This is a genomic window from Paenibacillus sp. Dod16, from assembly GCF_049893405.1.
Taxonomy (GTDB): domain Bacteria; phylum Bacillota; class Bacilli; order Paenibacillales; family Paenibacillaceae; genus Paenibacillus_AQ.
In genome coordinates, this window is sequence record NZ_JBNDYG010000038.1 from 1 (window position 1) to 57,671 (window position 57,671).

Here is a 57,671-nt window from a genome sequence, read left to right on the forward strand (position 1 = left end):
GAATGCCCAGACGGCAATGGAAGAAGAGTTCAAGAATCCGGAAAACTTTGAAGAAAGTCCGGACGGAATGCCCAGACGGCAATGGAAGAAGAGTTCAAGAATCCGGAAAACTTTGAAGAAAGTCCGGACGACGTGCCGGTTGAAGGTTCTATGGTCATCATAAACCAGGAAACCGGCGGTATCGTCGCCATGTCCGGTGGACGGGAATATACGCGCGGCGGGTTCAGCCGGGCTACCGACAGCCGTCGTCAGCCGGGATCCGCCTTGAAGCCGATTGTATCGTATGCACCGGCGCTGGAATCCGGGAAGTTTACGAAGGACTCCAGATTAAGTAATAAAAAGCAATGTTTTGGCAGCAATTACTGTCCGAACAACCTGCACGGTTACTCGGAGACCATTGGCATGCCGGAAGCGATTCAGCGTTCCGAGAACATTCCGGCCGTATGGCTGTTGAACCAAATCGGCGTAAAAGCCGGATTCGAGTTTGCACAGAGTCTCGGCATCAAGATGACCGAAGGCGATGCGAACTTATCCCTGGCCCTCGGCGGAATGGATACAGGTACGAACACATTTGAGATGGCACAGGCTTTCAGCGCTTTTGCCAATGGCGGAGAATTTAAAGAGGCTTTTGCGATCAAACAGATTAAGGATAACAAAGGCAAGGTTGTGCATGAGAATAAAGGCAGCAAAGGGAAGCGCGTAATGAGTGCTTCGACGGCTTCGCAAATGACAGACATGATGAAGCGCGTCGTAGAGGACGGAACGGGTAGAAATGCTCGAATCAGCCGTCCAGTAGCCGGTAAGACCGGAACCACGCAGAGCGGCTATAAGGGCGTCAGCTCAAACCGCGACGTATGGTTTGTCGGATATACGCCGGAGTTAACGGCAGCTGTATGGATGGGTTATGACAACCCTGACCGGCAGCATCTGCTGAAACGAAGCAGTTCGATCTCGGCTTCCCTATGGGGCAAAGTAATGGAGAAGGCGGTTCAGGGATATGAAGCCAAGAGCTTCCCGAGTACCGAGCCGGTACAGCCGCCTGTAGAAGAAACGACATTAACTGCAGTCAGCGGTTTGACGGGCTCCTATAACGGGGAGACTCAGACTGTATCACTGAGCTGGAATCCGGTTCACGGCAACATTCAATACCGCGTGTACCGTAAGGAAACGTCGGAATCGGAATACACCCGCATTCTCGATTCCTTGGGAGGAACCGCTATCGAGGATATGAGTGCGATGGAAGGTTTGACTTACGATTATTATGTGACGGCCTTCGATCCATCAACCGGCGATGAGTCGGAACCTTCGAACATTTTGCAAATCGTGGCTGTATCCGAGGAATTGCCGCCTGAGGATCTGGAACCCGATCCGGGGGACATTCAGGAACCGCCTCCGGTTGATGAAGGTGACAACGGAGCTGGCAATGAGTTCCCTCCTGGAAATGAGAATGGCAACGGGAACGGAAACGGCAACGGTAATGGCGAGCCAGGCAATGGGAATGGTGAAAGCCCAGGCAATGGCAACGGAAATGGTAACGGTAACGGTAATGGTAATGGAACAAATCCTCCTGACAATGGAAACGGGGCCGGGAATGGCCAAGATGGTCAATTTCCTGGCGATGGATCGGATGGCTCGGGAGATGGATCTAACAATGGCGACACAGGCACTGGAGGAACCGACACCGATTCGGGCAATATTCCTACGGTACCGGGAACCATTGTGGAGCCGTCGGATCCGGTAGACGGATCTGACGAGTCCCAGGACAGCCCATAATGAATTTGAAAGCCTCCGAATGATTGCGGAGGCTTCTTTGTTTTGAGTGTGAAACCCAAATGTGGTAAGCTGGGAATACGAATGGGGAGGAAAAGTTCCATGAAACGTAAATTCGGAGATCGGGCGAACTGGCGCCGTATCACCCGCCGGCACTTCACTTCCCGGTATGTGGAATGTGAGCAATTTACAGGGTATCTCACGTTATATACCATATATGGCCTGAAAGAACCGTTGTGGAAGACGTATGGCCGTCATACTTACCGAATCGCGGACAAAGGTTATTCATGGCTGCAGTATTATCCGAAGGACAGCCATTTCATCGTGACAGCCATGTTTGATGACAAACGAAATATTGTTCAATGGTACATCGATATTTGCAAGAAACAAGGGGTAACGGATCAGGGTGTCCCTTGGTTTGATGATCTGTATTTGGACGTTGTTGTCGTCAAAAATGGTGAAGTGTTCTTGCTGGATGAAGATGAGCTTGAGGATGCCTTAGGGCGGAATGACATTACGCGGGATGATTACAGGCTTGCCAAGGTGACCGCGCGGAATTTGCTTCGGGCCATCGACGCGCATGAATTCCCTTACTTTATGATGTCTCTGAAGCATCGCGACCAGTTATTTCATAACGGAGAGTTCAGGAGGAAGAAATAATGCGTCAGGAAATACATAAGAATCTGCCACGAGCAGGCACTAAGAAGAGAGCATGGTATCGGAGAGGGATGATTACCCTGCTCTCTCTCGTTGTTCTTGGAGTGCTCTGGTCAGGTTATGCATATTGGAAGATCGAAAGCGCCGTCAGCAGTCCGTCGGAAAAGGCGGATGTCGGCATCATCTTGGGCGCTTCCATGTGGGGAGATCAGCCAAGCCCTGGGCTTCGCGAACGGCTTGAGCATGCACTGGTTGAATACCATGCAGGCCGTTTTGATACCTTCATCGTTTCTGGCGGCCTTGATAAGCCCGGGTATCCATTTACCGAAGCCGAAGGGATGAGAAATTTCTTGGTCGACGCGGGCGTACCCGAGGAACAAATCTTCCTGGAGAACGAAGCTACGAGCACTTACGAGAATTTACTCTTCAGCCAAGCAATAAKGGAGGAGCATGGGTGGAAAACCGCCATTATAGTAACCCATGACTATCACGGGACGAGGGCGATGGAGGTTGCGACAACCCTTGGTTATGATCGTCCTTCTATATCGCTGACGGAATCTACCGTTTTGCCGATGGCCAAACACAAGTCTAGGGAAGTGCTGGCGTATACGAAATGGACGGCCGATCGGCTGTTGATCGCCATGGGTGTCCTATGAGGACGAAACTTCTAATAAGCAGGCTGTAAATAGAATACATTGGAATAGATAGTCAGCCCTTTGGATAAAGAGGTGAGGAGCAATGAACGGGCGTGTAACGGCCGCTAACGGCCGATCTGAAGGACGGCCATCCAGGCAGATTAATGTCGTGCTCCGCAGCGCGGAACCTCCACTCATCAGCAGTGCGGTTCCGGAACGCGAACCGGCCCCTTCGCCAAACCCTGTTTCCCAGCACAGTCTATTCCAGGAAATACAGAAAGAGCTGGATCAACTGGTAGGTCTTGAACAAATCAAAGACCTGGTATTTGAAATCTATGCTTTGCTTCAAGTGGCCCAGATGCGTTCGGAAGCAGGCTTATTAAGCGGCGGTCATGTGTACCATATGATTTTTAAAGGAAATCCCGGAACAGGGAAAACAACAGTCGCCCGTATCGTGGCAAAGCTGTTTCAGAAGATGGGCGTGCTTAATAAGGGTCATCTGGTCGAAGTGGAACGGGCGGACCTCGTAGGTGAATATATCGGTCACACGGCACAAAAGACCAGAGAGCTGGTTAAAAAAGCGCTTGGAGGGATCCTGTTCATCGACGAGGCTTACAGTTTGGCGCGCGGTGGCGAGAAGGATTTTGGCAAGGAAGCGATCGATACGCTGGTCAAGGCGATGGAGGATCATAAAAACCAGTTCATTCTTATTCTGGCAGGCTACAGTGATGAGATTGATTTTTTTATGGATTCGAATCCCGGCCTGTATTCCCGTTTTCCGATCCAGATGGACTTCCCGGATTACAATCTGGATCAATTGATACAGATTTCGGAGCTGATGGCGAAGGAGAGGGATTATATCTTGATGCCACAGTCGCTGAGCAAGCTCAAGGAACACCTGCAGATGGAGAAGGATCACGGACTGCACGCCTTTAGTAATGCGCGTTATGTACGGAATGTCATCGAGAAATCGATAAGGAATCAATCGGTTCGGCTGCTGAATCAGTACGTAACCGGTAATCCCGGCAAGCTGGAGCTTATGACCCTGCGGCCGGAGGACTTTAAGTTAAACGGAAAAATACAATGATTTTAAGCTTGTCTTCGAACATAATGAAGGGGTAGCGCTGCTTTCTTTGGATCATAATGTTTATTGCGGGCAGCAGCGGTTAGTTAAATTAGGAGACGTAATGTTAGAAGGAGTTGGCTATATGACAAATATAACGCATGATACCCGGACAGAGATCGAAGATAAAGCCGTTTTGGTCAGTTTGGTGACGGATGCGGTTAAACGCTCGGGAATAAACCCGGAACACTCGCTCCAGGAGTTGGTTCAGCTTGCTGAAACCGCAGGAGTGGAGGTGCTGGATGTCATTACGCAGAATCGCGAAGTTCCGGATTCCAAGTGGTTTATCGGCAAAGGAAAGGTCGAAGAGCTGCGCATGGCAATTGATGGCTTGGGCGCAACAACGGCCATATTTGATCAGGAATTATCCGGTGCGCAAGTTCGGAATCTGGAAGAAACGCTCGATGTTAAAATTATCGACCGGACTCAATTGATTCTGGATATTTTCGCTCAGCGGGCGAAGACCCGTGAGGGGATTATCCAGGTGGAATTAGCGCAGCTTACTTATTTGCTCCCGCGGTTGTCGGGACATGGCAAGAACCTGTCCAGGCTAGGAGCAGGGATCGGGACACGCGGACCGGGGGAGAGCAAGCTTGAAACCGACCGCAGGCATATTCGGGACAGAATCAGCGACCTGAAGCGGCAGCTGGATGAAGTCACCCGGCACCGGACGCTCCATCGGGAGCGCCGGAAGAAAAGCGGGGCCGTGCAGGTTGCTCTCGTCGGTTATACCAATGCCGGGAAGTCGACATTGTTGAACCGTTTAACGGCAGCAGACGTATATATTGAAAATCAATTGTTTGCTACGCTGGATCCCACTTCGCGCGTGCTGGAGCTTCCGAGCGGCAAAGAAGTCGTCCTTACGGATACCGTAGGATTTATCTCCAGGATCTGGGGGCGGCGGATAAACCGCAGATCGTTCTGTTTAACAAAAAGGATGCTTGTGAGCCGGGCCAGCTGGAAATGCTGCCGACGGGGGATGGACAATTAAAGATCAGCGCGTATGAGGATCAGGATTTGGAAACGGTACGCGAAGCGATTCAGGACCAGCTGTCCGGAGGGAACGTGACGTTCCGGATTCCGGCTGACCGCGGAGATCTGAATTCGGTTGTATACCGTGTCGGAGATGTGCTGGAGCAGTCTTTTGATGAGAATGATATCCTCTATGAGGTTCGGATCAATAAAGCGGATTATGAGAAAATGGGTTATTTGCTTCATGATTACGTTCAGAATGGATCTTAGTCATAGGTAGGAAATGCAATATAAGCCCCTGTACAGGGGCTTATATTGCGTGTTCAGGGCGGCTCGAGGTGGATGAGTTCTATGCAACAAAAATATATGTTAAGATGTGAGACATCATGTGTATAAGAGGAGAGAGCAGTTAGTCATGGCAAGATTTTCGCAAGATATACTCGAATTGAGCAGTGAGATTGAGTCCAAAATCGGTCAGCGTATACGGGAGATCGACGCTATTGTTGATTTTAATCAGTGGAAGGTAATCGATGCTTTCCAGAAGTTTCAGGTGAGTGATTTTCATTTTGCGGCTTCCACCGGGTATGCATACAATGATCGCGGCCGTGAAGTGCTGGATGAAGTCTATGCGGACGTATTTGGAGCCGAATCTGCCCTGGTAAGGCCGCATTTTGCTTCCGGTACCCATACGATCTCAACAGCACTGTTTGGTGTGTTAAGGCCTGGAGATGAGCTGCTGTATATTTCGGGCCGTCCCTATGACACCCTCCATAAAGTGATTGGCGAACCCGGGGACGGCACCGGGTCCCTTCGAGATTTCGGAATCGGTTATCAGGAGGTTGCGCTAACGGAACAAAGGGAGATTGATTGGGAGCGGGTAGAGAGGGCCATCACGCCTTCAACTAAGGTGATCGGTATCCAGCGTTCCCGAGGTTATGATTGGCGTTCTTCGTTCACGGTATCGCAGATTGGTGACATGGTCAGCCGGATCAGGTCTATACGCAAGGATTTGATCGTTTTCGTTGATAACTGTTACGGCGAGTTTACGGAGCGATTGGAGCCGACGGAGGTGGGCGTTGACCTGATGGCAGGTTCGCTTATCAAAAACCCTGGCGGCGGCATTGCTGAAACCGGCGGCTACATATGCGGTAAAGCAGCCTATGTCGATAAGGCGGCCTATCGGCTGACTGCTCCCGGCATCGGACGAGAAGTGGGGGCTATGCTGGGAACGACCAGAGGGATCTATCAGGGATTATTCCTGGCACCATCCACGGTTGGACAAGCGGTTAAGGGCAGCATTTATGCTGCTGCGATGTTTGAGGCGGTAGGATTCACAACCAAGCCGGGCTGGCAGGATGAGCGAACCGATTTGATTCAGGCTGTATCGTTTACCGGTGCGGATCATCTGATCGCTTTTGTTCAAGGGATTCAGCAGGCCGCGGCGGTCGATAGTCATGTGGTGCCTGAACCTTGGGATATGCCTGGGTATGAACATCCCGTAATCATGGCGGCAGGTACGTTCATTCAGGGAGGAAGCCTCGAATTATCAGCGGACGCGCCGATCCGATCACCTTATATCGGTTATATGCAAGGCGGCTTAACCTACTCCCATGTTAAATATGGTGTGCTTATGGCCCTCCAAAGCATGAAAGATCGTAAATTGTTGTGAGTTATCCTTACATGCGGTTGACGTGGTTGATCAGGAAATGTACAATAGGATCAGAATAGACCACTTGGAAGGTTGATGAGATATGGGTGATGAGATTCGGAGGAATATGGCGTTATTTCCGATAGGCATTGTTATGAAGCTTACGGATCTATCTGCCAGACAAATTCGCTATTATGAGCAGCATAACTTAATTGTCCCAGCCCGTACGTCGGGCAACCAACGCCTGTTTTCCTTCAATGATGTGGAGCGACTGCTAGAGATTAAGGCTTTGATTGAAAAAGGTGTTAATATCGCCGGCATTAAGCAAGTAATGAACCCTGTCACGAAGGAGTCAGAAGAGGCTACCGTCATTACTCCTGATACCGAGAACAGACGCCGTGAGATGTCTGAGTCCCAGTTGCGACGTTTGCTGAAGCAGGAATTGATTACCGCTAAAAGACCGGGTCAGGTTTCATTGATTCAAGGGGAATTATCCCGGTTTTTTAATAAATAAGGATTGCCATGCTGTAATTCATCATTCAATCTAGTTTTATTTAAAAAGGAGAGGATAAAGTGAGTTATACCAGAGAGGACATTCTACGCATTGCCAAAGAAGAAAATGTTCGATTTATCCGCTTGCAATTTACAGATTTGCTTGGAACGATTAAAAACGTTGAAATTCCTGTCAGCCAGCTGCCTAAAGCGCTTGATAATAAAATGATGTTCGACGGTTCATCCATCGAAGGTTATGTACGGATCGAAGAATCCGATATGTACCTGTACCCGGACCTGGATACCTTCATGATTTTCCCTTGGGTATCCGAGGATCGCGTTGCGCGTCTGATCTGTGATGTCTACATGCCTGACGGCACACAGTTTGCAGGAGATCCGCGCGGCATTCTGAAGAGAGCGCTGAAAGAAGCCGAAGAGATGGGCTTCACTTCCATGAATGTCGGTCCGGAGCCTGAATTCTTCCTGTTCAAAACCGATGAAAAAGGCAACCCGACCATGGAGCTCAATGACCAAGGTGGATACTTTGACCTCGCGCCTACGGATCTTGGCGAGAACTGCCGCCGCGATATCGTATTGACACTGGAAGAGATGGGCTTCGAAATCGAAGCTTCTCATCATGAGGTTGCTCCCGGCCAGCACGAAATCGATTTCAAATATGCAGATGCGATTAAAGCAGCTGACCAGATTCAAACGTTTAAATTGGTAGTGAAGACGATCGCTCGTCAGCATGGACTGATTGCAACATTTATGCCAAAACCGCTATTCGGTGTGAACGGCTCCGGCATGCACTGTAACCAATCGCTCTTCAAAGGCGGAGAGAACGCGTTTGTCGACGAGAGTGATGAGCTTGGCTTGAGCGTAACGGCTCGGCACTATATGGCGGGTATTCTTAAGCATGCACGCGCGTTTGCCGCGATCACCAACCCAACGGTTAACTCGTACAAGCGTCTCGTGCCTGGTTACGAAGCACCTTGCTACGTTGCATGGTCTGCAAGTAACCGCAGTCCGATGATTCGTATTCCTGCGTCCCGTGGTCTCAGCACGCGCATCGAAGTGCGTAACCCGGATCCGGCGGCTAACCCGTATCTGGCTCTGGCTGTCATGCTGAAAGCAGGCTTGGACGGCGTTAAGCGCGAGCTGTCGCTCCCGGCTCCAATTGACCGTAACATCTACGTGATGACGGAAGAAGAGCGCATTGAGGAAGGCATCCCTAGCTTGCCTGCAAACCTGAAGGAAGCACTCAACGAGTTGATCCGCAGCGAAGTCATCTCCGATGCACTCGGTGATCATGCGTTGGCTCACTTCTATGAGCTGAAAGAAATCGAATGGGACATGTACCGCACGCAGGTTCACCAATGGGAACGCGATCAGTACATTACGATGTATTAATAGAGGAATCCCTTGCGCCGTAAGGCGTGAGGGGTTTTTGTTTTTGGGGGCAGATGGTGGTGGAATGATAGTTATCTTGTTTCACCCCCAAAATGCCCCTATTTTAGAATGGGTAGCTCATTTAAACAGTGCTTGTAGGATTTAGTTGAAATCATATAAAGTAGTGGGGCAGGATGAATGTAGTGGATGAAACAAAGGAGATCAGTAAATGGCGACTCTAAACGACCATGAAGAGAAAGGGACCCGAGCTGATTTCACCTTTATATCTCGTATTCCTGGTGAGGATGAAGGATGCCAGGTCAATTTTAAGTTTTATCAGGATAAACGAATCATTTATGATTTGAATTTTGGGTGGACGAATTTGACGATCCGGAACTTTATCTCGGTAACTGCTGAATTTCCGCTGGAGTACTTAAATGGTTTTAAATTAGATGGTGTATTTATGTCATTTGAAAAACATTTATATCAGCTGAGCTGGAAGCCCATGGAACAAGAAGGAATCTATCAGTTGCGTTTTTACGGATCGGAACAGGATTTTCAGTTAAAGGCCGACAAGGAATCTGTCCGGAGATTTGGTTCCCAATTTAAACAGGACTGGGATGAGGCTCCGCTGGTTTAATAATAGTCATCATTTTGACTTATGGTTATGGAGAATCGTTCATAGAATGCAACTACTACAGAATCACCCTCTATAAGGGGAGATTCTTTTTTTTGTTTTTTTCGGAAGAGGGGAACCTTTGCTGACCTCCATGACTCTAATTAGATGAGGTGAATCGGTTGGAGCTGGAATACTTGAAGCAGATGACGGTGATGGACACACAGACACTGGATAAAATCATGAGCTTGTACGGAAATGATATCTGGAATTACGCTTATTTTCTGACCAAACAGCAAGCACTGGCAGACGATATTGCTCAAGATGTGTTTATTAAAGCTTATTTTGGCATACATACATTTCGCGGTCAGGCGTCGTTAAAAACGTGGCTGCTCACGATCACACGACATACCGCGTTCCGGTACAAAAAGGCTTTTTTCTTTCGGAAAGTGACCCTTAAGGACAGACTGCACATCGATGCGTCAAGTCGGTCCGCGGAACTGGAGTATCTGGACGGGCAGTACACGGATGAAATATGGGCCATGATTATGACTTTACCCAGGAAGTTTAGGGAGGTGCTCATCTTGGACCTTTACTATGAGATGTCAATCAATCAGATTGCGGAGTTCCTTAACCTAGCGGCGGGTACCGTAAAATCCAGACTGTATCGGGCAAGGAAAAAAGTGCAGAACCTGTTAAAGGAGAATGGAGATGAATGAGGATAAACCAGACTGGTATTCCCGGGTTTCAAAGAGACCTTTTCCAAATGATAAATTTACTGCTGAAATGAAAAAAAACGTCCAGATGTCCGTGATCCGTGACGAAGGTAGGCCTAAGCGCCGAAAGTATCTACAAGTTGGCTTTATAGGCGTGCTGCTGCTTCTGGTTATGTTACTTGCCATACAGCTGCCTTTTGACGTTGAGGAACAACAGAGAGCTGGGGATGTACCACCACATAACGAGGAGACAATTCGGGCGCAAGGCTTTACAGATCAGGGAAGGCTTAGTGTGGTTGCTGTGGAAAAGGAAAAAATCACGACACTGGGAGCTCCTAGCTGCTTCGGTATCGAAACGGACCAATCGTTTACCGGAAACTACATCGTACGATATAGCTATAATGAAGTTACGGATGAAGTAACCACGCTGGATGATCTTACTTTTATTCAGCCAACTTCTGCAGCTGTCCATATGGTTCGATTGCCGTTTCAGGATGCGGATGTATTTATACTTGCACCGCAATATCAGGACTGTCATGCCATACAGATCTACGCATTCGCCGTGGAGCATGATACGGGCAAGGCTGTGCAGCTCAGGTTTCAAGATGAATTAACGGTGTCCCATACTTCCTATTACAGACCAGGTACTGCACCCATGGTGAAAGACAATAAGCTTGTTCTGCAGTCCACGGAGGGACCGGGTGGGGAAGGCTCGCCGGATTATAAACCTACACGGATGTATCGGCTGGATCTTAAACAAGGCATTATGGAGCATACAAACTAGCTATGATCAAGTTTCGTGATCTGTATAGAAAAAGCAAGAGGTTACCATCCAATTAAGGGAGGTAACCTCTTATTCATAGATCTATGAGATTAGTGGACATCCCGGAAGAGTCCGATTACTTTACCGAGAATCGTAACATGGTTCAGGCGCAGTGGCTCGTAGGTAGGATTCTCCGGTTGCAATCTTACATGATCCTTCTCCTTATAGAAGGTCTTTACAGTTGCTTCGTCTTCTTCTGTCATCGCTACTACAATGTCGCCATTGTCTGCAGTTTGCTGCTGGCGCACAATGACATAGTCACCGCTGTGAATGCCAGCTTCGATCATACTGTCACCGACAACCGACAACATGAAAACCTTATCGTCTCCTACATAATGCTGCGGGAGCGGGAAATAATCCTCAATGTTCTCCATGGCTGTAATAGGAACACCTGCAGTGACTTTACCAACAACAGGCACTCTGGCAATGGTGTGGGTAAACAGATTCGCGCTATCGGACTCTTCTTGGCCAAGCAGCTCGATTGCTCTTGGTTTCGTAGGGTCACGGCGAATTAGGCCTTTCTTCTCCAAACGGTCAAGATGTCCATGGACCGTTGAACTGGAAGCTAGTCCGACAGCCTCTCCGATTTCCCGGACAGAAGGCGGGTAACCCTTGCTACGAACTTCGTTGCGGATAAACTCTAAGATCGCCAGCTGGCGGCTGGATATTTTCGACATGCCGTATCAACCCCATTTAGTAACGTTTGGGAAAATTATAACATAGAACTTCCGTTCGTACAAACATAAGTTCTAAATAAAAATAGAACAAATGTTCTTTTGGGTATTGAATCAAACAAGTGTTCGTGTTAATATAAATCCATAAGAGAACACTTGTTTGGGAGATGATGATTCCATGTTGAAATACAGTACATACCGCAGCATTTATGAGAACGTTCCAGTGCAAACGATGAAGTCCCCGGAGACTTGGATCCACCAATTAAAGTCCAGAATGGCATCCATTCCTTTTATAAAGCTTTTATTCATCCTGTTGATCGTAGCTTCTTTTTGGACAGGGGCATACTCTGTTTTTGCCGGGGGGATGGACAAGCCTACTGGGGAGAAGCAGGTTATTGTTCAATATGGTGATAGTTTGTGGCGGATTGCTTCCCTTCATAAACCGGCAGATATGGATACACGAGTATATCTGGATAGCATCCGAAGAATGAACGGATTGAAAGGTCCGGATATACAGGCCGGAGAGGTGTTGTCTTTACCAGTCTGGTAATGGGATGATACTACGAGAGGCTCTTTCCTTATATATGTCTCAACTTCTCGCTTCATATTTGTAGTCTTGCCTGACGATGTGATTTCACGCAGTATAAGCGTGTTTATAATAGACGAGTATTGATTTCTTAACAATGAGGAACCCATATATAGGCATCATATGTTCATATTTGTTCTTAATAAGAGTTTGTGAGGGCGCTGTTGCCTTGACAAGCTCTTTTTCACATGTTTAAGTTATACATGATATCGGAATTGGAGGAGAAGTCATGGACATCGATACTTTGGTTGAACGCATCAATGTACTAGCAAGAAAACAGAAGAGTGAGGGATTGACCGCGGAAGAGCTCAAAGAACGGGCTGAACTTCGGGAAATATACCTTAACAATATTCGCAGTAACTTTAGACAACAGCTGGAATCGATCGAATGGGTTGATGAAAATGAACAAAAAGGCGGCCCGCGATTAAAGCATTAGTCGATGAACTGGCATCTGGATCTACAACAGTGGATTCAGAGACCAGATAGAAGGATAGAATTATAATACTTGGGGTGCCGATTATTCGTGGGAATCGAATACGGTGACCCCAAGTTTATATGGATTGGTAATATTTTGAAATTGAGTCCAGGGGGAACCATATGTCACGATCATGGGAAAGAAAAGTCAACAAAAATATGTCACAGCTCAACAAGCAGCGTAAGAAGCAGGGGCTGACCTCGTACCAAGGCTCTGCCGTTAATGATAAGCATGACGTGTTTAAAGGGCGTAAGTATGTACTTCCGTTAGTGCTTGTTGCATTGGCTGGTTTGTATGCGCTTCTCGGAACGGCGACGTCACAGGCAGCCGGCGGAAGCAATGACGTGTTGAATTGGGTTGGTGTCAGCTTGTATATTCTGTTGGCGCTTATGATTTTCTTACGCAAGCCTTACTTGAAGATTGAGCGTGCTTCCGTATCCACGATGAAGTTCAATCGGGAACGTCGTTTGGCTGTATCCGATATCGAGAAAATCAAATTGGCTTCGGGCTCTGTTGTGATTCAAGGCAAGGGAAAAGCAGGCAACTGGGTATTCTCGCGCATGATGAATCTTTATGATACGAAAGCGATGGGCGAAAGATTGGAAGAGTTCGCAAAGACTCATCAAATTCCAGTGGAGCATAATTAACAAATAAAATAGATCACAGTGTATATGAGGAGTGGGAGAGACATGCCGATAGCTGCGGTTTTGTTTGATTTGGACGATACGTTGTTGTGGGATGAACGTAGTGTGGAAGAAGCGTTTGAAGTGACTTGCCAGGCCGGAGCGGACGAGACCGGCGTTGATGCAAAAGCACTGTTGGCCGCAGTACGGGAAGAAGCGAGAGCATTATATGAATCCTATGATACCTTTGCTTTTACCAAAATGATCGGAATTAACCCTTTTGAAGGCTTGTGGGCTAATTTTACGGCTGGATCACAGCCTGAATTCAGACAGCTGCAGGAGCTGGCACCCGTATACCGCAAGGAATCATGGCGGCGCGGACTTCAGCGCCTGGGCGTTGATAATGAAACCTTGGCCCAGACGTTGGCCGAACAATTCGCTGCTGAACGCAGAACGAGGCCATACGTATATGAAGAAACGTTTGAAGTTCTGAAGGAATTGCAGGGGAATGTAAAACTGCTGCTTCTTACGAACGGAAGCCCGGATCTGCAGCAGGAGAAGCTGGACGGTGTTCCAGAACTGGTTCCTTATTTTGATCATATCATCATCTCTGGCGATTATGGCAGAGGAAAGCCGGATGTTTCCATCTTCCAGCATGCACTCGACTTGTTAGGTGTCGAGGCGGATCAGGCCGTGATGGTAGGAGATAAGCTGACCACAGACATTAAAGGCGGAAATGCGGCTGGACTGCATACCGTTTGGATCAATCGGGTAAACCGACCTCACGATCCTTCCATTCAACCGAAGTTTGAGATCAAACATTTATCGGAGCTGCATGCCATCGTAGCATCCCTTTAAACCATGCAATAAAGAGCTTACACCCATATACTTGGTATTCGATTGTACATAGGAACAGCCATAACTGCGGAATTCTGCGGTTATCGGCTGTTTTTTTGTTGGTTATACGATCGGACTTTAACTTTACAGCTGGCTATGATAAACGTCACACAATTGTAAGCTGCATGAGATAGAAGTAACAGAATAATGAGATATAATGGAATAGGTAACTTAACGAGGTTTGGAAATGACCATTACGTGAATGAACCAATACATAGCCCTATTTTGTAAAAGAGGTGTAGAGCATGACCCGAAAAAAAATGGCGCTAATTGCAGCTATGGTGCTGATGGCAGTTGCGCTTGCCGCATGCAATGACAGCAAGGCAGAATCCGGTGACGATGTGATGGCCGAACCCATCATCGTCGAGCTGTCTCTGACACCGGAGAGCATTAAGGCTGGCGAGAAGGTATTGATCGAAGCGAAGGTAACGCAAGCCGGAAGTCCGGTGGAAGATGCGAACGCTGTGGAATTTGAAGTCACGCTGGAAGGCGGCGGCGTTCAGGCGAAGGTCCCGGTTAAGCATGATCAAGGCGGGGTATACAAAATGGAGAAAACCTTCGATGAGGCAGGAACCTATCGGATTGTTTCACATGTCACGGCGAGAGGACAACATTCCATGCCGTTAAAGGAACTGAAGGTAGCAGAGTAACGCATCGTTAATAAATAAGGCAGCGCATGATCCGGGAAGCGGATTGTTGCGCTGCCTTATTTCATTTTCCTGTTCAATCAGCTTCCATGGGCCCTAAGGCTTATTGGAATTGAGGATCTTCTACCGGTGTGGCTACCCACCCGTTCTCCTCAATGAAAAGACGAACGGCGATGATTTGCTTGTTCTCCATCAATGTGAAGAAGTGAGGCGTGTTTTCCGGTACGGAAATGACATCGCCTGGCTCAAGCTCTACATTAAAGTAACCGACATCGTCGGAGCCCTTAATAATGAAGATTCCTTTACCGCCGACAATCGCACGGATTTCGTCTTCCGAGTGGGTGTGAACCTCTTCGAATTTTTTCAGCAGGTCCTCTATATTAGGCGTGGACTCGGACAGTGTGATGACATCCCAGATTTTGTAGCCGCGTCTTGCAGCCAAGTCACGAATTTCTTCATCAAAGATGTCCAAAATGCGCTTCTTATCGTCATCACTCAGCTTGAAATTTTCTTGAAGCGCTGCCGGGAGTTTTTCCATATTCCAGTGCTCGTAAACAACCTCTTGGTTATTCAGGAATTCCCGAACATTCTCTTCCCCAGTAATGCGTTCGTTCGTGTTGCGAATCACAATCTCTGCCATAGCTTTAACCCTCTTTCTCCCGTTGGATTAATATGTATTATAGCCCTCCTCACAGCATTTGTCATCTGCAAATGTGGATTTGTACCCATTGCAACGCAATATTTCGGCTTTTCTATTGAAAAATATTCTGATACACTAAGATTTAACGTTTTCGGGGGAGGTTTACGAGTTGAACAAGCCTAGCTTACAAGAAGTACTTAAAGAACGAATATTAATTCTTGATGGTGCCATGGGCACAATGATCCAGCAGGAGGACCTCTCAGCTGAAGATTTTGGCGGTCCGGACCTTGATGGCTGCAATGAAATGCTGGTCATTCATCGGCCGGATGTCATTCAGAAAATACATGAACAATATCTTGAAGCAGGTGCCGACCTGATTGAAACCAATACGTTTGGCGCAACCTCGGTTGTGCTTGCTGAATACGATATACCTGAACTTGCCCGGGAAATCAACCTGAAAGCGGCTCATTTGGCCCGTGCAGCGGTTGAAAAATATTCCACGCCGGACAGCCCGCGCTATGTGGTAGGAGCGATGGGTCCGACAACCAAGACGCTATCGGTTACCGGAGGTGTGACCTTTGCCGAATTGATCGAGAGCTACGAGGAGCAAGCCGTTGCCTTGATTGAAGGCGGGGTTGATGCGCTTTTGCTCGAAACATCGCAGGATACATTAAACGTGAAAGCCGGGAGCATTGGGATCCGCCAAGCGTTTGATAAAACGGGAGTCACGCTCCCAATCATGATATCCGGAACGATCGAGCCGATGGGCACGACGCTGGCCGGACAAAATATTGAAGCTTTCTACATTTCATTAGAACATCTGAATCCCGTATCCATTGGCCTAAACTGTGCAACGGGCCCGGAATTCATGCGTGACCATATTCGCTCCTTATCCGAAATGTCCAGAAGCGCGATCAGCTGTTATCCTAACGCGGGTCTCCCGGACGAGAATGGGCAGTACCATGAATCTCCTGAATCGTTGGCTCAAAAGATGGGGGCTTTTGCTGAAAAAGGCTGGCTTAACATTGCCGGCGGTTGCTGTGGGACAACACCGGACCATATTCGCGCATTAAAACAAACGATGGATGGCTTCTCCCCACGACCGCTGGATGGTGGACATTTGCCGGCATTATCCGGTATCGAGCCGGTATATATCGAGCAGGAAAACCGACCGTATATGGTAGGGGAGAGAACGAATGTTCTGGGCTCCAGAAAGTTTAAGCGTTTAATCGTAGAAGGTAAATACGAGGAAGCCTCCGAGATCGCCCGTGCACAGGTTAAGAATGGCGCACATGTCATTGATGTGTGCGTACAGGATCCGGATCGTGAAGAATCTGAAGATATGATTAAGTTCCTGGAGCTCGTAGTTAAAAAGGTTAAAGTGCCGCTTATGATCGATACGACGGATCCGGCAGTAATTGACTTGGCGCTGCAATATTCGCAAGGTAAAGCGATTATTAACTCCATTAACCTTGAAGACGGTGAAGAGAAATTTGAGCATGTGATCCCGTTGGTGCATAAATACGGTGCCGCGGTTGTTGTTGGAACTATTGATGAGACCGGTCAGGCAATCCATCGCGATGACAAGCTCAAGGTGGCCCAGCGTTCATATGATCTGTTGGTGAATAAATATGGGGTCTCGCCAGAGGACATTATTTTCGACACACTTGTATTCCCGGTAGGTACGGGGGACGAGCAGTATATCGGATCAGCCAAGGAAACGATTGAAGGCATCCGCATAATTAAAGAAGCCATGCCAAAAGTGCATACCATTCTCGGCATCAGCAACGTTTCCTTTGGATTGCCGGAAGCGGGTCGTGAAGTCTTGAACTCCGTTTATCTGTACGAATGTACGAAGGCCGGATTGGACTACGCGATCGTGAATACGGAGAAGCTGGAGCGTTATGCCTCGATCCCTGAAGAAGAGCGTCGTCTAGCCGAGGACCTGATTTACAGAACCAATGATGAGACGCTGGCGGCTTTTGTCGCGGCATTCCGGGATAAGAAGGTAGAGAAGAAGGTTAAGGTATCCAACCTGACGCTTGAGGAGCGACTTGCATCCTATGTGGTGGAAGGTTCCAAGGAAGGCCTCATTCCGGATCTAGATGAAGCATTAACCAAATACGGCGCGCTGGAGATCATCAATGGACCTCTGATGGCCGGGATGACCGAGGTTGGACGTTTGTTCAACAACAACGAACTGATTGTCGCGGAGGTGCTGCAAAGCGCCGAAGTGATGAAAGCCTCCGTGGCGTATCTCGAATCCTTTATGGAGAAAAACGAGTCGTCGGTCAAAGGGAAAATCATGCTTGCCACCGTGAAGGGGGACGTGCATGATATCGGTAAAAACCTGGTGGAGATCATCTTATCCAACAATGGTTACCAAATCATTAATTTGGGTATAAAAGTACCACCAGAGCAAATTATCGAGGCATACCGCCGCGAACAGCCCGATGCTATCGGCTTGTCCGGATTGCTCGTGAAGTCAGCCCAACAGATGGTATCCACCGCCCAGGATTTGAAGAACGCGGGCATTAGCGTTCCGATCATGGTAGGCGGGGCGGCTCTTACACGAAAATTCACGAAGACCCGCATTCGTCCCGAGTATGACGGCATGGTGCTTTACGCGAAGGACGCAATGGATGGTCTTGCGTTGGCCAACCAGCTCAGCGATCCGGTCCAGCGGACGAGAATCGCGGAAGAGATCAAGGCAGAGCAGGAAGCCGATGCTGCGGCTCCGCAAGTGGTTAAAGTAATGCCGAAGCTGTCAGAAGGACTGCGCTCCAAAATTTCGACCGATGCTCCTGTATATTTACCACCGGATATGGAGCGGCATGTGCTCCGAAATTATCCGATTTCGCATATTCTGCCATATATCAACATGCAGATGCTGTTAGGACATCATTTAGGTCTGAAAGGTTCAGTGGAACAGCTGCTTAAAGCCAAGGATCCCAAGGCGGTATCGCTTAAGGAAACCGTTGATGGCATTCTGGAAGAGGCCGTTCAATCGGGGATCATACAGGCGCATGCGATGTACCGTTTCTTCCCGGCACAGTCTAGAGGAAATGACATTCTCATATACGATCCAAAAGATACAACAAAAGTATTGCATACCTTTACGTTTCCGAGACAGCAGGTTGAGCCGTACCTGTGCTTGGCGGATTTCCTGAAATCCGTAGACAGCGGGGTTATGGATTACGTTGGATTCCTTGTCGTTACGGCCGGTCACGGCGTCGGAAAATTGTCCGGGGAATGGAAGGACAAGGGTGACTATTTGCGCTCCCATGCACTTCAATCGGTCGCGCTGGAAACGGCAGAAGGGCTGGCGGAGCGGATTCACCATATGATGCGGGATACTTGGGGATACCCCGATCCGGCAGACATGACAATGAAACAGCGCTTGGGTGCGAGATACCAAGGCATTCGCGTATCCTTCGGATATCCGGCCTGTCCGGATCTGGAGGATCAGGAACCGTTATTTAAATTGATGCAGCCAGAGGATATCGGCGTTCATCTTACCGAAGGTTTCATGATGGAACCGGAGGCATCGGTATCCGCTATGGTCTTCAGCCACCCGGAGGCTCATTATTTTAACGTGGATAAAGCTTAACATTTGAATACCGGTACAGCCGGTTTGAAATCCTCCGAATGTTTCGGGGGATTTCTCCGGTTTACAACCGAAAGGGGAGAAGAGGGATGGAACTCTATTTTTTAGGGACAAATGCGGGGGTTCCTACGCTGCAGCGTAACGTGACCTCGATTGCACTGCGTTTGCTGGAAGAGCGAAGAAGTCTGTGGCTGTTTGATTGTGGAGAAGGCACGCAGCATCAAATATTGAAATCCCCGCTCAAGCTGTCCAAGCTTGAGAAGGTATTTATTACCCATATGCATGGTGATCATGTGTTCGGTTTGCCAGGTTTGCTGTCCAGCCGAGGTGCTCAAGGGGTAACTTCGCCCCTGACGATATACGGTCCCCCAGGTATAAAGCCCTTCATTGAAACTACGCTGAGCATCAGCCAATCGCGCGTACCCTATACGATGGAGGTCATTGAGCATACCGGAGGCATGTTGTTTGAGGACGATCACTTCCTCGTGGAATCAGCAAAGCTGGATCACAGGGCCGAGAGTTACGGATACCGTATCGTGGAGAAGGATCTTCCCGGCAGTCTGGACCTGAAACGGTTGGCGGATTATGGACTCAAGCCAGGACCGCTTTATGGCAAGCTGAAAAGAGGGGAAAGCGTGGAACTCGGCGACGGACGATGGATTCATGCCTCAGATGTGCTCCTGACACCGAAAAAAGGGAGAGTGGTCACGATTCTCGGGGATACAAGGCCATGCCCTGGGGTGGAGACCCTGGCCAAAGGCGCCGATTTGTTGGTTCATGAAGCCACTTTCATGGAGGATCTGTCTGAACTCGCGCACGAATACTATCATAGTACGGCTAAACAGGCAGCAGAAGCAGCGAAACGGGCTGAAGCAAGATCGTTATTCCTGACTCACTTCAGCTCCCGATATAAGGATATAGAGCATTTGCAGCCGCTGCTCAAGGAAGCGCAGGAGATTTTTGCGAATACACGCTTGGCAGAGGATTTTGGCCTGTACCCCATTCAGCGCAAATCATGAGCTGACACCGCTGTTATTTACAGGGAAATATCGAGTGATTGAGTGAATTATTTTCCGGGAAAGCGCAGGAAATGACAAAGCGGTTTATAATCACTAACCCTTGGACAGTCTTCGATCTCTTTCGACTATTTAGACGCCGGACTGAAGAGCTGTCCACGAACCTTGCAACCGGAAGTAGCCTTCTTTACAATAATACTAACCGGGGTTTCTACGTATGCAAACATCTGCTCAGAGTATGAACCATGGTTATACATATTTATTTTGAAATATGACGATGAGTAACGACACGGCGATGCCGAGAACGCTAGTACTTTAATCAATGAATCATTTATGGCGTGAAGGAAAGAAATAAAGAAGGTGCTATCAATTCATGGAAAAACCAAAACCAAAAGGATTGCTGATTGACCTGGATGGAACGCTGTATCATGGCCGTTATCGGATTGAGGGGGCAGACCTTCTCATCGAGCGGCTGAAGGAATTGCAGATTCCATTTCTGTATGTAACGAATAATTCATCACGAACACCGGAGCAAGTGGCGACGCATCTGATGGAGATGGGAATACCCGCCTTGCCGGAGGAAGTATGCACCTCCTCCCTGGCTGCTGCTAAATATATCGCTGAGGAGTCGCCGGGTGCCAGAGTGGCAATGCTTGGCGAAGAGGGGCTCCGTGAAGCGCTCTTGTCCGCAGGTCTGAACATCGTGGAGCAGTCCCCTGAATATGTCATTCAAGGAATCGACCGCTCGTTCCATTACGAGAAGTTAACCCGTGCCGTTCGCTGGATTCAGGAGGGAGCCGCGTCGATATTGACCAATCCGGACTTGCAGCTTCCATCGGATACCGGCTTGATGCCCGGTGCAGGATCGCTCGGCGCTGCGATCGAAGCTGCTTCCGGAGTGAAACCGACGGTCATCGGAAAGCCGTCCTCGATATTAATGAAATTTGCTTCGGATCGCCTTGGTTTGGCTCCGGAGGACACTTATGTAATCGGAGATAATATACGTACGGATATCGCGGCTGGCGCGCATGCCGGCTGTAAGACGGTGCTCGTTATGACCGGAATCACGACCGATCTCAATATGGAGGCCCATATGGAAGCCACGGGTGTCACACCGGATTTTATCTGCCGGGATTTAAGTGAAGTGAAAGATCTGCTGTGTTCATAATGAGTGAGAGTGTACATGTAAACTTTTGTGATTGACGAAAGGGAAGATGAATGATGCCGGAACTGCCGGAAATGGAAAATTACCGAAGATTGTTATCGCAGAGCATTTTGAATGTGCCGATTACAAATGTCGTCGTGAACCGTGAAAAATCACTGAATGTGACCGTTGATGAGTTTACTTCCGTGTTAAAGGGAAGCAAGGTCATTTTTGTGGAACGTAGAGGCAAGCACCTCATATTCCATTTGCATAACGGAGGCAGACTGCTGCTTCACCTTATGCTGGGCGGCATTTTGTATTTGGGGCATAAAGATGAGGAGCGTCCATCAAGGTCGACCCAGGTCGAGATCACCTTTGGCGATCAGGTGCTGTACTTTATCGGACTGCGTCTGGGTTACTTGCATTTCCTGACAGCCAGAGAGACGGAAAATGCGCTTAAAGAGCTTGGTCCTGAACTTCTGGATCGGCGAATGACCAAAGCGCGCTTTGTCGAACGGATTGGAAAACGGCGGGGCGCTTTAAAAACTACGCTGGTCAATCAGCAGGTTGTCGCCGGGATCGGCAACTGTTATGCGGATGAGATTGCCTTTGATGCCCGCATTCACCCGCTGTCCAAAATCCAGGATTTATCGGAGCAGTCTTTAGAGCAGTTATACGAGAGTACCGTTAAAGTGATGCGCGAGGCGACGGATGGCGGCGGATATATGGAAATGCCGTTTCAGGAAGGGGATACCCTGACAGGGGCTTACAATGACGAGTGCAAGGTGTATGATCGCGAAGGAGAGCCTTGTGTTCGCTGCGGTACGCCGATCGTGAAGATGGAGCATACCTCGCGCAAAGTGTTCTTTTGTCCGAACTGTCAGCATGAAGCCTAAAGTCCGAATTGGGAGCCATGTCAGCACACGGGGCGGATTTCTCGCAGCAGCCCAGCATGCAGCCGGGATCGGTTCACTAGCCTATCAGTATTTCCCGAAAAATCCGCGCAGTCTTCACTTAAAGATGCCGGACGTTCGCAATGCCGCCGCCTGCTCCAAGTTTTGTCAGGAACAAGGACTCGTTTCGATCGCGCACACCCCATATCCGACGAATATGGCGGTTGGCTTAACCCGGGGCGAAGCGTTTTACCAGTTGACGGTAGATTCCCTGAAGAATGATCTCATGATTGCCGAGGCTTGCGGATCGCTGGGTATCGTGGTTCATTTTGGGCATCTCAAGAGCCAGGATATCCTTGAAGGGTATCAGAATATTATCCGCTGCATGAATGATGTGTTGTCTTCCTGGACGGGAAGGGCTAAGCTGCTGATCGAGAATCAGGCGGGGGATCATGGATCTATGGGGATGACGCTTGAAGAGAGCGTGAAGGTCAGACAGCTTGCTGATTATCCGGAGAAAATAGGCTTTTGCCTGGATACCTGCCATTTGTTTGCCGCCGGAGGTTGGGATATTTCGAATACGGATGAGCTCCTTGCCAGGGGCAAATCGCTGGGCTATTGGGAATCTGCCGTTGCCGTTCATTTGAACGATTCGAAATATGGGGCCGGCTCAAGAAAAGATCGCCACGCCCGCATCGGACAAGGTATGATAGGAACAGAAGCGCTGAAACGTCTGGTTCTGGCACCGGAACTTGCAGGCAAGGCATTTGTCCTGGAAAGTGAAAAAGGGGCTGACGGCACGCATAGGGAAGACATCGCCAAGGTGCTGTCCTGGTCCTGATTAAGGGAGAGAGTAATATGATTCATCTGTATTTAGACGACTGGCGCCCCAATCCGAAAGGATTTGCGCTGGCACGAAGCGGGGAAGAGTGTTTGCTGATGCTCCGTGAATGTGAAGTGGATGTTCTGTCCCTTGACTTTGAATTGGGACATGGCCAAATGAACGGCGGAGACGTGGTTGCAGCCATGATCGCCGAAAATCTGCAGGCCCGAGAAATATATTTGCATACCTCAAGCCCATCTGGCAGAAGAAAAATGTATGAGCTGCTCTATGAGCATATGCCGGAAAGCGTCCGGGTTCACAATGGACCGATGCCGGAATCCGTTCTGCGGGAAGTCGCCCAGGGTTCAAGATGATAGAGGTAACGCAGCGTGAATTGACGGAGAGGCTTGAATGGCACGAGCGCCTGACGAAAAGGGATGCGAATGCGGACCCAGTCATCGTATTTTTGCATACGCCATTATGCGGCACATGTGCCGCTGCGCGTAAGATGATCAACATTGTAGAACATGTGGTGCCGGATGTACAGCTGCTCGAAGCCGATGTGAACTTTCTTCCGGACATTGTGGAACGGTATCAAATCCGCAGTGTTCCTGCATTGCTGGCTATTCAGTCGAGTCCCCTCCCCGCACCGGAGGTGCTGTACCGGATGGGTTCCGTGCAGGATATCGTGAGTTTTGTGAGGAGCGTGAAGCCATGATTTCGCTGCAGCATTTGTCGCTCGTCAGAGGGAGCCGTCAGATTCTGGATGATGTTAGTATCGAGATGAAGCCGGGACAGAACTGGGCCATCTTGGGCAGGAACGGATCAGGCAAAACGACGCTGCTGGAAATGATGACAGGATATATGTTTCCTTCCAGCGGGCGTGTGGAGGTCCTTGGCCATGTTTACGGACAATGCGACGTTCGTGAGGTCCGCAAATCGATCGGCTATATTAGCCAGTCGTTATTGGAGAAATTGACGCTGAGCGACCCGGTCTGGGAGGTTGTGGCAACAGGGGCTTACGCCTTTCTGCGCTTCTACCAAGACATACCGGAAGAGGCCAGGAACCAGGCCCATGCCCTGTTGAACGAAATGAATTTCGGCCATCTGGCGGAGCAGCCTCTCGGAATATTGTCACAAGGTGAACGTAAAAAGGTAATGCTGGCACGCTCCCTCATGGCCGATCCGAAGATTCTGATTATGGATGAACCGTGTGCGGGCCTGGATTTGTATGAACGGGAGAAGATGCTGCAGGAGATTGACAAGCTGAGGCAGCGCGAAATTACGGTTGTGTATGTCACGCATCATATCGAGGAGATTGTCCCTTTATTTACTCATGTGGCGCTCATGAAAGACGGCCGCTTAACGGGTGCGGGAACAAAAGAAGACGTATTAAACCATGAACTTATCAAACAAACTTATGATATCGACGCTCAGCTGGAATGGGATGGCGGACGTCCCTGGATCAAAGTTATTTCTGGAGGTTAATCCGTTTGGATGAATTAAATGTTATGCAAGAGCTTGAGGAACAGAATCAAAGTCATCGGGATTTTCACAGCAAGTGGGTATGTACGGCAAACCATGGGTTTGCTCCTTACGCCCAAGAAGAGCTGCGCCGGATGTTTGGCAGTATAAAGAGCACGATGATGATACCGGGTGAGGTGTTTTTGGCGACAGTCGGCAGCTCCGAAGATGAGGCGAAGCGGCTGATTACGTCTTCCCCGCCTATTTTTCTGCGGCATTTGTTTCCGGTACATCTGGAGGTGACAGCCGATACCGCTGACGATGCACTGCATGCTGTCGTTGAGCATGTCATGAAGCGGGAGGAAATCGGCCGCAGCCGTGTATCCATCCAGATCCGAAAGACGGAGAACAGCTCGTGGAAGGAAAACCCCGCGGCCCTTCGGGATGAATTACAGCATCGCTTGGCTGCGCTAGAACTTGAATACACGGTACAGGCACCGGAGTGGATCATTTCACTATTCGCTGCCGACAGTGTCTGGTATGTGGGCGTGTCACGGCCGGAGGACAACCTGTCGGATTGGAACGGAGGCGCCGTCCGCTTTCAGCGGGAAGAGGGACAAATCTCAAGAGCCAAATTCAAGCTCCTTGAGGCGGAGAAGCAGTTCGGAATTCCGTTTGATTCCTTCCGCAAGGCTGTCGATATCGGAGCAGCGCCTGGCGGATGGACCTCCTTTTTATTGGAGCGCGGCCTGCAAGTTACGGCCATTGATCCGGCGAAAATGCACCCATCCCTCGATGGTCACAAAAACCTCCGCGTGATTCACAAGAATGCAGCGGACGTATCGTTTAGAGATTCTGAGTTTGACCTGTTGGTGTGTGATATGAGCTGGAGTCCTAAACTAATGGCCAGAATGGTAACCGGGCTGCTGCACAGTCTTCAGACGGGCGGCACTGCTGTCATTACGGTTAAGCTGCTGACTAAGAAACCGATGGCGCTGGTGAAAGAGATCATGTCGGTGTTTGAAGAGTCCAGAATGCAGATTCAGGGAGCAAAGCAGCTGTTCCACAATCGGGACGAGATTACGCTTTATATGATTAAGTATTAAAAAACTCTTTACAAGTCAATGTATCTTGTTCTATAATGATTCCAAAATTAACCAACGACAACGATAGGGAAAGCATCCCGCTATTCATCACGATTCAGTGATGTGGCGGAGTGCTTTCCTTTTTTTGTTGTGTTTGTAAGTCAGGGGAGAGGGCGTTGAAATGAATCAGCCTTGCAGATTAGTACATGGGGAAGTGTTGGGCGAGCGTTACGTGATTGACCGCGTGATCGGTGAAGGGGGCATGAGTTGTGTATATCTGGCCGAGGATCTGAAGCTGCCCGGGAAGAAATGGGCAGTGAAGGAGAGTTTGTCTGAACCCGGTATGCAGCGCACCGTTCAGGACGAGGCACAACTTCTGATTAAACTCAGTCACCCGCGTCTGCCGCGCATTGTCGATTTTTTTCATGCACAGGCTACCGGCTACACCTATTTAGTTATGGATTATATTCAGGGCATGACATTGGAGAAGTACTTTCGGGGATATCGAGGGAATGTGAATCCGGACTTCATCATGGAACTGACGGAGCAACTGCTGGATGTTCTGGAGTATCTCCATAATCACGAACCTCAGGTTGTATTCCGGGATTTAAAGCCATCAAACATTATGCTGACCGATCAGCTGGAGGTTCGACTCATCGATTTTGGAATCGCCAGAAGCTATAAACAAGAGAGTGGGGAGGATACCGTCAAGCTGGGCACGGTTGGATTTGCGGCGCCGGAGCAATACGGAGGTAGGCAAAGCGATGCGAGATCGGACCTGTATGGGCTTGGAGCGCTTCTGCTATATCTCTCAACCGGCGGTAAATTCAGTGAATGGATAACGGGCGTGGAGCGACATATCCGTGGCGATTTGCCAAGAGAACTTGTACCCGTTATTCGAAAGCTGCTGCAATATGCTCCGGAGCATCGATATCAATCCGCGGCAGAAGTTCGTTCAGCGCTCAGTCGGCATCAGCCGATCACTGCGAATATATCAAGTGCTCAGTCCAACACGCTAGCCGGGACGCTTGTGACAGCCGTATTGGGGGCATCATCCGGTGTAGGAACAACCCATAGCTGTATCGCATTCGGGCATTACTTGGCTTCAAGGTACGGGAAGGTAGCGATCGTAGAAATGAGCGCAAAATCTACCGCCTTTACCCGGATTCAGGAAATTGCCGAGGGCGGGAAGCTGGGGTCTATCCGAAAGTTCGAAATCAACGGGATTCACTTTTGGCGGCAAACAGCCAGAACGGAAGTTATTTCGCTGCTCGGGGGCAGTTACGATGCGGTGGTGTTGGATTTGGGAGCATACCGGGACAGCGAACGGCTCGAGGAGTTTCTTCGGGCCGATCTCCCTATCGTTATCGGATCAGGAGCGGAGTGGCGACAGCATGATGTGGTAACGCTGGCCCGGATGCTGTCAAGACATCCTCAGCCGGCCAGGATCTACGCACTGCCTCTTGCTGGGGAAGAAACGATTCAAGAGATGAGAAGAACGCTAGGAACGAATAGAGTTCATTCCTTGCCCCTGCAATTGGACCCGTTTGAATTGCCTGACAGCAGCCGGGAGGCATTTGCACAGTTATTTCTGGATTACCTGCCGCGGGCAGAAAGGAAGCGAAGATTCAGGTTTCTAAAGAATTAACTGCATATGAACTGAAGGAGATGAAGCAATGCCAATTATCAGGAGGCGCAGCCGCAAACTGATATTTGCTGGCTTAGCCGGCGCAGCCGTAACAGGTGCCGTATGTGCCGGCGCAATGTTGTATTATGTGCACGGCTATAAAGAGCAGCAGAGTATAGAGCGTACTAAATACGAGCAGCGAATCAAGGAGCTTGAAGAGACGCAGCTTCAGCAGCTCAATTCAATGAAGGTTGCATGGGTCCCGTTAAAAGATATTCCGCCTGGTCATTTCATCGATGCAAAGGATATTAAGGAAGTGCGTTTGCCTGATGACGGTTCTTCCGGCAATCTGTTCTCGGTCAAGGAAGAGATTGCCGGGAAGGGGGCCAAGATCGAGCTGCTGCAGGGAACACCGATTACCCGCTCGATGCTCTTTGAAGAAGAGCCGACACCGTCCGATCTTCGTCATCGGGAGATGAAGTCCGTATATCTGCCAAGTAATTTAAGACAAGGGGACGTGATCGATGTAAGGGTCCAGTTTCCAAGCGGACAGGATTACATCATTTTATCCAAGAAGAAGATCGACAGGCTTCAAAATCCGGCGTTTTGGACAACGTTAAGCGAACGGGAGATTTTATTGCTTTCCAGCGCTTTGGTGGATGCTTATCTGCATAATGCCACACTCTATGCACTCACCTATGTAGAGCCGGAGCTGCAAGAGAGGGCAATACCTAATTATCCTCCAAACGCTGAAGTAACGAAGCTGATCGGAAGCAACCCGAATATTGTGAAGAAAGCCGAGAAGCACTTCGAGGTTACGCTGCGAAACACGCTGGAAGAGGATTTAAGCAAACTTCAGCCGAATCAGCAGGCACAGGTATCCGACATGCATCACAACTCCATCTTCGCTAGTGGGGCAAGAAGTCCAGACTCCTGGAGTCCTGCGTCCAATTTAAGCTCCCAATCTTCAACGGATACAAAACGGAATACTGCTGACATCCGTCTTGACGACGAGGATCATACAGAGACTCCGCTCCGTGAAGAGCGGGATTCAGAAGCGGAGCAGATTCTAGGATCATCCGGACCGCCAGAAGCCGAGGCGGGCAGTGATAAGGAATCAGAAGAAGCGGAGTTGATATTCTCAAGTCCTTAGTAAAGACAAAGCTAAGCCCTAAGAACAGATGAGCGATTGAAGGAGTGTAATCAAAGTGAAGACGTGGATATTTACAGGTATCTGTGATAAGAGCGACATGCTCCTCTACATGTGCAAAATATTAGCCAATGGAGACAATAGGGTACTGCTCGTGGATGGTGCGATGGATGCGAAGTACAAACATTGCATAGGCGTGATGCACCCGAAGTTGCCGGTTATGGAGTTTGCCGGATTCGACGTGGCAACCGGATTTGAGAATTATACTTCACTCATGGACTATCTGGAAGAAGCAGACGAGAAGAAGTACGACTATATCGTCATGGACGTGGAGAAGTCGGAATTCCTGGACAAGATGCAGTGGGATACAGCAGATGCCCATGTTTGGGTTAGCGGGTTCGAGGTAACCGGACTGCGCAAGAGTACGGCATTGCTTGATGAACTAAGAGCCGCACGAACAGATGATCCGCTCCCTCCTTTCCATCGGGTATATGTTCAGGTCATTGAAGATTTGATGGATGAGTCCTATATAGAAGGTTATCTGGAAGACAGCCGGATTCAGTGGCTGGGTCCTCCCGTGAAAATGCCGTGGGATGAATTGTTCTTCGCCTTGAAAATAAAAAATGAACATGCAGGAAGACTGGGTATTAAGCCATTATCCAGACAGTATAAACGATCGCTTACCGAACTTCTCCGCCTGTTAACGGAAATGGAGCAGCGGCATATTCGCCGGGCACTTCGGCAAGCAGGAAGGAGGCATGCATGAGTCTGATTGCTGTATGGAGTCCCTTGAAAAGCGGCAGCGGCAGTACGATGCTGGCCTCGAGTTTACCTATCGTATTGGCGTTTGAATATCAGGTCAAAGTGCTGCTCGCCCATGGTGGACATGCAGGGGAGCGAGTGGAACAAGCTTTTTCCTTTAAGCAGGAATCATTTGATTTTATGACAGCATTTCAAGATACCGGAATGGATGCCTTGGAAAGACTTTGTACAAGCGGGAGGCTGAACCCGGAGAATGTACGCAATTATACTTTGCCGCTCCTGTCTGATCGGCTAGATCTTTTATGTGGACCGAAACTAATGTCCGCCGATGATATACAGACCGCAAGCAGTGCGGAGGACAGAAAACAGGCGGAACTTATGACCAGAGTTATGGAGTTCTCCAAGCGAAGTTACGACGTCACGGTGGCCGATGCAGGTAATGGAGTTCCGGGAGCGGTAGATCGCGCGATACTTCAAGCTGCCGACTTCATCGTGGTTGGTTTGAATCAAAATTTGCATGTACTGGAGAATAAGCTTGAACAGGAGGGGCTACCCCCTGAACTGAAGGACAAGGCAAGCCTATATATCGTCGGCAAATATGACCGGGAGAGCCATTGTACACTGCAAAATATCAAGCGCCGCTTTGGCATCAAAACGACGGTGCTTGGTGTTCCATATTGTTCCGGCATGACGGATGCATGGAATATGCGCTCCGTTATGCCTTATATGCAGCGAAGTCGGAGAGGCGCTGACCTGAAACGGATGAGCTCACTGTATGTTGCCGTTTGTAACTTGGCGGATGCCGCGGCTGAACATCTTGGTCTTCCTTCCGGCGGTTCGAAAGCGGGAGGCCAGCATGCTCTTGGGTAATTCCTTTAATACGATATGGATCATCATCATTATTTTGTTTGTACTGCTGTTTGTATATCTGCGTTATTTGGATACCCGAAAACCGACCGCTGCTATTTCGCGGGGGTCCGACCCTTATTCTCTTGAAGCCATGACTGCGTTTGTTAAAGAAAGCCTCCATCAGCTGACGCACAGCCAGTTGTCTGATTTAGGGCTGCATGAAGAGGAGTATCGCCGAAGGCTGAACAAGCGAAGTGAATTGAGAAGTGCCCTCAAGGGCTGCGTATCCGGAGATGTGCTGGATAAAGCTTATGTAAAGGATTTTTTAAAGCAGCTGCTGGTCAGAGATCTGGGTTTGAACGAGTCCAACATTCATGCGGCCATTCCATTCGAAAACCTGACCGAGTTAACAGCCCAGGATCAATTCGAGATCATCTTATACCTGTATAAGCAGAGGCACGGAGAGAATGCTTTATCCGTACTTCTTGAGACGTATGATCTTGCAGGGCCTCGCGTGATTCCCGGTTATGGAGAGGGCAGCGTATATGCGGTAACCGCAGAGGATATTGCGTATATCTATGAGTCAGAGCAGCGACCGCTCTTGTTTCCGGAGAAGCTTGATATCGTCGTTCAGCGCATTTATCAGCAGTACAAAGGCTTTTCCGTCGTGGATGAAATCAGGGATCAACGGATCGACGGGATCAGTGGCGGGGTAAGTGGCATTTCTGTCAACCGTGACAGCGGACAGTATATCTTTCACGACCAGGATGAGTTTTTGGGGCTTGGCTTTTCAAATATCGAATCACCAGCAACAGGCTGCGAGAGTGTCTGGATTTTTTATCGAGGGGTGTCGCTGCATCTAGCTTTTTTATCGTTTGGTTCGATGCTGGAACTGAAGAGAGTATGTCAAAACATATACAAATACAATCATCCCGGGCAGCTTTCAGAAGCCAGCGGTTATAAAGTGAATGAGATGAAAGATGGCTCCAGGGTCGTTGTGGTTCGGCCCCCGTTTGCCGAGTCCTGGGCGTTCTTTGTCCGCAAGTTTGATCTGCCCAAGGCTTCGCTTGATCAGTTAATTACGGGAAACGGTTCGGAATTGGTAATCGGTTTGTTGAGGTATTTAATGAAAGGCAGCCGGATTACGGCAATCACCGGTGCGCAGGGTTCCGGAAAAACAACGCTGCTCATGGCGATGGTGGGTCATATTTATGCCTCCTATACCCTTCGGGTGCAAGAGATGGCCTTTGAGTTGCATTTAAGGAAAATCTATAGCCGCAGAAATATTCTCAGCTTCAGGGAAACCGAGCATATTAGTGGGCAGGCCGGTCTGGATCTGCAGAAGAAGACGGACGGTACCGTTAATATTCTTGGTGAGGTTGCCAGTGACGAGGTAGCGTCATGGATGATACAGATGTCTCAAGTGGCAAGTTTGTTTACCGTGTTTACCCATCATGCCAAGACATTCAAAGACCTTGTACAATCCTTGCGCAACTCCTTGCTCAAGAGCGGCGTTTTCAGGCAAGAGCATATTGCAGAGCAGCAGGTGGTCAGCGTGATCAACTTTGACATTCATCTAAGAAGAGACGCTTACGGTAACCGCTACATAGAACGTATTACAGAGTGCATCCCGGTTGAGAAGGGATCCCTGCCACCATTCGAGGGAACTTCAGAAAAGCGCTGGAAGAACAGTATGGAGGAATATTTTCAGTTAAGTACAGAACATATGCGGAGATTGAACGAAGTAAATTATTTCGTATCTCGTAATGTGATTGAATACCGGGACGGTAGCTATATCGCTGCCGCCAAGTTATCCGAAAGCAGTGTTCGCGAAATGACGGAGCATATGCATCCGGAAGATGCCGAAGAATTCAGAGTGTTTCTGGCTTCGGGTTGGGGGGAACAAAGTGTCCTCTAAAGATGTATTAATTCTGATTTTAATCATATCTTTGGCACTATTTTCCATCACATTCGGTATCGTGTCGTGGATGAACAGAAGACGAGGGTATGGTGAGGTAGCTGTCGTAGAGGTTGATGCGGGCGAGGTAAGGTCATTGCGCGGGATGTACCGGCAATGGTTTCAATTGGCCTATAGGTATGGAATGAAGCTTCCTATAATCAAAGCCTATCTTAAACGGATCAGACAGCGGATCGCGATCATGCATCCCTATGACGAAATATCACTCCGGTTTGAAACCGTGAGATTAGCCTTCGCGATTACCGGTACGATCGGGTTAACCGCCATGCTCCTTATATGGAGTCATCCGGACCTGGGGTTTATTGTCATTGTTATTCTTGCAGCAGCGGTTATTAACAATATGCTTGTTGAGATGTTCATTAACCGACTGGAACGAAAAATACTTGTCCAATCGGTTGATTTGTTCTCCTCCGTCCGCCATCACTATCAGCAGCATGGAATGGTAGAGGAAGCTTTGTACGAGGGAGCGGAGACTTCAGGGCATGAAATTTCTATGCATGCTCATCGGATCTATAATGCCTTGGTATCCAACGATCCTGATGACGAGTTGGAGAGGTATTATGAGGTAGCGCCGAACCGATATCTTAAAGCGTTTGCGGGTATTTCACATCTTGTCATGGAGTTTGGTGATCATGCGAGAAAACAAGGCTCTATCTATCTGCATGGCCTAAGCGGGTTGACCAAGGAGATCCAATTGGAAATATTGCGCAGAGACAAGCTGGATTATTTAATGAAGGGCTTGAATGTGATTGCGTTGGCTCCGGTCTTTTTCACCAAACCGATTGAACGCTGGGCCAGGAGCAGTTTTCCGTCGATGGATGAGTTTTATATGAGCAAGCTCGGGTTTATGACCAAGATATCGATTTATATCATCATTCTAATCTCTTACATCTTGCTTCAGAAGCTCCAGCAAAATCGGGAAACGGATTACCGCGCAGAGGTTCAGAAGATGACCCTGGAAGAAAGAATGTACCGGATTGCTGTTATGCGTTGGCTTGTGAAGGTAATGGCTCCGACACCCGGTACGGTGAAATATGACAGGCAGGTACGCTTATTAAAGGAAAGCAACGCGAGAATCAAGTTCGAATGGCTCTATATCAGAAGGGTGACGTTCTTCTGCCTGGCTTTCTTCCTGTCGCTATCGCTGGCTACAGGTCTGCATGTGCAGGCTAAACATCATCTGCTGTATGTCCCCGTTTCTTTGAATCATTCCCTGTTCGGCCAGATGAATGAGATCGAGCGTCGGCAGGCAGAGGAAACGGTTGAGCGCGATCGGCTGCTAATGGAACAATTGCATATGTCGCCGGAAGTGACCGATGATCAGGTCAAGCAGATGATTAGTGAGACAGATCCTACTTCATTGACCAAGGAACAAGTTGAGATCATAACCGATCGAATTATGACTAAACTGCAGCGCTATGACAGCGAGTATTTGAAATGGTGGGAGCTGCTGCTATCCTTTCTGGCAGGTGTGGCTGCATATGCGGCGCCATTATGGCTGCTGCATTTTCACCGGAAAGTACGCAATATGGAAATGAGGCATGAAATTTATCAATTTCAAACGGTCATATCCATACTGCGCGGAATGGAGCGCATCTCGGTTGAGGCCATATTGGAATGGCTTAATCGGTTTGCTGTTATTTTTAAGATTCCCATTCAAAAAAGCTTGCTTCATTACGAACATGGCGCCCAGCTGGCATTGCTGGAGCTGAAGGAAGACGTCTGGTTTCCTGAATTTCAGCGGCTGGTGGACAAGCTGCTGCTTGCGGTAGATAAAGTACCGATCAAGGATGTTTTTGATGACCTCGATGGAGAAATGATATACAGTTTCGAGCGACGCAAGCAGGAGTACGAAGCGATGATCGATACGAAGGCCGCATGGGGGCGAATGATCGGTTTTACTCCGATGTATGCGTTGATCTTTATGTATCTTGTTATCCCGCTTATCGGCATGAGTTTCTCCCAGATGGAAACGTATTATGAGCAAATTCAACGATTATAACGATACGTGGATTGGCTCAACCGGAATCATGATCGACAGGATCAAAAAATAATTGAAAGAATGAGGGAGATTTCAATGAATAATGCATCATCCGCTTTAAAGGTTGCAGCAGGCATATTTCTGACCATAGCACTGATTACCATTGTTGTTATTTTGTTTATTTCGGCGCAGGAGGCAACCAAAACCGCTCAAAACAATTTTTCAGATATTCAGACAGAGCTGTCCCAGGCAGCATTTACCGTGTATGACGGAACAACCATCAGCGGTTCTCAGGTGACAAACGCACTGCGTAAATACAAGGATAAGGATCAATTTGGAGTTTTCATAGCAACAGGGAAAAATAAAGCAGGGCAATGGTACGGCAATGTGTTGGAGAAGGACGGTTCGATTCTCAATCCGGATTCAAGACAAGGGAATATCGAACTCGTCATGGATGAGAAAAGCCCAGAGTACGTCAATCCAAGCGGCAAATTTAAGGCGACCATCGTTAAGGATGATTCTAACGTAATCAGAGGCATTAAATTCGATCAATAGTTATGAATGGAAAGGTGACTTGCCTTGCGTGGACAAACGATAAGCGCACTTGAATTGGCAGCAGCAGTGGCATTATTTCTTGGCGCAGCCCTGTATGCCTTCCATATTCAGACGATGGTGGATGGCGGTATATCAGCCGTAGGCAGAATGACTCAGGAGCAGCATGCGGGTGTGATCACCGTAGAGATGACGAACGAGAACAGAAAGCTCATTTATAAGGGAAGCGAAGTCGTATTCACGCTGCGAGAGGTTCAAGCTGGCGGCTTCAATATGTATGTGGATGGCGTGCTGTTCCAATCAGGCAGTAATCCGGAGGAACTGGATCTTTCGATCATAGATATGGAAGCCCATTATGATGCCGAGTACGTTCGGAGGATCGATGGAGAAGTGGAGAGCATCCAGTTTGTAAAAGTGAGGTAACAACAATGTCAAACTCGGTTTCGAAATGGTTTGCTGCCTTTCTGGCTCTTCTTCTGCTGTACTTGGTTCCCGCAGGCGAGATGGCCAGAAGACAGGATGATCTGTCACGACTCGTTGTTTATCAATCCGTTACCAAATTCGTGGATAGTGTTCGTACGAAGGGGTATATTACTCCGATCATGTACAATGACTTCCTGCAAGAGCTGGCAGCCACCGGGAACATTTACAATGTGGAAATGGAACATCATCATAAGAAATACCACCCGGAATATGCCGATCCTTCAGATCCTGGAACATTCTTGAACCGCTATTCCGTCGTATATGATGCTTATTATCAGGAAGATGTTATGGGATATCTATTCCCGGAGTCGAATGTCGATAAACAGGATGACAGACGCCGATACCGTCTAACGGCTGGAGATCACTTTCAGGTAAGTGTCAGTACTCTGAATCGAACACCCGGATTGATCATGTTCGATGCGTTGACCGGATCAAATTCTGGTGGCAAAGCAGCAATCGCATTTCCATACGGAGGTTTGGTACTGAATGAAGATTACGTGTGACTTGTTCTGCTATAACCGCCTTGAGCGGGAAATGCAGGGACTTATCTACTAAGTCCAACTCTATGGTCGAGAATTGGAATGACGGAGCCATGTTTCCTGAAACAATTCCATTAATCTCCTGCGTGCGTGACATGGGCAGCATGTCAGGTACGAAGCACAGGTGAAGTCGGCAGAAGGAAGGCTAAAGCCACTCCAAGAGAAGGTATGCCTACTGATATGCCGGATGGCTGAAAAGCTAACTATGGTGAGAATGATCAAAGGATCTGACGAATCTCTGAATGTACGGGTCTAAATTCATAGCATATGGAAACATATGTCCTGATACTACTCAGGGTGGATAGCGTAAAGTACAACTGTAGTCTAGGAAATACGCTATATCGAACTAAGGCGATATCAAGTCCACAGGCTCAAAGGAGACACCTACGGTTAAGCATGGATAGCTAGCCCTTAGGGTACAAGGAAAGCAAGGGACGTCGCATTACGGGACTGCCATCCCAGACGGTTACTATAAGGTCAGTATAACGACTGAAATGTATTAATCCTTGTGAGAGTAGAGGCACGACTGATGAAGTATCTGTAATGGATATGGAGGAACAGCCTCGAGTCTTTCTAGATTAAGATCAATCTTTCCAAAAAGTGAATTGCACCGATCTGGCAGGAATGTGGGTCTCCATCAAGGAGGTGAAACCACAGTGCAAGCTCTGCGTTACTGGGACTACTATGACATGACGAACACTTTTACTGAGTTGTACGAAAATGCCCAAAAAAAGATATGCTTCCATAACTTATACGACCTAATTACCACAAAGCAGAACATTCTGCTGGCATATCGGACAATAAAGTCCAACAAAGGATCGCGTACACCAGGCACAGATGGCAAAACAATTGAAGACCTAAAAACACTAACGGAAGAAGAAATTGTGGAGCAAATAGGTTGTAAACTCTCGAATTACCAGCCTAGGAAGGTGAGACGAGTCCATATCCCTAAACCCAATGGCAAGAAAAGGCCATTAGGTATCCCATGTATAGAGGATAGGATTATCCAACAGTGCTTTAAACAAATCCTTGAGCCTATCGCAGAAGCATACTTCTACCGACACAGCTATGGATTCAGACCAATCAGATCAACACACAATGCCATAGCGAGAATTCAACACCTAGTGAACACGGCTGGCTTACACTACGTGGTCGATGTAGATATTCAAGGCTTCTTTGACAACGTTAACCATACGCTGCTCATCAAACAGCTTTGGAATATAGGGATCAGAGATAAAAGGGTACTACGAATAATCAGCAAAATGCTGAAAGCGGAAATCGAATGGGAAGGCATTCCAAGCAAAGGTACGCCACAGGGTGGTATCCTATCACCACTCCTTTCGAACATAGTCTTAAATGACTTAGATCAATGGGTCTCCGGACAATGGGAAACCTTCGTAACGAATATCACTTACGCAGGAAAATACCATAGAAACAGGGCGCTAAAGAAAACTAACCTTAAAGAAGGTTACATCGTCCGTTATGCAGATGACTTCAAAATTCTAAGTCGAGATTGGAAAACCGCACAAAAGTGGTACCACGCTGTTAGGCTATATCTCAAGGGTCGGCTCAAACTCGATATCTCACCCGAGAAATCCCAAGTAGTTAATCTTAGAAAAAGAAAATCGGAATTCTTAGGTTTTACTATATGGGCAGAAAAGAAAGGTAAACGAAGAGTTGCATATACGGGGATCAGCGACAAGAAGAAAAAACAAATCAAAAATGATGCAAAAACACGCATCATGGCATTACACAAGAAACCCATTACTCAAAACGCTCTTCTTTACAACAGCTTCGTCCTTGGGGTGCACAACTATTTTTCAAAAGCAACACACGTTAGTGTTGAGTTCTCACGTCTTGCCTATGATCTAAAAGCATTCACTTACAATCGTCTAAAATCAGTCGGGAAATACCAACATCCAGGAATTCCACCTCCGACTTATAAAAAGTTCTATAAAAGCAACTACAGAACTTTCAAAGTTTGTGGAGTCCTTCTCTTCCCACTCAGGGATGTAAAAACGGTGAACAACCTCAACTTTCAGCAAGGTCTAAATCCGTTTACACCCGGTGGTCGAGCAATCCTAATAAAAGAACTGAACCCGGACATTCGTGCTGAGATATCCAAACTTCTGAAATCCAAGATACCGTACCGAACAGTTGAGTACATGGACAACAGACTGAGTAGATACAGCATGCGGGCAGGGAAATGCGAAATAACAGGTGTTTTTCTATTCGCTGATGAGGTGCACTGCCACCATTATCTCCCCCTACATTTAGGAGGGTCGGACAGCTATAGCAACCTGCGTATCTTGCATAAAAACATTCACAGGATTGTTCATGCGAGTAAACCTGAGACGATTGTTAAGCTCATGTCCAAATTCGATTTCGACGATACAATGATCCAGAAAATCGAACAGTACCGTAAAATGAGTAACTTGGAACCTATTGATAATCTAATCTAGAAAGATGGAGCGCCGTGTGCGATGAAAGTCGCACGCACGGTGCGGAGAAGGGGAAAAGGTGGTGATCGTATCAAATCCTTACCTATTTCTATTGATCTTGCCATCGTATTTACCGCCGTGTTTTTCCCCATGTTTATAATTCTGGGCATGCGTGCCGAGAGTTTAGAGGATGTCCGGTACGTAGAAATGAAATATTCGGCTGCTCTGCGTACAGCCGTTCAAGACGGCGGGATGATGCTGAACGATAATGAGACCCAGGACAAAGAGTCGGCATATGATTCTATAAAATTTATGCGTGCGGATAAAGAACGAGCGCTGGAGTCCTTTTCCCGGACGCTGTACATCAATATGGGGATCGCGGATGATCCGGCTGCTCAGTCAGCTCTGTGGTGGTATATTCCTGCTATCGTTGTTCTGGATTATGACGGGTTTTATTTGTATGTTTCACAAACCTTCACCAACGCGTATGGGGAGGAGCTCATGGAGCATAGATGGACACCCAAAATCCCTTATGCCTGGAATGATGGCAGGGCCAACAGCATCCAGTTTACATTGGATTCCTTCGTTCAGGTATATGAATCAGGCGGAGGATCTTCCATCTGGCACTCCGGCTATCGGGAGGATCTGAGTGGCAGGACGGGTATAGCTTTGCTGGAAGATAAGGATAGGTTTGAACAAGTCAGACGGATCACGATTGTGAATAGCGTTCAAGATCATCTTGCTTATTACATACAGCGGCACAACCAAGTGGCGCTCCGAAACGGAGTAGCCTATACGTTCGCTCTTCCGTTGATATCTCAGGAAGAGTGGGTGAATACGATGGATGATATCGGTATGATGGCATTCATTCAAGGCATCCCCATGGGCGATCAGTATTATAATAACTATGCCCTTGGAGGAGGCAGACTTGTTAAAGCTCCTGTTTATTTCGGAGGGGTGGATAGCAGGGGGCTCAAATATTATTACCGTGATGCCTGTCAATTCAACTATCGCGTGGAAGAAGTGTTCCCGAGTGCCAAAGAGGCAGCGGCAGCAGGATATCAGGAGAAAAGCTGTTCTAATCCCGGTGTCCTCTAATCCCTGAAAGTTATGGTTTCTGCCGGACTCCATGATGTGATACAATAAACTCTTGACTGTGTATATTTCGCTAAATTAACATGAAATAAGTTCATTTTATACAGACAGGAGTTACTATAGCCATGAGTTTATTGACTGTAGAGAACGTATCACATAATTTCGGGGAACGTACTCTATTTAAGAATGTATCCTTTCGTTTGCTGTCAGGCGAACATGTGGGTTTGGTTGGAGCAAACGGCGTAGGCAAATCAACACTAATGAATATTTTGACCGGGCAGCTGTTAAAAGACAGCGGCAAGGTGGAGTGGACACCGAAGATCCGGTACGGATACTTGGACCAGCACACCAAGCTGACAGCTGGCAAAACGGTTCGCGATGTGTTAAAGGATGCCTTCCTGCCTCTACTGGAGCTTGAAAAAGAAATGATGGAGATCACCAATAAGATGAGTGATGCTTCTCCTGAAGAGTTGGAGCTGCTGCTCGAGCAAATGGGTGAAATTCAGGAGCAGCTGGATATCGGGGATTTCTACATGCTGGACGTAAAGGTTGAGGAGATGGCGAATGGTCTTGGGTTATCCGTCATTGGCCTGGATCGCGATGTCGCAACATTAAGCGGGGGACAGCGTACCAAAGTATTGCTCGCGAAGCTTCTTCTGGAGAAGCCGAATGTACTGCTGCTGGACGAGCCTACCAACTATCTGGATGTTGAGCATATTGATTGGCTCACTCAATATTTGAAGCAGTACCCATATGCTTTCATTTTGATATCCCATGATACGGAATTTATGAACCAGGTGGTGGATGTGATCTATCATCTGGAATTTGCGAAATTAACTCGCTATACAGCGAACTACGAGAAGTTCCTGGAAATGGCTGATATCAATAAGAACCAGCATATTGATGCTTACGAGAAGCAGCAGGAGTTCATCAAGAAACAGGAGGACTTCATTCAGCGGAACAAGGCCCGTTATTCCACCTCTGGCCGGGCGAAGAGCCGGGAGAAACAGCTGGATCGTATGGAGCGGATTGACCGTCCGGAGGAAGCGGCTAAACCTGTGTTTAACTTCAAGGAAGCCCGTGCCAGCGGTAAAACGGTATTCGAGGGAATCGACTTTGAGATCGGATACGATCGGCCATTGCTCCCCAAAATGAATATCCTGATCGAGCGTGGAGAGAAAATTGCTATTGTAGGCTGTAATGGCGTAGGTAAATCAACGCTGCTGAAGACCATACTTGGCAAAATTCCAGCGCTCTCGGGGAAGACCTATCAGGGGGATTTCCTGGTGCCTGCGTATTTTGAGCAGGAAGTACGTCCAGGGAATATTACGCCGATTGATGATGTGTGGAACGAATTTTCCCATTTGAATCAGCACGAGGTTCGTGCAGCGCTTGCTCGCTGCGGGCTCAAAAACGAGCATATTACCCGTCCAATGAAGGCACTTAGCGGCGGAGAGCAAGCCAAGGTCCGTCTGTGTAAGCTTCTGATGCGCGAAAGCAACTGGATTCTGTTTGACGAACCGACGAATCACCTTGACGTTGTGGCTAAGGAGGAACTAAGACGTGCTTTGAAAGAATATAAAGGCACGATTCTGCTGGTTTCCCACGAACCTGAGTTTTATGAGGATTGGGTGACCAAGATCTGGAACGTCGAAGATTGGTCCAACCAGAATTCCTGATTCAATTCAGAATCCCCATCCTGCCCTCAGCAGGATATATCTAAATGAAAACTTTGATTAGAATGAATGTATTAGTATTTTTATAAGGAGGATGGGCAGATTACTGCCTGTCCTCCTTTGGTATATTCGGTAAGATGGACATTCGGTTTATGGTTTATTTGTGATATGCTAGAAACAACCTGAAATGAACGGAGGAGATGTTGATGGAAGACATGGACTTATCCATCGGGGCATTATTATATGAAGGGGATTCGCATCCATAGCCCCGTTAACCCGTGTAATTCCCTTCTGAAGGGGAGACGTATTTAAAATGAATTCGGAACATAACTCCAGTCAGGGAGAGGACGTCGTGCTTTCTCCTGAAAAGTCGGTTGTACGGAAGGGCCAGATTGTGTACCGCCCATCAGGACCTTGGACGCCGGCTATACACTCATTGTTGAGGCATCTGAGGCAAACAGGGTTTACATCGATTCCGGAAATTATAGGCTCTGGATGTAATAAGAAAGGCCAAGAGATGTTAAGTTATATCGAAGGCGAATTTGTTCATCCCGGGCCCTGGAGCGACGAAGGCATCATCGAAGTAGGACAATTATTGCGTAAACTTCATGACGCTTCGTCTACATTTAAATCGCAGCCCGGGAGTGTCTGGAAGCCGTGGTTCCTGCGTGAGCTGGGTGACAGCGGACTTGCATACAGCCATGGTGATATTGCACCTTGGAACATGGTTACCCGTGATGGGATGCCAATTGCGTTAATTGACTGGGAATACGCCGGACCTGTACATCCGCTCGTCGAATTAGCCCGTGTGTGCTGGCTCTTTCCGCAGTTGCACGATGATGATGTTGCGGAAAGAGTCGGTTTGCCGGATGCTAATGCCCGTGCAAGGCAGCTCCGTTTAATGGTTGACGCCTATGGCGTCGATCCGTCCCTTCGAACGGCCCTGTTTGATATGATCGTTGAGGTGGTCGTTCGGGAAACGGCAGAGGAAGCGATTGAGCTGCAGGTCACGCCGGAATCGGAAGGCCCTCTGTGGGGATTGGCCTGGAGGGCGCGGAGTGCAGCCTGGATTATGCGTCATCGCGGTGTCCTAGAGAAGGCGCTGAATACAAGGTTGTTTTAGGCTGAAATAGTAAACAGCCCATCCTCTTCGGGGGATGGGTATTTCTAATCATAGGTTGTCATTTAAAAACTTCGTGAAGTCTTCTCTTATTCGTAGAAGATTTGCAGATATTGATCGGAGGATAATTCATGTCTCGTTTAAACGATAACAGGGAGGAAGTAAATCGTACGTTGCCTCACTTCATGGCAGCCTCGGAGTCCACGGACCGCGGTGTCACAGTTCCTATGGAACGAGAGGATCGATATTCTAGGCAAGAGCGGTTTACCCCATTTGGAAAAGAAGGTCAGCTTCGCCTCCGAAAGAGCCATGTGCTCGTTCTTGGTGCCGGGGCGCTGGGAAGCGCCGTAGCGGAAACTTTGGTTCGCGCAGGTGTCGGGCATGTAACCATCGTGGATCGGGATTACGTGGAATGGAGCAATCTGCAGCGTCAGCAGCTGTTTACCGAACAGGACGCGATCGATCGATTGCCGAAGGCCGTAGCAGCGGCTAAGCGCTTATCTGCGATTAATTCAGACGTTATCGTGGACGGTATCGTTATGGATGTACGTGCGCAGGAACTGGCAGTACTCAGTCAAGGCGTTGATTTGATGATGGACGCTACCGATAATTTCGGAACCCGGCTGATCCTGAACGACATCGGATTTAAGTATGGAATCCCGTGGATTTACGGAGGCTGCGTCGGAAGTTCAGGCATGAGTTACACATTTTTACCGGGAGAGACGCCATGCTTGAACTGTCTGCTTGGGACGATTCCCTTGGGCGGCGACACCTGCGACATTAACGGAATTCTTCCGCAAGCGGTACAGATGGTCGCTACTCATCAAACGATGGAAGCGATGAAGCTTTTATCGGGGCATCGACATGTTCTTAGAAAAAAGATGCTGTCCTTCGATTTGTGGCGTAATGAACGGGTGGAGTTTGGCGTAGACCGAGCGAAAAAATCGGACTGTCCCACATGCGGGGAGCATCCGAAATATCCTTACTTGACGGCTGAACACGCGGATAAAAGCGAAGTGTTGTGCGGCAGGGATACGGTGCAGATCAGGCCAGCCAGACCCCTGCAGCTTCAATTGGACGAAATGGCTGAGCGGTTGAACAAGCTTCATCAAGGAAAAGCAACCGTAACGCCGTATATGATCATCTATCAGGTGAATCCACATCGTTTGGTTATATTCCGGGACGGCAGAACCCTGGTGCATGGCACATCGGATATCGCCAAGGCCAGGTCGTTGTATAATCAATACGTTGGTGGTTAATCTGAAACTAACCCAACGTTACTTATCTAATCCATCAATATCAAAAGGAGGAGTCGCAATGGACTCCTCCTTTTTGTGATGTTTAAGCCGGGTTATTGCACGATTAATTGAAAACCGTTCTGAATGAAAAACAAATCGGGATGAGCGATGTTCTGCGTGGTCAGATTGTTAAATGTTGCCGACCCATTGCCCGTATAGGTGTAAATTGCCGCACCTGGATGAGGATTCGAGAATCTGGAGGATGTGACCCCGTCAAGCCCCGTACCGTCAATATGGATGTTGTTAAACACGATGTTCTGAAAACCGCCGCCATAACCAAGCTGAACGGCACTGCGCTGGGTGTTCAGGATATCGATGTTGGTAAACGTGACATTGCGGATCGCATCATTTGACGCTTCCAGATCGATGGCGCCGCGCTCCCCATCGTACAGGTCTTTACTGGTTCCACTCCCAATGATCGTGGTATCGGAGAACAGAATGCCGGTATTGTTCTGGAAATGGTAACCCGGGAACACGGTATTCATTCGAATACCGGAACCGCCTACGGTGTCAACAATCAGGTTGTGAGTAGCCTTATGACCGCTTCCCCCAAAGAATGCGATAGCTGCCGCACGCCAATTATTTTCGATGGTGTTATAAGAGAAGTTGTTGTTAACGCCCGCAGGCGCGCCATTCACGTTACTCGTCCATACGGCGAGACCATCGTCTCCGTTATTACGAATGCTGCTGTTACGTACAGTTGAATGGCTGGTTCCTTGGGCAAAATTAACACCGTCGGCAAGATTATTGCGGATCCGGCTGTTTTCAATGATCAGCCCCTCCGCGATGATGGCTGGGGTGTGCGCATAATCGCCTACCCAAAATCCACACTCAAAATGTTCAACCCACACATTGTGGATTTTGGAGTTGGTGCCGAAGTTATCCATAAATCCCTTGTAGACTGCGTTTTGATTATAACGTGAACGCAGATTTGAGTTGAGGTAGATATGGCTGAAATCAAGCTGACCCGCGATCCGAAGCGATATCCCGCCAGAAGCGGCATTCGGGTTGGTAAATTGAATGTTTGTATGCCAAATGCCTGCCCCTATGATCTTGATGTCATCAATCATATTCCCAACCGAGCCGATCTTCCACATGTTGCCCAGATGGAATGTCCCCTCAGGAATGTATAAGGTTTTGCCGGTTGAAGCGGCAGCCTGCACAGCATCTTCAAACGCCGATAGGTCATCTTGGCCGTCGTTCGGCGTTGCACCGAAATCCGTTACGGATACCGAGTTAGCCGGGCGGGCGATTGCCGCGGKGACCGGCYCGATTTCGATAAAATCAACGCCATATTCCAGGTTATCCGCATTGGATTTCTGAATACGGATTTTGTCACCCGGCTGGAGCGGCGTATCCATCTTCCAGTGTACTTCATCGAACCGGAAGAGCGGGCGTCCTCCACCTGGGGCGTCTGCAGGATGATCGCTGGAAAAATATTGCCAGCTGTAGTAAGAAGTTAATGGAACGGTTTTTTTCTTCGCACCATTTACATAAACGTCGAGCGAGCCGGTTAACCCCATGCCGTTTGATGAGTCCGGCATCGTATAGCGCATAGTGACGCCGGCTCCGCCCTCACCTGGTCGAACCGTCCACTCCAGATTGGACCCGTTGGAAGGAAGCGCGACATAACGCTGCCCGGATGCTTCCGATGCTGTGAGAGCTTGATCGAATGTCGGTGCCGTCTTCAGCTGAGCTCCGCCGCCGCGTAATGCATCATCCGTATCGTATCGGGTATATGGCATACTGGCACCGCGAGCGGAATATACCGTGAGATTCGCCTGGCTGACGTTGTTCTCCCGTTTGAGGGGTACTTCGTTTGTGTCGGGTGCCACGGTTGTTGTTACTGTATAGCTGCCATTTGCCGCTGTCCATGTGCCCGGAATATGGATAGAAGCAGAGGAACCTGCAGCGAGGGCGCCATCATAACTTCCGGTTAAGGTTTGAATCGTTGAACCGGCCGGATTCTTCAGAGCGACGGATATCGCATGGGATCCGCTTGCCGTGGCTTTGTTGCCCTGGTTCTTAAGATTAACGGTAAAGGCTACTGCGTTCCCTGCGACTGGAGTGGCGGGTGTCCATTGTACAGTTCCTACCAAATCGGAACTTTCAACGGCACCGATGACGAGCGGGGACGCATGCGAATAGCTGTTATTTTCATCATTCTGTTCCATGATTTCATTATCCTCATCAACCTTGGCACTGACGGAATAGGATCCAGCGGCCTTGGTACCGACTTGTAGAGTTACCGTGGTGGAAGCACCTGCCGCGAGCGGAGCTACCGGGGAGGAGCCTGCTTTATCCGCATTTAAGTAATAATTGAGCGTCGTAGCCCCGGCTTCCACGGCCCCAATGTTTTTAACCGTAGCACGGAGTGTAATGTCATCGTTTTCAATCGGAGAAGATGGGGTCCATGACATATCCGTAATGGTCAGGTCCGGATTCTGGGCGGCTGTGCCGTAAACTTCGAATTCCGCAATCTGCCCGGCCGGTGCGCCGGTATTGGACGTTATGTTTAATTGAAGACGTTTCACGGTTGCCGTTACGGGAATCGTCACAAAGTTGCCGGACGCGGGGTTGAACGTATAGGACTGCGTCGATACCAAATTGCTAAAATTTGTTGTGCTCTGATCATGTCCGAGCACTTGTATGGTTTGCGTGCGCGTGCTCCATGCCGGAGAAGGATTCAGCTTCAGTACGATGGAGGTGATATCGTGATTCGTTCCCAAGTCGAGCGTCAGGGTGCTTGGATTGCTTCCGCCTTCCCAGTAGGTTTGGATGTCGTTGTCGTTAGCTTGGGTTGCAGTGTACGTAAAGGTGCTTGAGGAGGCGGTAATCGGTTTGCCGCTGGCGATATTGTTTCCCGTTGGAGGCGTTGGCGGGGAGACCGATGGTCCATAAATCTCGAACTCAGACAGCTGCGCAGCCGGCCACGTCGTGTTGCTGGTTACGGTCAGGCGAACATATCTCGTGCTCGCTTCATCAAAACGGATGGTCACCGAGTTTCCTGATGTAGAGGGGTTAAATTCATAGTCGGCCGAGTCCGCCAAATTGGAGAATGTCGAACCGTTCGAGCTGCCTTGTACGGTTAGCGTTTGTGTCCGAGACTCCCAGGTGGCAGGAAGTTTAAGAACGACCCGGTTGATGCTGGTGTCAGCGCCAAGATCGATTTGAATCCACTGCGGAAACGCATGATTGGTGCTTTCCCAGTACGAACCCTGATTGCCATCGATAACGTTAGCTGGCCCGTAGGTTTGGGATTGACCGCTTGCTGTTACGGCTTTGCCAAGCGAGAGGTTGGTTTCGGCTGCTGCCGAAACCGGGGTTGGCGGCACTGCGGCACTGCATACGATAGATATCAGCATAGCCATGACAAGAGGCCATACCACGAGTTTGTTGCGCATGTTATTTTCCTCCTCCAGAGTGTTCACTCGATACTTTTCGATTAAATGAGCTAATCGGCGAAAATATCCCCCTTTCCTAATCCTTTATCCCATTATAAAAATAGCGCCGCTTCGGAGATAAGATGTATTACTACGGAAAACGTGCGTGATCCGAGCATCTTTTGGAGTGAAAGCAGGATGAAACAGCCATACTTACATTATTAAGCGTTGAAAGCGGGGGGGAACCCGTGGAGAAAGTAATACTGATCGCGGCAGATCATCAAGATCGGGTCCAGAGCGTTATGGAGATATTGGAACAATCGGGCTATAAGGTTAAACATGTCATGAATTATTCGGAAGTGGTCGCCGTTTTGCAGCGTTCAGGCGCAGACCTGCTGCTTATCGACAGCAGATTGCCGGGTATGAGCGAATTCAATCTCGTGGAGCGATTGACGGGCAAAAGGGAACAGATCCCGATCATCATCATCGGAAATGACGGTTCTGATGAAGCCATTCAGGCATTGGAGGCAGGTGCCCATGACTACATCCCTAATGATAGAGATACAAGGGAGCTGTTGGCGCGTATTGCCAATTTACTGAAACTATTTCAGACTGGTCGCATGGAACAAGAAGAAGTCATCCGAATCGGAGATCTGGTGATCGATCCTCTGAGCCGGAATGTATCCCGAGCAGAGGAAGCGATCGAGCTGACTCATCGCGAATATGATCTACTGTTGTTTTTGGCTAGAAGGCAGGGGCAGGTATGCACGCGTGAGGATATATTAAAACAGGTGTGGGATTACGATTTCCATACAGGCACCAATGTGGTAGATGTTTATATTCTTCATCTGAGAGAAAAAATCGATCGAGGACGCAAACAAAAGCTGCTGCGAACGATTCGGGGAACCGGATATAAACTGCTATCGGAGGAAGAAATCAATGCTGCAAGCAAAAAAGACCGCCTTCCGTGAGAGGAAGACGGTCTTTGATATAATTCTAATTCCATAGTAACAATGGAGTAATTAAACTACTACAGTACGCGACGAGCTTTCAGGTAAGTTTTGCTCCAGTTGCCAGACAGGCTGGAGATGGTTACGCCAGGCTTGCCGTAGGTGTGCAAAATTTTGTTGTTACCCATATATACGGCAACGTGAGTCACGTTTCGGCCATTTGCACGGCTTCCGCTCGAGAAGAATACCAAATCGCCGGCTCTCAGGTTCGATTTCGATACCGCTTTACCCACTTTGGATTGAGCAGCAGATGTACGAGGCAGATTCACGCCGTATTTTTTGAAGATATGCTTCATAAAGGAAGAGCAATCAAATACTCTTGTAGTGGATGTAGATGCTCCGAATTTATAAGGTGTTCCCATATATTGTTTACCGAAGTTAACGACTCGAGTTCCTGTGCTTACCGATGCTGCTTCTACAGGAGCTGGTGGTGCAACAGTAAGAACTGCCCCTACACCCAAAGTTGCGCTCAAGCTGATTACTACGGCCTTCTTAATCCAATGCTGTCGATTCATGTTGTTATTACCTCCAAGCAGTTTTGTTTTTTGCGATGAACCGAGTATATCAGATTTGAAACCGACTATATTTTGGTTAATCGGCGCAAACCCTTGGGCCGCATGAAATGAAAGCGGATTATTAAAATATCATTAAAAGTTACAAAATATTAAGAAATGAGTGCAGTCGATGAGTTGGGAATGAGAAAAAACCCTTGATACACAAGGGTTTTTAACGATGAATTTGATTGTTAATATTAGCGTGTCAAAGATGACAAAATAGTAACGGTTAGCGGTCCTTACTCTGAATAATAAGGAGCAGACCGCCTTCGATCCGGACCGTCCCTTTGTCCTCAGCCAGCTTATTGCTGACTCCTAGTGACTGCCCCAATCGCAATGTGGCGTCGTGGAGCGGGTACTCGAATCCTTCGAGATTAATCCCGGTAACTTCCGTAGTCAGCGGCAGCAGGGAGACATATGTAAACCCTTTGTTCTCGACAATGCAGCTGGAGCCTGTCAGGGTAATAAAATTGTTCTCATCTAATATAGAACACGGAATATGATGTTGGAGTCCGCGAATCAGCATGTGGATATTAGCCAGCGTGTGATCGAGGCGTGTCCCTGTTGCTCCCAGAATCATGATGGATTCGGGGGAATGCTCCAGTGCCAGCTCGAAGGCAAGCTCGGTGTCGGTTAAATTTTTATCGATCGGATCACAGTCAATCACCTTGCCGCTATTGGAGCGTATTCGATCCATCTGTTCTGGCGGAATGGAATCAAAATCTCCAACGGACAGGTCAGGTTTCATCCCATGTTCAATCAAGTAGAGGGCTCCGCGATCAGCCCCTATAATGAAGTCCCCGTTTTGAACCTCATCCAGGAATCGTGGTGACAACTCCCCACCTGTAAAGATCAGGACGCGAGTATGTTTCATTATAATTCCTCCTTTTTCGAGAGAATTGTCATTGTATTCTAGTATAGAGCAGTTTTCATGCTTGCACAATTTTAATAGGCACGGCTACAATGTAGTATGTAAATTGACGGGGGAGCGGGGGAACTGAATTTTGGACATGCATGTGTTTGACGTATTCAGTATCATTGGCACCATTGCGTTTGCCATGTCCGGAGCTTTTGTAGCTATGGAAGAGGAATACGATATTCTGGGGGTTGTGGTATTAGGTTTAGTAACAGCCTTCGGCGGGGGTATTATAAGAAACGTACTGATCGGCGTGCCGGTTACCACCTTGTGGGGACAGGGCGATTTAATCATGCTCGCGATGATTTCAGTATTTGTAGCGTTTGTGCTGCCGCTCGGCTTGATTCAGCACTGGAAGAAAACGGAGGCGCTGTTCGATGCGATCGGACTATCTGCCTTTGCGATTCAAGGGGCTCTATATGCTACGCAAATGAATCACCCCATGAGCGCGGTGATTGTGGCTGCTGTGCTTACCGGAAGCGGCGGGGGAATGGTCCGCGATTTATTGGCAGGGCGGAAGCCGCTGGTGCTCCGTGATGAGATCTATGCGGTGTGGGCCATGATAGCAGGGGTCGCCATCGGCCTTGGCGTGGCCACCAAGACTTGGGAGCTGCTTACTCTGTTTGTAGTGGTGATTGTATTCCGGATGCTGTCCGTGCTTTATAAATGGAGACTGCCCAGAAGGTCGCTGCACGAAGGCCATCCTACAGCAGCCAGTGGAAAAAAAGTCAGTTCAGGTTAATGGATGGTAGGTAACGTCATGCATGAATTAGAATTTCCTCGTGAAATGACGATGAATTATAGCGTGAAGGAGAGAGGATTATGGTATCCGTCTTGTTTGTATGTCTGGGCAACATCTGCCGCTCACCGATGGCGGAAGCGGTGCTGCGACATAAAATTGAACAGCGTGGACTGCAGGATAAGATCAGTGTGGATTCTGCCGGCACAGGAGATTGGCATATCGGAAGCGTTCCCCATGAAGGAACCCGAAAGCTGCTGGACAGCTGGCAAATCAGCTACGAGGGAATGGTCGCCCGCAAAGTGGTAAGCCAGGATCTCGTCAAGTTCGATTACGTTATCGGCATGGATGATTCGAATGTGACGAATTTGCGCAAGCTAGCGGGAGGCGACCAGGCCGCGATTCTGAAGTTTATGGATTTGCTCCCTGATGAAAAGCTGCGCGAGGTGCCGGATCCGTATTTCACTGGAAATTTTGATGAAGTGTATCGTCTTATTGATGCGGGGTGTGACATCTTACTGGACAAAATCATGAAAGAAAAGCTATAATCGATTCGAACAAGCGGTGAGTCTACCGCTTTTTTGACGAGAATAATTGAAAGCGATACCAAGAAGAACGGGCTGCTGAACATAAAAGATGAACAATGCACATTCCAGAAAAAATGCGCGGTTGTTCATCTTTTTTTGAAGTGAAGCAACAAAGAGCGCATAATTTGCGCTTCCTGTTGCATCATAGGTATTCTTTTTTGCCAACAGCTTTAAATCGTAACTCGTAAAAAGTCCCCAGTGGGACAGGCCATGAACTTTGCTGTAACAGGTCATTTAGATAAGCCAACGGATTTTGCCAATCAATCGATTAATCCAGGAAGTACGCCTTTGTTGAACGATTCAATTCAACGAAGTTATAGACACCTGTATCGGTTGCATAGTTGTCTTCTTGCAAGCCTACAATCATATAGATGTCGAGCCAGGACAAATCTTTCTCTTCTCTGATCATATTCTGGGACTTCTCATAGAAGGCGCCGGACAAGCTGATGATTCGGGTGAAGAGATGCGGGTAACGCAAGGCTAGATGCACGGATACGCTTCCGCCAAGGGAGTCGCCGGCGAGTACTCTTTCGGCAGGCTCTTTGCGCACAGGATATTTTTGTTCGACGAAGGGAATAATCTCTTCGGCGAAGCAGGATAGGTAAGCGTCGAACCTGTTGCCGAATGGCGCGTACTCTTCGGTGCGAACTTTGGTGTTCACTTCCACGCCTACAATGATGAACGGCTCCACGCCTTCTTCGAGAATGAGCTGGTTGGCCCAAGTCGCGATGCGACCAAAATTGAAGAATTCCTCTCCATCCTGACAGTACACGACGGGATAGCTGAGAATTTCATTGTATCCGGGAGGAAGGTAGATGCGCAGCGTTCGATTCTCCTGCAGAAACTGGCTTTCAATCACTTCTTTTACGATGGTTCGCTTCAATAAACGTTCATTCGTCATCATTCGTCACCTTTTTCGGGTTAGTTTTTGAAATGCGGTAAACAATAAGTTAAAATTACCCTGACATGTTGAAGTTGGCTGCTGTTCTATGATGTTTGTCATACTGTTATAGTATTATCCACAAACTGTTATACATACAAACGTTAAGAAATGTGAAATTTTATCCCGTATTTCTTTGACGAATGGAGTAAAACAGGTGTATAATAATTCTATAACAGCGGAACTTGATATTCAAATATTTATTGAGGTGAAAAAAATGACCAAGGTTCCTTATGAAGTATATACCGAGGAAGTCGATACTCTATCTGTACTTTCCCCGGATGGCAAAATCGTAAACAAAGATCTTCTGCCTGAATTGTCAGACGATCAACTGAAAGAAATTATGTACCGTATGGTATTTACCCGTACTTGGGACGACCGTGCCGTAAATCTCGGCCGCCAAGGACGTCTCGGTTTCTATGCTCCTGTATCCGGTCAAGAAGCAACGATGGTAGGTAGCGAATTCGCGCTTGAGAAAGACGACTTTGTCTGCCCGGGCTACCGTGATATGCCGCAAATCGTATGGCATGGACTTCCGCTTTATCAAGCATTCCTCTATTCCCGCGGACATCAGCATGGCGGACAAATTCCGGAGGGTGTTAACGTATTGATGCCTCAGATCATCATTGGCGCGCAAATCTTGCATGCTATGGGTATCGCTATGGGTTACAAACTGAAGAAGCAAAAACAAGTGGTTATTACGTATACCGGTGACGGCGGCTCTTCCGAAGGCGATTTCTACGAAGGCTTGAACTATGCAGGTGTGTACAAACTGCCGGTTATCTTCTTCGTGCAAAACAACGGTTATGCCATCACGACTCCATTCTCCAAGCAGACTGCAGCATTGTCGATCGCACATAAAGCTGTAGCAGCTGGTATCAAGGGTGTTAAGGTTGACGGCATGGACGTCCTCGCTGTGATCAAGGCCGTTCGTGATGCTGCAGAACGCGGCCGCAATGGCGAAGGCGCAACGCTTATCGAAGCTGTGACATACCGTTTCCGTCCGCATTCCCTGTCTGACGACGCTTCGAAATATCGTACGAAGGAAGAAGAGGGCGAGTGGAACGAGAAGGATCCGATCGCACGTCTTGCGAAGTACCTGGAAGCAAAAGGCCTCTGGACAGAGGAAGATACAGCTCGCGTGAAAGAAGAAGCGAAAGCGAAAGTCAACGAGCAAATTAAAAAAGCAGAACAAACGGAAAAAATGACAGTACCTGGTTTGATCGACAGCATGTTCGAGCAAACGCCGAAGCATCTGGAAGAGCAGAAAGCTGATTTCCAATAAAAATGACGGCCGATGATTGTCAAAGGTTTGATCCTGGATAATCATCTGGTTTTGTCATGGCGGCATCAGGTCGGTTTTTGAACGTTTTGACATCGATATATACACTGGAATTTTTAGTGAACTGTATTTCTTAAGGAGGAAATGAAGCAATGGCACAAATGAACATGAAAGAAGCGATTCGCGACGCCATGCGCGTTGAATTGAGCCGTGACCCTAACGTTGTCATCTTCGGTGAAGACGTAGGTAATGTCGGCGGTGTTTTCCGGGTAACGGAAGGCCTTCAAAAAGAATTCGGGGAAGAGCGCGTATTCGATACACCGCTGGCTGAGTCCGCTATTGGCGGTTTGGCGGTAGGTCTCGGTATTCAAGGCTTCCGTCCGATCGCTGAAATTCAATTCGTTGGATTTATCTTTGAAGCGCTCGACCAAATCGTCGTTCAAGCAGCGCGTATGCGTTACCGTTCCGGTGGACGTTACAACTCCCCGATCGTATTCCGTACGCCATTCGGCGGCGGGGTTAAAGCGGCTGAGCTGCACACCGATGCACTCGAAGGTTTGATCACGCAAACCCCGGGTATTAAAGTTGTAGTACCTTCCAATCCTTATGATGCAAAAGGACTCATGATCGCAGCAATTCGCGACAATGACCCTGTGTTCTTCATGGAGCACTTGAACCTGTATCATGCGTTCCGCGCTGAAGTTCCTGAAGGTGATTACACGGTTGAGCTTGGTAAAGCTAACGTGGTTCGCGAAGGAACCGACGTTACGATTATCGCATATGGTTTGATGGTTCATACCGCAACGAAAGCGGCGGACGAACTTGAGAAGAACGGAATCAAAGCGGAAATCATCGACTTGCGCACGATCTCTCCAATCGACATCGATACTGTGCTTGCTTCGGTTAAGAAAACCAACCGTGCCATCGTGGTTCAAGAAGCGCAAAAATCTGCAGGCGTAGCCGCAGAAGTTATCGCTCAAATCAACGAGAAGGCGATTCTGCACCTGGAAGCTCCAGTGCTTCGTGTGACTCCGCCGGATACCGTGTATCCATTCGCGCAAATCGAGGACACTTGGTTACCTACTCCAGCACGTATCGTGGATGCCGTCAATAAAGTAATGAATTTCTAATAGCAGCAATTTCTAGGGAGGTTTTTCAGTTGGCAAAATTTGAATATCGTTTTCCAGAGCTGGGTGAAGGTCTGCATGAAGGTGAAATCATCAAAATGCATATCAAGCCAGGCGACAAAGTAACAGACGACGACATCATCATGGAAGTACAGAACGACAAGGCGGTCGTAGAAGTTCCTTGTCCCGTGAACGGTACGGTTCAAGAAGTTTTTGCCAAGGATGGTCAAGTATGCCGTGTCGGTGAAGTGGTAGCTATCATCGATGCTGAAGGCGACATTCCTGAGCAAGAGGCTCCTGCTGAAGAGCAGTCTGCGCAAGAAGCTGACGCAGCTAAAGGCAGCGCGGATACAACTTCTTCCCCGGCTCAAGATGCACCGGCTGACGCTAAACAAGGCGGAAACGGTGGAGCAGCTGCTCCAGCAGCACCTAATCGTGAAGTTCTGGCTACACCTAGCGTGCGTAAATTCGCTCGTGAGCAAGGCGTAGACATTGCACAAGTGCAAGGTTCTGGCAACAACGGTAAAGTGACTCGCGAAGATGTTGAAGCCTTCAAGAACGGTGGAGGCCAAGCAGCAGCTCCAGCGCAAGAAGCGGCTTCCGAAGCGAAAGCAGCTCCTGCAGCAGCATCCACAGCGGTGGACACTCGTGCAGAAGAAGAGCGCGTACCATTCAAAGGTATCCGTAAAGCGATCTCGAACGCTATGGTTAAATCGGCTTACACAGCTCCTCACGTTACGATCATGGACGAAGTGGACGTAACCGAGCTGGTAGCGTTCCGTACCCGCATGAAACCGATCGCTGAGAAGAAAGGCACGAAAGTTACGTATCTGCCATTCATCGTTAAAGCACTCGTTGCGGCTAGCCGTCAGTTCCCGGCTTTGAATGCGATGATCGACGAAGAAGCGAACGAAATCGTGTACAAAAAATACTACAACATCGGTATCGCTACGGATACAGACAACGGTCTGATCGTACCGGTTATCAAAGATGCGGATCGTAAGAGCATTTGGATGATCGCTGACAGCATCCGTGATCTGGCTGCTCGCGGCCGTGAAGGCAAACTGTCTCCTAACGAAATGAAGGGCAGCACGATTTCCATCACGAACATCGGATCTGCAGGCGGCATGTTCTTTACGCCAATCATTAACTTCCCAGAGGTTGCTATTCTCGGTACCGGCCGCATCAGCGAAAAGGCGGTTGTGAAGAACGGCGAGATTGTAGCAGCACCTGTTATGGCATTGTCCTTGAGCTTTGACCACCGTATCATCGACGGCGCAACGGCTCAAAACTTTATGAACTATATTAAACAACTGCTCGCTAACCCTGAGCTGCTTGTTATGGAGGTGTAACTAATGGTAGTTGGAGATGCTTCTTTAGATATTGATACTCTAGTCATTGGTGCTGGTCCTGGTGGTTATGTGGCGGCGATTCGTGCCGCCCAACTGGGTCAAAAGGTTCTGATCGTTGATAAATCGGAACTCGGCGGTGTTTGCTTGAACCGTGGTTGTATTCCTTCCAAGGCTTTGATCGCTGCAGCTCATCAGTTCGAGTCCGCTAAGCATGCCGATGCATTCGGTATTTCCGTGGAGAACGTAACGGTTGATTTCGCGAAAACACAGGAATTCAAAAACGGCGTTGTCAAAAAAATGACTGGCGGCGTAGCCGGTTTGCTGAAAGGCAACAAAGTGGAAGTTTTCAACGGCGAGTGCATGTTCATCAACGAAAACGAAGCGCGTGTATTCAATGATCATGAATCACCGCGTTACCGCTTCAAGAACTGCATCATTGCTACAGGTTCCCGTCCAATCGAACTGAAGCCATTCCCGTTTGGCGGACGCATCCTGTCTTCTACCGAAGCATTGAACCTGCCTGAGGTACCGAAGAGCATGATCGTAATCGGTGGCGGCTACATCGGTGCCGAGCTTGGTCAAATGTACTCCAAATTCGGTTCGAAAGTAACGATCATCGAAGGTCTGGACAGCGTTTTGGCTGGCTTTGACAAAGACATGACAAGCCTCGTTACGAAAAACATGAAGAAAACCGGTATCGAAATTATCACAGGTGCTAAAGCTGAAAGTGCCGAGCAAAACGATAAAGAAGTTACCGTGAAATACTCCGTGAATGGCGAAACCAAAGAAGTAACAGCAGATTACCTGCTGGTTACGGTTGGCCGTCGTCCGAACACGGATGGAGAGCTTGGCCTTGATCTGATCGGCCTCGATATGGATGAGCGCGGGTTCGTGAAAGTCGACCATCAAGGACGCACAAGCATTCCTCATATCTTCGCGATCGGGGATATCGTATCCGGTCTGGCGCTTGCACACAAAGCTTCCTACGAAGGTAAAGTGGCTGCTGAGGCCATTTCCGGAATGCCGTCCGTCGTGGATTACAAATGTATTCCAGCTGTTGTGTTTACGGATCCAGAATGCTCCAGCGTAGGTTACACCGAAGCTCAAGCGAAGGAAAAAGGCCATAAAGTGAAAGCAGGCAAATTCCCTTACGCAGGTAACGGACGTTCCGTATCCTTGAACCATCCGGAAGGCTTCGTGAAGATCGTAGCTGAAGAAGGAACAGGACTTATTCTCGGAGCGCAAATCGTAGGTCTGGAAGCTTCCAACCTGATTGCAGAGCTCGGTCTTGCTATTGAGATGGGCGCTACGCTTGAAGATGTAGCCTTGACCATCCATGCGCATCCGACGCTTGGCGAAATCGTAATGGAAGCTGCGGAATTGGTTATGGGTCATCCGATCCACATCATCGCCCGTTAATCCAAACGACGCTCGTTTTTTCGAGTCATTATATATTCGGCCAGGAGGCAGAGAACGCGCAGGCGGTTTTCTGCCTCCTGTTTTTTTATGTGGATGCCGCAAGCGATATCCGGCCTCTTTCGGCAGGGTTATTTTAAGCATCCCAATCATTCCACGAACATGGTAGACTGTTGATATGAGATTCTAGTGAGGTGACTATACATGAAACAATACTTGGAGCTGCTGCAAGACATTCTTGATCATGGCGTAGAGAAAGGGGACCGCACGGGGACGGGAACGTTATCCGTATTTGGAAGACAGCTGCGGTTTGACCTTTCTAAAGGCTTTCCTCTGATGACAACCAAGCGGATTCACTTAAAATCGGTGATACACGAGCTTCTGTGGTTCTTAAGCGGGGAGACGAATATCCGGTATCTAAAAGAGAACGGCGTGCGGATATGGGACGAATGGGCAGATGAGAACGGCGATTTGGGACCGGTCTACGGCTCGCAGTGGCGAGCGTGGGAAACGCCGGATGGACGCCATATCGACCAGATTGCCAACGTCATCGATTCGATTAAAAACAATCCCGACTCCCGGCGGCATATCGTCAGTGCCTGGAACGTGGCAGAGATTGATAACATGAAGCTGCCTCCATGCCATTTTGTATTCCAATTCTACGTGGCGGGCGGGAAGCTCTCCTGTATGCTTACCATGCGTTCCGTGGACAGCTTCCTCGGGCTACCGTTCAACATTGCGAGTTATGCACTGCTTACCCATATGGTTGCCCAGCAGTGCGGCCTGGAGCCGGGTGAATTCATCTGGTCCGGTGGCGACGTCCATATCTATTCCAATCATATGGAACAGGTCAGAACGCAGCTTGAACGCGAGCCTTATGAGCTGCCGAAGCTGGTCATCAAGCGCAAGCCGGAGAGCATCTTTGATTATACATTCGAAGATTTTGAATTTGAGGGTTACCAGTATCATCCAACCATTAAAGCGACCGTAGCTGTGTAAATAAACAAGTGGTACCGATATTCGGCGCAATCTATTTGTACAAGGAAGGAGTGACGGTGTAATGATATCGATGATATGGGCAATGGGCAAGGACCAGGTAATCGGGCTGAACGGCACCATGCCGTGGCGATTGCCGCGGGATATGGCCTTCTTCAAGGAGACGACCCTGCACAAAACGATTCTGATGGGGCGCAAGACCTGGGAGTCCTTTGGCAGTAAACCTCTGCCTCACCGAAAGAATATCGTGCTGACGAGAGACCGAAGTTTCACGCTGACGGACGATCAGGGCATCGTGATCCATGATGTGGATGAAGCCCTTCCCTACGCGGAGAACGCAGAGCTGATGGTGATCGGCGGATCCCAGATTTATAAATTGATGCTTCCGAAAGCGGATCGGTTG

Annotated in this window: 52 protein-coding genes and 2 pseudogenes (1 of these 54 running past the window's edge); 48 read left to right on the plus strand and 6 right to left on the minus strand. The window is 48.5% G+C overall.

Annotated features, from left to right (window positions below; all coding sequences use genetic code 11):
* Positions 1 to 150: 150 nt before the first annotated feature.
* The 11 genes and pseudogenes from ACPV3A_RS25340 to ACPV3A_RS25390 all read left to right on the plus strand — a co-directional run bounded on the left by ACPV3A_RS25340 (position 151) and on the right by ACPV3A_RS25390 (position 10,802).
* The gene (locus ACPV3A_RS25340) at positions 151 to 1,773 is read left to right on the plus strand and encodes a penicillin-binding transpeptidase domain-containing protein (RefSeq protein WP_426201977.1); all 1,623 of its coding nucleotides are present in this window, start codon (positions 151 to 153) and stop codon (positions 1,771 to 1,773) included.
* 99 nt (positions 1,774 to 1,872) lie between these two features.
* Positions 1,873 to 2,430, plus strand: coding sequence for a DUF402 domain-containing protein (locus ACPV3A_RS25345; protein WP_071218240.1), 558 nt, complete (start codon positions 1,873 to 1,875; stop codon positions 2,428 to 2,430).
* Positions 2,430 to 3,083, plus strand: a complete 654-nt coding sequence (locus tag ACPV3A_RS25350) for a YdcF family protein (protein WP_426201979.1) — start codon at positions 2,430 to 2,432, stop codon at positions 3,081 to 3,083. The genes ACPV3A_RS25345 and ACPV3A_RS25350 overlap by 1 nt, the downstream gene beginning before the upstream one ends.
* A gap of 82 nt (positions 3,084 to 3,165) precedes the next feature.
* A complete protein-coding gene (locus tag ACPV3A_RS25355) occupies positions 3,166 to 4,149 on the plus strand; it encodes an AAA family ATPase (protein ID WP_194542049.1) in 984 nt (327 codons plus the stop codon).
* 121 nt (positions 4,150 to 4,270) lie between these two features.
* A pseudogene (gene hflX / locus ACPV3A_RS25360) lies at positions 4,271 to 5,427 on the plus strand (GTPase HflX).
* Positions 5,428 to 5,572: 145 nt separating this feature from the next.
* Entirely contained in the window at positions 5,573 to 6,826 is a 1,254-nt protein-coding gene (locus ACPV3A_RS25365; RefSeq protein ID WP_426201981.1) for an aminotransferase class I/II-fold pyridoxal phosphate-dependent enzyme, read from the plus strand.
* Between the two features lie 82 nt (positions 6,827 to 6,908).
* On the plus strand, positions 6,909 to 7,319 hold the full coding sequence (locus ACPV3A_RS25370; RefSeq protein ID WP_006209652.1) for a MerR family transcriptional regulator: 411 nt from the start codon (positions 6,909 to 6,911) through the stop codon (positions 7,317 to 7,319).
* A 59-nt stretch (positions 7,320 to 7,378) separates the two neighbouring features.
* On the plus strand, positions 7,379 to 8,707 hold the full coding sequence (gene glnA, locus ACPV3A_RS25375; RefSeq protein WP_194542052.1) for a type I glutamate--ammonia ligase: 1,329 nt from the start codon (positions 7,379 to 7,381) through the stop codon (positions 8,705 to 8,707).
* Between the two features lie 208 nt (positions 8,708 to 8,915).
* Entirely contained in the window at positions 8,916 to 9,326 is a 411-nt protein-coding gene (locus ACPV3A_RS25380) for a hypothetical protein (RefSeq protein ID WP_426201985.1), read from the plus strand.
* A gap of 158 nt (positions 9,327 to 9,484) precedes the next feature.
* A complete protein-coding gene (locus ACPV3A_RS25385; protein ID WP_339223214.1) occupies positions 9,485 to 10,021 on the plus strand; it encodes an RNA polymerase sigma factor in 537 nt (178 codons plus the stop codon).
* Entirely contained in the window at positions 10,014 to 10,802 is a 789-nt protein-coding gene (locus tag ACPV3A_RS25390) for a hypothetical protein (protein ID WP_426201987.1), read from the plus strand. The genes ACPV3A_RS25385 and ACPV3A_RS25390 overlap by 8 nt, the downstream gene beginning before the upstream one ends.
* An 89-nt stretch (positions 10,803 to 10,891) precedes the next feature.
* On the opposite strand, the gene lexA is transcribed toward ACPV3A_RS25390, so the two are convergent.
* The gene (lexA, locus tag ACPV3A_RS25395) at positions 10,892 to 11,518 is read right to left on the minus strand and encodes a transcriptional repressor LexA (protein WP_006209658.1); all 627 of its coding nucleotides are present in this window, start codon (positions 11,516 to 11,518) and stop codon (positions 10,892 to 10,894) included.
* A gap of 175 nt (positions 11,519 to 11,693) precedes the next feature.
* Between lexA and ACPV3A_RS25400 the strand changes: the two genes are divergently transcribed.
* The 5 genes from ACPV3A_RS25400 (at position 11,694) to ACPV3A_RS25420 (ending at position 14,746) form a co-directional block, all read left to right on the plus strand.
* On the plus strand, positions 11,694 to 12,065 hold the full coding sequence (locus ACPV3A_RS25400) for a LysM peptidoglycan-binding domain-containing protein (protein ID WP_194542055.1): 372 nt from the start codon (positions 11,694 to 11,696) through the stop codon (positions 12,063 to 12,065).
* Positions 12,066 to 12,330: 265 nt separating this feature from the next.
* Positions 12,331 to 12,537, plus strand: coding sequence for a DUF896 domain-containing protein (locus ACPV3A_RS25405; protein ID WP_194542056.1), 207 nt, complete (start codon positions 12,331 to 12,333; stop codon positions 12,535 to 12,537).
* Between the two features lie 161 nt (positions 12,538 to 12,698).
* Positions 12,699 to 13,223, plus strand: a complete 525-nt coding sequence (locus ACPV3A_RS25410; RefSeq protein WP_071218230.1) for a hypothetical protein — start codon at positions 12,699 to 12,701, stop codon at positions 13,221 to 13,223.
* Between the two features lie 42 nt (positions 13,224 to 13,265).
* Positions 13,266 to 14,057, plus strand: a complete 792-nt coding sequence (locus ACPV3A_RS25415; RefSeq protein WP_426201990.1) for an HAD family hydrolase — start codon at positions 13,266 to 13,268, stop codon at positions 14,055 to 14,057.
* Between the two features lie 284 nt (positions 14,058 to 14,341).
* Positions 14,342 to 14,746, plus strand: a complete 405-nt coding sequence (locus tag ACPV3A_RS25420) for a FixH family protein (RefSeq protein WP_426201992.1) — start codon at positions 14,342 to 14,344, stop codon at positions 14,744 to 14,746.
* Between the two features lie 100 nt (positions 14,747 to 14,846).
* Here the strand turns inward: ACPV3A_RS25420 and ACPV3A_RS25425 are convergent, their stop codons facing one another.
* Positions 14,847 to 15,383 carry a cupin domain-containing protein gene (locus ACPV3A_RS25425; protein ID WP_071218227.1) on the minus strand — a complete coding sequence of 179 codons (537 nt, stop codon included), beginning with the start codon at positions 15,381 to 15,383 and terminating at the stop codon, positions 14,847 to 14,849.
* Positions 15,384 to 15,552: 169 nt separating this feature from the next.
* Between ACPV3A_RS25425 and metH the strand changes: the two genes are divergently transcribed.
* The 23 genes from metH to ACPV3A_RS25540 all read left to right on the plus strand — a co-directional run bounded on the left by metH (position 15,553) and on the right by ACPV3A_RS25540 (position 42,927).
* The gene (metH, locus tag ACPV3A_RS25430; RefSeq protein ID WP_194542057.1) at positions 15,553 to 18,993 is read left to right on the plus strand and encodes a methionine synthase; all 3,441 of its coding nucleotides are present in this window, start codon (positions 15,553 to 15,555) and stop codon (positions 18,991 to 18,993) included.
* 86 nt (positions 18,994 to 19,079) lie between these two features.
* The gene (gene rnz / locus ACPV3A_RS25435) at positions 19,080 to 20,009 is read left to right on the plus strand and encodes a ribonuclease Z (RefSeq protein WP_220685756.1); all 930 of its coding nucleotides are present in this window, start codon (positions 19,080 to 19,082) and stop codon (positions 20,007 to 20,009) included.
* Positions 20,010 to 20,379: 370 nt separating this feature from the next.
* Positions 20,380 to 21,174, plus strand: coding sequence for a TIGR01457 family HAD-type hydrolase (locus ACPV3A_RS25440; protein ID WP_426201995.1), 795 nt, complete (start codon positions 20,380 to 20,382; stop codon positions 21,172 to 21,174).
* Between the two features lie 53 nt (positions 21,175 to 21,227).
* On the plus strand, positions 21,228 to 22,046 hold the full coding sequence (gene mutM, locus ACPV3A_RS25445; RefSeq protein WP_194545137.1) for a DNA-formamidopyrimidine glycosylase: 819 nt from the start codon (positions 21,228 to 21,230) through the stop codon (positions 22,044 to 22,046).
* On the plus strand, positions 22,036 to 22,884 hold the full coding sequence (locus tag ACPV3A_RS25450; RefSeq protein ID WP_194542060.1) for a deoxyribonuclease IV: 849 nt from the start codon (positions 22,036 to 22,038) through the stop codon (positions 22,882 to 22,884). Before mutM ends, ACPV3A_RS25450 begins: the two co-directional genes overlap by 11 nt.
* A gap of 17 nt (positions 22,885 to 22,901) precedes the next feature.
* A complete protein-coding gene (locus tag ACPV3A_RS25455; protein WP_194542061.1) occupies positions 22,902 to 23,240 on the plus strand; it encodes a cyclic-phosphate processing receiver domain-containing protein in 339 nt (112 codons plus the stop codon).
* Positions 23,237 to 23,584 carry a thioredoxin family protein gene (locus tag ACPV3A_RS25460; protein WP_194542062.1) on the plus strand — a complete coding sequence of 116 codons (348 nt, stop codon included), beginning with the start codon at positions 23,237 to 23,239 and terminating at the stop codon, positions 23,582 to 23,584. The genes ACPV3A_RS25455 and ACPV3A_RS25460 overlap by 4 nt, the downstream gene beginning before the upstream one ends.
* A complete protein-coding gene (locus ACPV3A_RS25465; RefSeq protein WP_220685754.1) occupies positions 23,581 to 24,354 on the plus strand; it encodes an ABC transporter ATP-binding protein in 774 nt (257 codons plus the stop codon). Before ACPV3A_RS25460 ends, ACPV3A_RS25465 begins: the two co-directional genes overlap by 4 nt.
* 5 nt (positions 24,355 to 24,359) lie before the next feature.
* A complete protein-coding gene (locus ACPV3A_RS25470) occupies positions 24,360 to 25,436 on the plus strand; it encodes an SAM-dependent methyltransferase (RefSeq protein WP_194542064.1) in 1,077 nt (358 codons plus the stop codon).
* A 160-nt stretch (positions 25,437 to 25,596) separates the two neighbouring features.
* Entirely contained in the window at positions 25,597 to 27,063 is a 1,467-nt protein-coding gene (locus tag ACPV3A_RS25475; RefSeq protein WP_339223227.1) for a serine/threonine-protein kinase, read from the plus strand.
* Between the two features lie 28 nt (positions 27,064 to 27,091).
* On the plus strand, positions 27,092 to 28,195 hold the full coding sequence (locus ACPV3A_RS25480) for an SAF domain-containing protein (RefSeq protein ID WP_426201999.1): 1,104 nt from the start codon (positions 27,092 to 27,094) through the stop codon (positions 28,193 to 28,195).
* Positions 28,196 to 28,250: 55 nt separating this feature from the next.
* Complete coding sequence (locus tag ACPV3A_RS25485) at positions 28,251 to 28,958, plus strand: hypothetical protein (RefSeq protein ID WP_194542067.1); 708 nt, start codon at positions 28,251 to 28,253, stop codon at positions 28,956 to 28,958.
* Complete coding sequence (locus tag ACPV3A_RS25490) at positions 28,955 to 29,824, plus strand: hypothetical protein (protein WP_426202001.1); 870 nt, start codon at positions 28,955 to 28,957, stop codon at positions 29,822 to 29,824. The genes ACPV3A_RS25485 and ACPV3A_RS25490 overlap by 4 nt, the downstream gene beginning before the upstream one ends.
* Positions 29,811 to 31,721, plus strand: coding sequence for an ATPase, T2SS/T4P/T4SS family (locus tag ACPV3A_RS25495; RefSeq protein ID WP_426202238.1), 1,911 nt, complete (start codon positions 29,811 to 29,813; stop codon positions 31,719 to 31,721). Before ACPV3A_RS25490 ends, ACPV3A_RS25495 begins: the two co-directional genes overlap by 14 nt.
* The gene (locus tag ACPV3A_RS25500; protein WP_339296203.1) at positions 31,711 to 33,783 is read left to right on the plus strand and encodes a hypothetical protein; all 2,073 of its coding nucleotides are present in this window, start codon (positions 31,711 to 31,713) and stop codon (positions 33,781 to 33,783) included. The genes ACPV3A_RS25495 and ACPV3A_RS25500 overlap by 11 nt, the downstream gene beginning before the upstream one ends.
* A gap of 75 nt (positions 33,784 to 33,858) precedes the next feature.
* Positions 33,859 to 34,317, plus strand: a complete 459-nt coding sequence (locus ACPV3A_RS25505) for an ABC transporter permease (RefSeq protein ID WP_071218212.1) — start codon at positions 33,859 to 33,861, stop codon at positions 34,315 to 34,317.
* A gap of 24 nt (positions 34,318 to 34,341) precedes the next feature.
* On the plus strand, positions 34,342 to 34,737 hold the full coding sequence (locus ACPV3A_RS25510) for a hypothetical protein (protein ID WP_233354819.1): 396 nt from the start codon (positions 34,342 to 34,344) through the stop codon (positions 34,735 to 34,737).
* Between the two features lie 5 nt (positions 34,738 to 34,742).
* On the plus strand, positions 34,743 to 35,300 hold the full coding sequence (locus ACPV3A_RS25515) for a hypothetical protein (protein ID WP_426202004.1): 558 nt from the start codon (positions 34,743 to 34,745) through the stop codon (positions 35,298 to 35,300).
* Between the two features lie 692 nt (positions 35,301 to 35,992).
* Complete coding sequence (gene ltrA, locus ACPV3A_RS25520; protein ID WP_426202006.1) at positions 35,993 to 37,798, plus strand: group II intron reverse transcriptase/maturase; 1,806 nt, start codon at positions 35,993 to 35,995, stop codon at positions 37,796 to 37,798.
* A gap of 21 nt (positions 37,799 to 37,819) precedes the next feature.
* The gene (locus ACPV3A_RS25525) at positions 37,820 to 38,875 is read left to right on the plus strand and encodes a hypothetical protein (protein WP_426202008.1); all 1,056 of its coding nucleotides are present in this window, start codon (positions 37,820 to 37,822) and stop codon (positions 38,873 to 38,875) included.
* A 122-nt stretch (positions 38,876 to 38,997) separates the two neighbouring features.
* Positions 38,998 to 40,551: an ABC-F family ATP-binding cassette domain-containing protein gene (locus ACPV3A_RS25530; RefSeq protein WP_426202010.1), complete on the plus strand. Its 1,554-nt coding sequence runs from the start codon at positions 38,998 to 39,000 to the stop codon at positions 40,549 to 40,551.
* A 310-nt stretch (positions 40,552 to 40,861) separates the two neighbouring features.
* Positions 40,862 to 41,671: an aminoglycoside phosphotransferase family protein gene (locus tag ACPV3A_RS25535; protein WP_426202012.1), complete on the plus strand. Its 810-nt coding sequence runs from the start codon at positions 40,862 to 40,864 to the stop codon at positions 41,669 to 41,671.
* Positions 41,672 to 41,853: 182 nt separating this feature from the next.
* Complete coding sequence (locus ACPV3A_RS25540; protein ID WP_339224418.1) at positions 41,854 to 42,927, plus strand: ThiF family adenylyltransferase; 1,074 nt, start codon at positions 41,854 to 41,856, stop codon at positions 42,925 to 42,927.
* Positions 42,928 to 43,019: 92 nt separating this feature from the next.
* Here ACPV3A_RS25540 and ACPV3A_RS25545 read toward each other — a convergent pair whose 3' ends face one another.
* Positions 43,020 to 46,370 carry a discoidin domain-containing protein gene (locus ACPV3A_RS25545; RefSeq protein WP_426202014.1) on the minus strand — a complete coding sequence of 1,117 codons (3,351 nt, stop codon included), beginning with the start codon at positions 46,368 to 46,370 and terminating at the stop codon, positions 43,020 to 43,022.
* A gap of 227 nt (positions 46,371 to 46,597) precedes the next feature.
* Between ACPV3A_RS25545 and ACPV3A_RS25550 the strand changes: the two genes are divergently transcribed.
* Positions 46,598 to 47,320 carry a response regulator transcription factor gene (locus ACPV3A_RS25550; protein ID WP_194542075.1) on the plus strand — a complete coding sequence of 241 codons (723 nt, stop codon included), beginning with the start codon at positions 46,598 to 46,600 and terminating at the stop codon, positions 47,318 to 47,320.
* 59 nt (positions 47,321 to 47,379) lie between these two features.
* On the opposite strand, the gene ACPV3A_RS25555 is transcribed toward ACPV3A_RS25550, so the two are convergent.
* Entirely contained in the window at positions 47,380 to 47,874 is a 495-nt protein-coding gene (locus tag ACPV3A_RS25555; RefSeq protein ID WP_071218205.1) for a C40 family peptidase, read from the minus strand.
* 268 nt (positions 47,875 to 48,142) lie between these two features.
* Positions 48,143 to 48,787 carry a thiamine diphosphokinase gene (locus ACPV3A_RS25560; protein WP_220685743.1) on the minus strand — a complete coding sequence of 215 codons (645 nt, stop codon included), beginning with the start codon at positions 48,785 to 48,787 and terminating at the stop codon, positions 48,143 to 48,145.
* 136 nt (positions 48,788 to 48,923) lie between these two features.
* Here ACPV3A_RS25560 and ACPV3A_RS25565 point away from each other — a divergent pair, with 136 nt between their 5' ends.
* Both ACPV3A_RS25565 and ACPV3A_RS25570 read left to right on the plus strand, forming a co-directional pair.
* On the plus strand, positions 48,924 to 49,571 hold the full coding sequence (locus tag ACPV3A_RS25565) for a trimeric intracellular cation channel family protein (protein WP_194545140.1): 648 nt from the start codon (positions 48,924 to 48,926) through the stop codon (positions 49,569 to 49,571).
* Positions 49,572 to 49,651: 80 nt separating this feature from the next.
* Entirely contained in the window at positions 49,652 to 50,116 is a 465-nt protein-coding gene (locus ACPV3A_RS25570) for a low molecular weight protein-tyrosine-phosphatase (protein WP_071218203.1), read from the plus strand.
* Between the two features lie 334 nt (positions 50,117 to 50,450).
* On the opposite strand, the pseudogene ACPV3A_RS25575 reads toward ACPV3A_RS25570, so the two are convergent.
* Positions 50,451 to 51,056: pseudogene (locus ACPV3A_RS25575) on the minus strand (alpha/beta hydrolase); the annotation flags it as partial.
* A gap of 256 nt (positions 51,057 to 51,312) precedes the next feature.
* Between ACPV3A_RS25575 and pdhA the strand changes: the two are divergent.
* The 6 genes from pdhA to ACPV3A_RS25605 form a co-directional block, all read left to right on the plus strand.
* The gene (gene pdhA, locus ACPV3A_RS25580) at positions 51,313 to 52,380 is read left to right on the plus strand and encodes a pyruvate dehydrogenase (acetyl-transferring) E1 component subunit alpha (RefSeq protein ID WP_113056870.1); all 1,068 of its coding nucleotides are present in this window, start codon (positions 51,313 to 51,315) and stop codon (positions 52,378 to 52,380) included.
* 149 nt (positions 52,381 to 52,529) lie between these two features.
* Positions 52,530 to 53,507: an alpha-ketoacid dehydrogenase subunit beta gene (locus ACPV3A_RS25585; protein ID WP_071218200.1), complete on the plus strand. Its 978-nt coding sequence runs from the start codon at positions 52,530 to 52,532 to the stop codon at positions 53,505 to 53,507.
* A gap of 29 nt (positions 53,508 to 53,536) precedes the next feature.
* Positions 53,537 to 54,856, plus strand: coding sequence for a dihydrolipoamide acetyltransferase family protein (locus ACPV3A_RS25590; RefSeq protein WP_194542078.1), 1,320 nt, complete (start codon positions 53,537 to 53,539; stop codon positions 54,854 to 54,856).
* A 3-nt stretch (positions 54,857 to 54,859) separates the two neighbouring features.
* Positions 54,860 to 56,275, plus strand: coding sequence for a dihydrolipoyl dehydrogenase (gene lpdA, locus ACPV3A_RS25595; protein WP_009589200.1), 1,416 nt, complete (start codon positions 54,860 to 54,862; stop codon positions 56,273 to 56,275).
* A gap of 201 nt (positions 56,276 to 56,476) precedes the next feature.
* Complete coding sequence (gene thyA, locus ACPV3A_RS25600; protein ID WP_071218198.1) at positions 56,477 to 57,271, plus strand: thymidylate synthase; 795 nt, start codon at positions 56,477 to 56,479, stop codon at positions 57,269 to 57,271.
* 61 nt (positions 57,272 to 57,332) lie between these two features.
* Positions 57,333 to 57,671, plus strand: the 5' portion of a protein-coding gene (locus tag ACPV3A_RS25605; RefSeq protein ID WP_426202019.1) for a dihydrofolate reductase. The gene runs 150 nt beyond the window's last position; only the first 339 of its 489 coding nucleotides appear in the window; its start codon is at positions 57,333 to 57,335; its stop codon lies off the right edge, out of view.

What these genes read in the sequence shown, in the direction of transcription:
- ACPV3A_RS25525 (WP_426202008.1), top strand. Translation starts at nt 37,820, where the DNA reads ATGAAAGTCGCACGCACGGTGCGGAGAAGGGGAAAAGGTGGTGATCGT.
- ACPV3A_RS25480 (WP_426201999.1), top strand. Translation starts at nt 27,092, where the DNA reads ATGCCAATTATCAGGAGGCGCAGCCGCAAACTGATATTTGCTGGCTTA.
- ACPV3A_RS25530 (WP_426202010.1), top strand. Translation starts at nt 38,998, where the DNA reads ATGAGTTTATTGACTGTAGAGAACGTATCACATAATTTCGGGGAACGT.
- ACPV3A_RS25555 (WP_071218205.1), bottom strand. Translation starts at nt 47,874, where the DNA reads ATGAATCGACAGCATTGGATTAAGAAGGCCGTAGTAATCAGCTTGAGC.
- ACPV3A_RS25415 (WP_426201990.1), top strand. Translation starts at nt 13,266, where the DNA reads ATGCCGATAGCTGCGGTTTTGTTTGATTTGGACGATACGTTGTTGTGG.
- ACPV3A_RS25425 (WP_071218227.1), bottom strand. Translation starts at nt 15,383, where the DNA reads ATGGCAGAGATTGTGATTCGCAACACGAACGAACGCATTACTGGGGAA.
- ACPV3A_RS25370 (WP_006209652.1), top strand. Translation starts at nt 6,909, where the DNA reads ATGGGTGATGAGATTCGGAGGAATATGGCGTTATTTCCGATAGGCATT.
- ACPV3A_RS25450 (WP_194542060.1), top strand. Translation starts at nt 22,036, where the DNA reads ATGAAGCCTAAAGTCCGAATTGGGAGCCATGTCAGCACACGGGGCGGA.
- ACPV3A_RS25410 (WP_071218230.1), top strand. Translation starts at nt 12,699, where the DNA reads ATGTCACGATCATGGGAAAGAAAAGTCAACAAAAATATGTCACAGCTC.
- lpdA (WP_009589200.1), top strand. Translation starts at nt 54,860, where the DNA reads ATGGTAGTTGGAGATGCTTCTTTAGATATTGATACTCTAGTCATTGGT.
- mutM (WP_194545137.1), top strand. Translation starts at nt 21,228, where the DNA reads ATGCCGGAACTGCCGGAAATGGAAAATTACCGAAGATTGTTATCGCAG.
- ACPV3A_RS25505 (WP_071218212.1), top strand. Translation starts at nt 33,859, where the DNA reads ATGAATAATGCATCATCCGCTTTAAAGGTTGCAGCAGGCATATTTCTG.
- thyA (WP_071218198.1), top strand. Translation starts at nt 56,477, where the DNA reads ATGAAACAATACTTGGAGCTGCTGCAAGACATTCTTGATCATGGCGTA.
- ACPV3A_RS25465 (WP_220685754.1), top strand. Translation starts at nt 23,581, where the DNA reads ATGATTTCGCTGCAGCATTTGTCGCTCGTCAGAGGGAGCCGTCAGATT.
- ACPV3A_RS25515 (WP_426202004.1), top strand. Translation starts at nt 34,743, where the DNA reads ATGTCAAACTCGGTTTCGAAATGGTTTGCTGCCTTTCTGGCTCTTCTT.
- ACPV3A_RS25405 (WP_194542056.1), top strand. Translation starts at nt 12,331, where the DNA reads ATGGACATCGATACTTTGGTTGAACGCATCAATGTACTAGCAAGAAAA.
- lexA (WP_006209658.1), bottom strand. Translation starts at nt 11,518, where the DNA reads ATGTCGAAAATATCCAGCCGCCAGCTGGCGATCTTAGAGTTTATCCGC.
- ACPV3A_RS25455 (WP_194542061.1), top strand. Translation starts at nt 22,902, where the DNA reads ATGATTCATCTGTATTTAGACGACTGGCGCCCCAATCCGAAAGGATTT.
- ACPV3A_RS25585 (WP_071218200.1), top strand. Translation starts at nt 52,530, where the DNA reads ATGGCACAAATGAACATGAAAGAAGCGATTCGCGACGCCATGCGCGTT.
- ACPV3A_RS25420 (WP_426201992.1), top strand. Translation starts at nt 14,342, where the DNA reads ATGACCCGAAAAAAAATGGCGCTAATTGCAGCTATGGTGCTGATGGCA.
- ACPV3A_RS25490 (WP_426202001.1), top strand. Translation starts at nt 28,955, where the DNA reads ATGAGTCTGATTGCTGTATGGAGTCCCTTGAAAAGCGGCAGCGGCAGT.
- ACPV3A_RS25355 (WP_194542049.1), top strand. Translation starts at nt 3,166, where the DNA reads ATGAACGGGCGTGTAACGGCCGCTAACGGCCGATCTGAAGGACGGCCA.
- ACPV3A_RS25390 (WP_426201987.1), top strand. Translation starts at nt 10,014, where the DNA reads ATGAATGAGGATAAACCAGACTGGTATTCCCGGGTTTCAAAGAGACCT.
- ACPV3A_RS25365 (WP_426201981.1), top strand. Translation starts at nt 5,573, where the DNA reads ATGGCAAGATTTTCGCAAGATATACTCGAATTGAGCAGTGAGATTGAG.
- pdhA (WP_113056870.1), top strand. Translation starts at nt 51,313, where the DNA reads ATGACCAAGGTTCCTTATGAAGTATATACCGAGGAAGTCGATACTCTA.
- rnz (WP_220685756.1), top strand. Translation starts at nt 19,080, where the DNA reads ATGGAACTCTATTTTTTAGGGACAAATGCGGGGGTTCCTACGCTGCAG.
- ACPV3A_RS25440 (WP_426201995.1), top strand. Translation starts at nt 20,380, where the DNA reads ATGGAAAAACCAAAACCAAAAGGATTGCTGATTGACCTGGATGGAACG.
- ACPV3A_RS25540 (WP_339224418.1), top strand. Translation starts at nt 41,854, where the DNA reads ATGGCAGCCTCGGAGTCCACGGACCGCGGTGTCACAGTTCCTATGGAA.
- ACPV3A_RS25560 (WP_220685743.1), bottom strand. Translation starts at nt 48,787, where the DNA reads ATGAAACATACTCGCGTCCTGATCTTTACAGGTGGGGAGTTGTCACCA.
- ACPV3A_RS25475 (WP_339223227.1), top strand. Translation starts at nt 25,597, where the DNA reads ATGAATCAGCCTTGCAGATTAGTACATGGGGAAGTGTTGGGCGAGCGT.
- ACPV3A_RS25535 (WP_426202012.1), top strand. Translation starts at nt 40,862, where the DNA reads ATGAATTCGGAACATAACTCCAGTCAGGGAGAGGACGTCGTGCTTTCT.
- ACPV3A_RS25460 (WP_194542062.1), top strand. Translation starts at nt 23,237, where the DNA reads ATGATAGAGGTAACGCAGCGTGAATTGACGGAGAGGCTTGAATGGCAC.
- ACPV3A_RS25565 (WP_194545140.1), top strand. Translation starts at nt 48,924, where the DNA reads ATGCATGTGTTTGACGTATTCAGTATCATTGGCACCATTGCGTTTGCC.
- ACPV3A_RS25570 (WP_071218203.1), top strand. Translation starts at nt 49,652, where the DNA reads ATGGTATCCGTCTTGTTTGTATGTCTGGGCAACATCTGCCGCTCACCG.
- ACPV3A_RS25400 (WP_194542055.1), top strand. Translation starts at nt 11,694, where the DNA reads ATGTTGAAATACAGTACATACCGCAGCATTTATGAGAACGTTCCAGTG.
- ACPV3A_RS25495 (WP_426202238.1), top strand. Translation starts at nt 29,811, where the DNA reads ATGCTCTTGGGTAATTCCTTTAATACGATATGGATCATCATCATTATT.
- ACPV3A_RS25345 (WP_071218240.1), top strand. Translation starts at nt 1,873, where the DNA reads ATGAAACGTAAATTCGGAGATCGGGCGAACTGGCGCCGTATCACCCGC.
- ACPV3A_RS25340 (WP_426201977.1), top strand. Translation starts at nt 151, where the DNA reads ATGGTCATCATAAACCAGGAAACCGGCGGTATCGTCGCCATGTCCGGT.
- ACPV3A_RS25380 (WP_426201985.1), top strand. Translation starts at nt 8,916, where the DNA reads ATGGCGACTCTAAACGACCATGAAGAGAAAGGGACCCGAGCTGATTTC.